Genomic DNA, 57,671 nt, shown 5'->3' with positions numbered 1-57,671 from the left:
AGATATGAGTATCGATGCCTTTTTCCGGTATCATTTAGGGGATGAACTAGTCAATTTATTAATTGAACCTCTCTTATCTGGTATCTACGGTGGAGACTTAAAACGCTTAAGTTTACTGGGAACCTTTCCAGAATTTCGTCAATTAGAACAAAAGCATGGAAACTTGGTCAAAGGTATGATGGCTATGCAAGGTATGCGCAAACAATCTGGGGCGGCTACCGAAGGACAATTTGCCCAATTAACGGGAGGTTTAGAATCATTAGTAGATGCTCTTGTGGAACAAATGCCAAAGAACGTTTCTTTGCACACATCGACTGAGGTGCTAGAGGCATCATACACAGATAAGCTCTATACAGTGCAAACACAAAACGGTACAGACTCCTATGACCGTCTTGTGATTACTACGCCACCTAAAGCCTATGAAAAATTTTTTTTGGGAGATGAAAAATTTGAAGACTTGCGGCATATGGAACAATCTTCTTGTGCCATTGTCATTATGAGTTTGCCGAAGTCAGCGTTTACAAAACCATTGCAAGGCACAGGCTTTGTGATTACTCGCAGCACAGAGACGCCATTGACGGCATGTACTTACATTTCTAGTAAGTGGCCACAAATGACACCACAAGACAAGGTGGTACTACGCGTCTTTTTAGGGAAGCCTACAGACTCTACGGTAGATACGCACAGTGAAGAAGAACTGTGTGAATTGGCGCTTTCAGAAATACGAAATATATTGAAGTTTACAGGAAATCCAGAATGGATGGAAGTGGTACGGTTACAAAAAAGTATGCCCCAATACGAAGTGGGACATAAAGACCGAGTGGCAACCCTCATGGGCCATGTCCAAGAACACTATCCAGGATTGGCATTAATTGGAACTCCATTTAAAGGGGTCGGCATGCCAGATGGCATCAAACAAGCCTATGAATTGGTAACAGTATGGAAAGAAGAAACTAAGGAGGTAGTTCCTATGGATACACATACAGAATCTGTTCATGCAGGCGCAATACCTATGCATGGACATACTACAGGACTAGAAAAAGTACCTGAAACATACGAAGGTTGGTTTAGCTTACACGCTAATTATTCCATTAATTTTGAAAAATGGAGAAGCTGGTCCGGTGAGCAACAAAGTGAAGCATTGCAATCTTTCAAGGCGTTTATTGGAAATTTAGAAGCAGCTCATGAGGCCCATACAAGTAGCTATGCTATGTACCAAATCAATGGTCATAAGGGAGATATTATGTTTTGGTTCTTACAACCAAGCTTGCAAGAGTTGAACGAAGTAGAATTGACACTAAAAAAATTACCAATCTTTAGTGTATTACAGCCAGAATCTTCTTTCGTATCTGTTATTGAAGTAAGCAATTATGTAAAATCTCCGAAGGACCATCCAAAAGTGCAAGCCCGGTTATACCCTAAAATTCCTAGATTGGCTTGCATGTGTTTCTACCCTATGGCTAAGCAACGTAATTTGACAGATAATTGGTATATGCTAGATCGTCAAAGTCGTGGTAGTATGATGCGTTCTCATGGTCAAATTGGTAAAAAATATGAGGACACTATCAAAGAGTTTACGACGGGTGCTTTTGGTATGGATGATTGGGAATGGGGTATTACATTGATGAGTGATGATCCAATTCAGTTTAAAAAAATCGTCAATGAAATGCGATTTGATGAAGTAAGTGCTCGCTTTGGTATCTTTGGACCATTTACAATTGGTACGATTCTAGATATGGATGGCATAGATCATCTGTTTTCCTAATACATCAATAGGGCATTAAACTATAAAGAAATACAATTGCGACAGGTTTGCATACTAGTACCACACTGGATTGTGTAACCTGTCGTGTTTTTATTTTCTCCAATGTGGTGGCGCTCATCTAAAAGTTGTGGCTAATATCTATGGTTGCGTCATCTTTTGTTTCATGTTAGATAGAACTGTTTGTATCTTAGTGATAGTAATGCAGTAGTTATGTGTGGTTATATGGTATAATGAAAGATATGATGAAGGAGTGATGTCATGAAATTGTTAGCCATAGATTTAGATGATACGCTGTTACGTGATGATAACACCGTGTCTGATTATACAAAAGCAGTGCTAAAAAAAGCACAGGACAAGGGAATTGAGGTACTTATTGCAACAGGCCGTATGTACCAAACGGCATATCCGGTAGCACATCGTTTAGGCTTAGGTGATGTACCGATGGTACTGTATTCTGGCGGTGTCATCCAACGTGTAGAAAGTAAAGAACTCATTTGGGAACGAGCTATACCACCGGAGGTAGCGCGCAAAGTATTAGCCATCACGAAAGAGCATAATATCTATATTCAGTCCTATATTGATGACGAATTATTAGTGCACAGTGAAACAGAGTTTTCTCGTCTCTATGAAGAGATTACAGGTGCCAAGGCTGTGTACGTAGGAGATGCTATCTATGACCCTCAAAAGGGAACGAACAAACTATTAGTGGTGGAAGAGCCTGAACGTATGACAGAGGTGATTGCTATACTTTCTAAAGAAGTTGGCCACATGGTTGAGTTAGTTCGATCCAAGGTGAATTTCTTAGAAATCGTGGCACCTCACGTGTCCAAAGGGGAAGCTTTGGCTTTCATGGGCGAGCGATTGGGCATCGGTTTAGAAGATATGGTATCCTTTGGTAATTCAGAAAATGATATTTCTATGTTACAAGTAACAGGTCATTCCGTGGCAGTAGGGAATGCAGAGGAACATGTGAAGACAATTGCCAAAGAAGTATGCGACACAAATGAAAAAGATGGCGTCGCTAAATGGATTGAAGCGAATGTGTTATAAAATTTTGTAGGAGGGCCTCATGGAAGGGTTTCGTTTAATCATTGTGACCGGTATGTCCGGAGCAGGTAAAACACAAGTGATGCAAGTCTTGGAAGATATGGGATATTTCTGTATCGACAATATTCCTCCTGTGTTGATTCCTAAGTTTAGTGAAATTTGTCGTCAAAGTGCAGGCACTAAAGTGAGTCGAGTAGCCTTAGTGGTAGATATCCGCAGTCGTGAATTTTTTGATGATTTAAACAGTGCTTTAGATGATTTGACGGCTATGAGTGTGCCTTATGAAATTGTGTTCATGGAAGCTAGCGATGATACTTTGATTCGCCGGTATAAAGAAACACGTCGTAGTCACCCCTTGGCACCATCAGGTCGTATTAGTACAGGACTGTCACAAGAACGGGCACTCTTGGCGGATGTACGTAGCAAGGCGGATCATATTATCGACACCACAAACATGAAAACATCTGCCTTGAAATCATTTATGCGCCGTACTTTTAGCCACGTGAAAGAACAAACAGATGGCATGGCTATTACAGTGGTAAGTTTTGGTTTTAAATTTGGCATGCCTAATGATGCGGATATGGTATGGGATGTGCGATTCTTGCCGAACCCGTATTACATTCCTGAATATCGTCATAAATCGGGGCGTGTACCAGTGGTGAAAGAGTATATTCACTCCTTTGAAGTGACGGATGAATTTAAAAAGCATTTCTTTACTACACTGGATTTCCTTGTGCCAAACTATGAACAAGAGGGAAAAAGCCAATTTGTGGTAGCTGTAGGATGTACAGGCGGTATGCATCGTAGCGTAGCAATGGCAGAGGCGTTGTATACACATTTGAAAGAAAAAGGCTGTAATGTTTCTGTGGAACATCGTGATATGATGCGTAATCATGTAGAAGAAGATGTGAATCCGCGTTCTAGATTAGACCTATAAAAGAAAGGAGTGGGACGATTTCTTCGTCTCTCAAGCCTATGAAATATAATAATTGGATGCGCTGGTTTGCGCCAGGCATTAATATTAAGCGGTGGCTATTCCTATTTTCTTTAGGCACGATTTGGCTGGTAGTGGGTGTCCTTATGATGATGAACTACCAGTGGATTAGCAACTTTGAAGATATTTTCTTAGAATTTTTATTCCATCTTACAGGCTCCTATAACTATACGGTCATAGCCAGTCTTGGTTTAGCAGGTATTGTGGCGGGTATGGTAGCTATGTTGTGGGGGATACGTAAGCTCATTCAGACCATTGTGAATGCGATTTTGCCTAATACAGAAGATGGTGTGAGTGATTATATTTTTGAAAAAATTCGCTTAGGACAAGGACCAAAAATCGTAGTGATTGGTGGTGGTACAGGATTGTCTATGCTATTGCGAGGGCTAAAAAGTAAAACCACGAACTTAACCGCTATTGTTACAGTAGCAGACGATGGAGGTTCTTCTGGTCGGTTACGAGAAGATTTTCAAATGATTGCTCCTGGAGATTTACGCAACTGTTTAGTAGCATTAGCGGAAAAAGAAGGACTTATGGAAGAACTATTCCAGTATCGATTTACTAAAGGAGCAGAATTATCTGGCCATAGTTTTGGGAATTTATTCTTAACAGCTATGACTCAAGTGCTGAAAGATGATGTGGAAAAAGCCCTAGAAGCCTCTAGCAAGATCTTGCGAGTTCGGGGACGTGTTATTCCGTCATCTACAGAAGAAATCAAACTGATTGCTAAATTGACGGATGGTACCATCGTAGAAGGGGAAAGTAATATCCCTAATGCGGGTAAGCCAATTGCGAAGGTCTATACTGAGCCACATAGACCATCTCCTGTAGGAGCTGCCTTGCAAGCTATTGATGAAGCCGATGCCATCATTTTAGGCCCGGGCAGTTTATATACTTCGGTAATGCCGAACCTATTAATTGATAAGGTAGCGGATCACATTGCTAACTCTAAAGCGGCTAAGATTTATATTTGCAATGTGATGACGCAGCCAGGTGAAACAGATGGGTATACTGTGTCTGACCATGTGAAAGCCATTGAAGCACATAGTGAGGTGGGAATTATCGATACAGTCCTTGTGAATGATAACAGAATCCAAGATGCCACATTGGAACATTATAAACAAGCGGGGCAAGAACCAGTAGACGTAGATATGGATGTGTTGCAATCGATGGGGATTCGGACAATTCGTGCAAATCTAGTAGATAGTCAAGATAAAGCAATTCATAATTCAGATCGGTTAGCTAAGGTTGTCATGGATGTAGTCTATGCCTTACAGACAGATATTGAACCGCATATTTTAGAATATTATTTACAACGAGAAGATCATTAAGTATGAAAGTAGAGCCTCTAGAGGCTCTATTTTCTAGTAGAAATAGTAAAGGAGAGGCTATGTCATTTGCAGAAGATGTAAAAAATGAATTGTGCCAATTTAGAACAGAAGATGCGTGGGCATCCAAGGTAGAGGCCTCTTGTTTATTACGGATGGGAGGCTCTATCTTATTAGGTATGCAAGGTCGTGTAGGGGTGCGTTTGGTGACGGCCAACAATGCTGTAGCTAGACGGGTACTAGGAATCATCAAAGAACAGTATGATTTACCCACATCTGTACTAGTGCGTAAGGGGTTAAACCTACGCAAAAAGAATATGTATACTTTAACGGTAGAACCTACAGAACCTAGTCGTCTTGCCTTAGAAGATTTGCAATTATGGCCCGTAGATGCCATGATTCCGGATGCATGGTTAAAAGATATGGAGTCTAGACGTGCTTTTTTGCGAGGCGCTTTTTTGGGATGTGGCTCTGTGAATAAACCACAAAGTGATTACCATTTAGAGTTTATGACAACGAAAGAAAATTTTGCGGATCAGATTATTCGTGTTTTAAAAATGTTCCGTCTTAATGCACGAAAAGTAGAGCGGAAAGAAGAATTTGTAGTATATTTAAAAGAAGGTGATGCGGTGACTTCATGTTTACAAATCATGGGAGCTCAATCAGCACTGATGAATTTTGAAAATGTACGAATTATGAAAGATGTACGTAATACGATTAATCGTCAAGTAAACTGTGAAACAGCAAATTTACAAAAAACGGTGAATGCAGCAGTGCGTCAATTAGATGCGATCCGTATTATTGATAAGCATCAAGGACTTGATTCGTTGCCAGTTCGTCTTTATGAGGCAGCTATATTGCGACAAGAATTTCCAGATGGAAGTTTGCAAGAATTAGTAGATGCGTATGAAACAAAATATAAACGAGAATTGACAAAATCTGGCATTGGACATCGTTTGCGTAAATTAGAAACTATCGCATTGCAGTGGGAGCCGGATGGACTTACGATAGAATAGAGGAACTATGAAATTGATGAATACAACACAATGGAAACGGTGCTTGCTAGGTAGTGTACTAGCCTTATTAGGTATGAGCACTACCTATGGACAAGCTCCCAAAACTATCAATATTGATGACTATACATTTACGCCTTTAGCAGTGAAAACTGTAAAAGAGATAGATACATTATTATTGTCAGATAGTCCTGAATATGTAAAAGAGCCTGGAATTGTTGCAGCAGGTACACTACATGGAAAAAGTCGTATTTATTTTTACCATGTAAACGAACGAACAGAACCTATGAAAGTAGGTATTTTATTGGAAAACAAGGGGAATGCCCCAGCATTCGTAGAGATTGAACGAGCTATTTATGCGAAGCCGAGTCCAGACTATTTTAAAGTAGGACGAGAGCTTTCTAAAAAAGAAATGGCTACGGCAGAATTAGGTTTAGGAGCTTGGATGCAAGAAGGAGTTAATATTCCTGTTCGCTCTAAGGTGATGAAAAAAGACATTAAACAACAAAAAGAGAGCCTTGTTCAATCTCGAAAAATAAAGTTAAAGCAAGTGGAAGAAGAAATCAAAAAAGATACCACATCACGAACTATTTCTTTAGTATCACAAGATGCCGATGCGAAGGAGTTTGTATTACGCCCTGGAGAAGTACGACCTATTTTCACTGAGTTGGAAAAAGTTTTGATGAAGCAAGATGACTTATTTAGTGGTATCGTCGATTTTTCAGCTTCGGCACCAGTCTACGCCTCTGTGGCGGTGATGGAACCTAAATCAACAGTTACCTATGGTTTACCATTGCTACCAATTCATCCTATAGATGATGTAGAGTTGCGTGGTACCTATGAAGGCATGCGTAGATTCCATGTGGTAGAACCACAGTTTAATAGTGAGGCTGGTCCAGCTAGTTTTGAAATTGCCAATGACCGAGAAGATGCTTTCATTAGCGGTGTTGATGAAACGACAAATGGTAAGGTGGTAAAAAATAAGGGGAATTATGGTATTTCCAATGTATACGTGTTGCACACAGAAGGAAACACTCCCTATGCCTTGTATTTTAACCCATTAGGAGGCGCGTTCAGCGGTACATTTAGGATTACATCTTCTAAAGGTACACATACCTATGATGTGCCTGTAAAAGGTCCGTACTTAGGGCATCAAACCATTTATGACACACAGCTATTAGATGTCTTTGATAAACCAGAAGATTTATTGTTAGAATACATGTCACCAGGGGCTTCGAATTTACCGGTTAGATTTTTGTTGATTCCTCAAGTTTCTGAGAAAATGAAAAATAATGGCAAGTCATCAGAATATATTACTAATTTATTGAATAGAATTTTGGGAAAATAATCAATTTTTATACAAATAATCTAAAAAGATATCGTGAGTTAATGATTAAATTGTTTGTTTTACATGAACAGTTATTCCTGTTGTTATAAGATATTATGCAAATTGAAATTCTATGATTTTATTTAAAATAATCTAGATAGACAAAGTTTATATTGACAATCATTGCTAATTGTAAATATAATGAGTATTAGAAATGATACTCAGATTAAAGTAGGCGATGTAGTTCGGCAAAGAGGCCCATTTGTTAGTCGTATGAGACAACAAATGGGCTTTTTTGAAAGGAGGAGCATGAGTCAAGGTTGTGTGAATAAAATGGAAACCTTTAAACCAAAGGTTATGGATTTAGATATGTTGTCTACCATAGAGGTGGAACATGGTACCATTTATGAGATGAATACACCTCAAGGTAAGGCGAAGATGCATAGTTATCCTGTGTTCGGTGGGGTAGAATTAACGTTCCAAGAGGTAACTATGAAAGAAATCCGACATCATGCAAAACCCTTAGAGGGTATGTTTGAAATCCATTATTGTAAAGAAGGGCGTATTGAGTGTGCCTTTGATAATGGAAAAGTGTTATATATGGATGAAAATGATATTTCTGTAGGGTGGAAAGAGTCACCTAGTTATGTGCACTCTACGAAGTTTCCAACTGCTTTTTACAAAGGAATTAATTTGTCTATTTATATTCCGAAAGCTCAAGAAATGGTGAACAAATTTGTAGGACATGATCGTATTAATCTACGTGATGTATGTAATCGATTTTGTCAGGATTTTGAATTTGGTTTTGTATGTCGTAGAGAATCTAGGCTTAGTGATATTTTTAAAAGTTTATATGATCTACCAGAGGAAGTACTACCAAATTTGTTTCAGCTGAAATGCATGGAAATTATATTACTATTAAGTACCATAACTGGAGATAATGATTGCTGCATGCCATACTTTGAAAAAAGACATGTAGATAGTGTGAAACGTATGCACGAATTTTTGATGAAAAATTTAAATCAAAAGCCGACCATTGAAGAATTGGCAAAAACATATGGATTAGCACCAACGGCATTGAAAAAGTGTTTCAAAGGGATTTATGGTAGTAGCATTCATCAATATATTAAGCATATGCGGATAAAGGAGGCGGCAAAAGATTTAAGAAATACAGATGATAGTATTCTCAGCATAGCTAACCGATATGGCTATGAAAATGCTAGTAAGTTTGCAGAAGCATTTCGGGTTATTACTGGACATAAGCCTAGTGAATATAGGAAGATAAATAAAATGTCGGAATGGATTGAATAGGAGCTTTTTAGAGTAGATTTGAAAATATTAAATCTGATATGATAGGTTTAAGCTGATAAAAATTATCATATTTTTTATGGAGGTAACAACATGGACAGCCTTTTATACATTGTGCACTTATTTAACAGCGGCGGATTAGTAATGTATCCGTTGGTAATTTTATCAATTATCGTTATTGCCATTGGTATTGAACGATATACGTATTTCAAAGCTAATACTGCATTGCTAAAGGAATTTAGTCATGATGTATATTTTGCAGTAAAAGAGAATGATTGGGCGAAAACAAAAGAGTTATGTGCGGCAAATCAAACGGCAACAGGTCGTATCTTGAATGCAGGTTTAACATACTCCAAAAATGAAACAAGTATGAAAAATGCTTTTTCCGAACAAATGATGATTGAAGCATCTCATTTGAAAATTCATTTGGACTACTTAAGTGCTATCGTAACCATTTCTCCGCTGTTAGGTTTGTTAGGTACAGTATCTGGTATGATTGGTACATTCAGTATCCTTGACAGTGGTTCTGGAGCATCTGCTATTTCTGGTGGTGTTGGTGAAGCCTTGATTGCGACTGCTACTGGTTTGTTAGTGGCTATCTTAGCATTCTGCGTATATACCTACTTCAGTCATCGTATGGATGCAATTATCAATGATACAGAAACTTTATCTGTGGTGTTATTAAATGGTATGAAAGAACAATGGAGTGATTCTCATGTTTCAAAATAGTCGATTAAAAATGAAACCTGAGTTCATGATTGTGCCAATGATTGATATCATTTTCTTCTTGCTCGTTTTCTTCATGATGAACAGTATTGAAACGGTGGCACAAAAGTCCTTGGGTGTACAATTACCACAAGCACAATCAGCAACACAAGTCAAACAAAGTCCTGTGATCTTGACATTAGATAAAGAAGGTCATATTTTGATTGACTCTAAACCATATAGTATCGATGAAGCTCGTAATTACATTACTAGCAAAGTAGGAGAAAATCCAAATACAGCGGTATTATTACAAGCAGACAAAAATACGCAACATGGATTCGTGGTTGCCATTATGGATATGCTAAAAACGATTGGGGTTAAGAAGTTCTCAATTGCTGCTAGCTAGAAAGGATGACACATGGAACAATATATTTCCTGGAAAAAATCCTACATAATCTCTGTTGTAATCCACATTGTCCTAGCTGTTGTGTTAGGTATTGCTTTAGTATCTGTAGTAGAACATAAACAAACCGAAAATGCTTTTGAAATTGACATGTCTATTTCCGACGATTTAAAAGCATCCGCAGGTGGCGGTGGCGGTGGTGGCGGGGTATCCTTCCCTCAACCACTTTCACAAGAAGTTGTACAAGCTAAAGTACAAGCAGCGCAACAAAGTTTATCATCTCCGGTGCCAGTGGATGATGCTGTGAATGTGCCAACATCTACCAACGCAGCTACAGGTGCAAGTGATGGAACATCTACAAACCAAGGTACTGGTGGTGGATCTGGTGGCGGTAACGGAACAGGAAACGGTACTGGCGATGGTAGCGGTAATGGCTCTGGTAGCGGTGGTGGATCTGGCTCTGGCAGTGGCGGAGGTAATGGAGATGGTGTAGGTACTACATCTGGTAATGCACCGTTTGACTGGGCAGGATTTGTGGCTACTGTACAAGCCCAAGCACAAGGTACGTACCCTCCAATGGCAGTAAAACGTAACTTACAAGGTAGTGTTACAGTTAGCGTAACCATTGATGCGAGCGGTAATATAGTCTCTGTTTCGGCAGGTGGCGGACCTGGTATTTTAAACAGTCATACCCAAGATGTTGTCTATAACATAGGCAATTATCCAAATGGTAGTGGCTCATCAGTATCAAATACATTCACAGTGTACTACACTTTGAATGGTGACTAGTGCAAAGGCACACGAAATAATTCAGGAGGAATTATGGATTTAAAAAGTTTATTTGACTCCATGTCGGAGGAACAACGTAATATTCAACTTGGTTTTGATACGGCAACGCCGTTGACGCATGCTTTTACAAGCAAACGTGCGGTACATGCTGGTCTAAGTGGTCGTCCTTTAGAAAAGGATGAGGCACAACGCGTATGGAATGAATTAATGCAACAACCGCCTGTTCCAGGGCAAATGCAAACGGCATATATTCACATCCCGTTTTGTCAAACTAAATGTACCTACTGCGGATTCTATCAACATGCTACGAATCAAGATGCAGAAGATAAATATGTAGATATGTTGTTGAAAGAAATGCAAATGGCTGCCGATCAACCACGGTTCCGTGATGGTTTGATTCACACTATCTTTATTGGTGGTGGTACGCCAACATCCTTATCTGCTAATAATGCAAAACGCATGTTGTCTGCCATCCAAGAATATTTCCCGTTGGCCAATGACTATGAGTTGACATTAGAAGGTCGTATTCACGACTTGGTGCCTGAAAAAATGGATGTATGGATGAGCCATGGTGTAAACCGTATGTCCCTAGGTGTGCAATCTTTCCATACTCATGTACGTCGTCAATTGGGACGCTTAGATGATCAAGATACAGTATTGTCTCGATTAGAACAATTAAAAGCATACCAACAATGTTCTGTGATTGTAGATTTAATCTACGGTTTACCAGATCAAACGATGGATGTGTGGATGGAAGACTTAAAAATTCTTGAACAATCCGCAGCAGATGGTATGGACTTGTATCAATTAAATGTCTTTGAAAACAGTGATTTACAAAGCCTAATTGAACGCGGTAAAGTAAGCCCAGCAGCTACCACTAAAGAACAAGCTTTGATGTATGAAGCGGCTGTAAAATGTTTGATGAAGCGTGATTTCACACGTTTAAGCGCAGCTCATTGGAGTCGTGCACCACGTGAACGATCTATGTATAACACTATGGCGAAAGCAGGATATCCAATGTATCCATTTGGCTGTGGCGCCGGTGGTAATTTAGGTGGATATATGACAATGTTACACCGCGTATTACCTCCATATGAAGCCCTTGTAGAAGAAGGTAAAAAGCCATTTATGGTTCTCATGAAACAATCTGAACTACAAGAATTCTCCAATTATGTAATCAGTTCCTTGGAACGAGGCGTTTTAAACCTAGACGCTTTGATCGAAATGGATTCAAAATTAGAGGACTTACGTTGGTTGCTTGATACTTGGGTAACTCGTGGTTTGATGGAATATAATGGCGTATTATATCGCTTAACAACGGCTGGTGGATTCTGGCATGTCAATATTACACAAACCGTTATTGAATGTGTTCAATATATCTTAACGGGTGAAAGCACATTGTTACATGAAAATATCGCTGCTCAAAACCACGGTGGAAAACCAAAAGATCATCCACATGTAGGTGGTCATCCTGAAGGTGTTCCGAAACATCCACATGGAGCAGGTGGACATCCAGCAGGCATTCCAAAAGGGCATCCAGAAGGAGTACCAATGGGAGGACACCCAGCGGGCATTCCAAAGGGACATCCTGGAGATGTTGAAACTACACGTGCTCATGGCACAGTAGGACATAGTCCATTTAAGAAAAATATTTAGGTAGTATCTATTACAGGTGAACTCCTACACACCTTACCAAACCAAACAATATAGTTTCCTGTAATAGTTCTATAGCCGCTCATAGAGTGGAATCAGGTATACCAGGTCAAAGTTGGTAGGCTGCATCATACTATAGTACGTTTAAAATCACTTCTGTAATGAGAGTGCAGTATCCGCAGGCAATGCCTGCGGATGTATATCTGATATATGAACATTGTGCCTTGGGCTACAATGTTAGATGCAAAATAATGGTATACTATTTATAGTATTTATATGTTATGTAAAAGGAGCGCACTTCCTAGAAGTGTGGAAAATGAATGAAAGCAATCGTAGTTTACTCAAGCCGTACAGGCAATACAAAATTAGTAGCAGAAGCTATGGCAAGTGCTTTGCCTGCTGGTACACCATGTGTATCTGTGAAAGAAGTTCCAGCTGATTTAGCATCTTACGATGTAGTATTTATGGGTTTCTGGGCAGACCAAGGTAACGCTGATAAAGCGGCACAAGCAGTGCTTAAAGAAATCACAAATGAAAAAGTAGCTTTATTCTGTACTTTAGGGGTTCCTCCAGTATCTCCTCATGCACAAGAAACTGTAGAAGCAGCTGCGAAATTGTTACCAAATGGTCAAACACCAGTAGGTTACTTCAAATGCCAAGGTAAAGTAGATCCAAAAGTAATCGAAATGATGTACAAAATGTTCCCAGAAGGTCATAACCATGGTAAAAGCCCTGAACGTGATGCACGTCATGCACAAGCAGCATCTCATCCAGATGAAAACGACTTAACTAATGCAAAAGCATTTGTTGAAGAAGTTATTGCTAAACTATAAGTTTTCTACCTATGTAATAGGTTGCAATATAATAACACTCCGAAAAAGACTGCCAGAAATGGGGGTCTTTTTCACTTAATGACTGCTTAGTAGTGTTCCTATAGATAGTATAAACTATACAGAATTATCTTGACGTTTAAGCACTCTTGCTTTATAATACTTAATAAGCTTAATGAATCGGTACGAGAGACCGAAGAGCGCACATTTGAACCTTTTAAATTAGTCCTGTGAGGCTAGTAAGGGAACGTAGTAGGAGAACTCTACCTATAATCTATAGGTGTACTCTCTAATAGAATCACTATAACTATGCGACCTCTTGCCTTATGGCAAGGGGTCTTTTTGTGTGTAATAGAAGTACTACAAAGGAGGCTATGATGGGAGAAATCAGCTTGAAAGGTAAGCACCTATTAGGACTGCAAGGTCGGTCAAAAGAAGAAATTGAACTCATTTTACGTGTAGCGAAAAAAATGAAGAAAATTGTTTTATCAGACAATAAGAAACATCCATTATTAAAAGGTAAATCTATTATTAACCTGTTTATGGAGAATAGTACGCGCACAAGAAGTTCCTTTGAGTTAGCAGGTAAATATTTAGGGGCGGACGTCATCAACATTTCTAAAAGCGGTAGCTCTATGGCAAAAGGAGAAAGTTTCCGTGACACATTATTAACAATGTCCTATATGGGAACAGATGCCATCGTAATGCGCTCTGGTGAAGAAGGCGCTCCTTTATATGCTACAAAATGCGTAGATCCAATTATTATCAATGCTGGTGATGGAGCCCATGAACATCCAACACAAGCTTTATTAGATATGTATTCTATCTTAGAACATAAACCGACATTAGAAGGTTTAAAAGTAGTTATCATAGGCGACATTATGCATAGCCGTGTAGCGCGCTCCAATATCTACGGTTTAAAAACAATGGGTGCTGATGTACATCTAGCTGGTCCACGCACGTTAGTATATCCAGAACTAGAAAAACTAGGTGTAACTGTTCATCATGATGTACGTGAAGCTGTGAAAGATGCAGATGTGGTAAACGTATTGCGCATCCAATTAGAACGGATTCACTCCGCTTTATATCCAAGTAATCGTGAATATGCACGTATCTTTGGTATTAATAAATCTGTCTTAGAAAATGCAAAAGATGATGTATTAGTATTGCATCCAGGACCAATGAATCGTGGTCTTGAAATTGCGCCAGATGTGGCGTATGGTGATGCATCAGTCATCCAAGAACAGGTGCGTAATGGTGTAGCCATCCGCATGGCAATTTTATACTTAACAATTATCGGAGGTGACGGTAGTGAGCTTGCTGATTAAAAATGGTACGGTAGTTAACCCGGCAAAAGGACAACATGAAGTAGCAGATATTCTTGTAGAAAATGGTGTAATTGCGGCGATTGGACAAAATTTACAAGCTGACCAAGCAGAAGTGTATGATGCAACAGGCTTAATCGTAGCACCAGGCTTGATTGACATTCACACGCATTTACGTGAACCAGGTCAAGAAGCAAAGGAAGACTTTCACAGTGGTACGCAAGCGGCAGCAGCAGGTGGATTTACACGTGTTGTAACTATGGCAAATACAAATCCTGTTGTGGATAATGCTCCACTAGTACGTGGATTGCGTAAACAAGCCGAATTGACAGGGGTTGTAAAAGTAGATTTTATGGGAGCTGTGTCTAAAGGCTTGCAAGGAAAAGAACTTGCAGAAATGGGTGATATGGCAGAAGCTGGTGTAGTAGGATTCTCCGATGATGGACATTATGTAGAAAGTGCAGCTTTCATGCGTCGTGCTCTAGAATATTCATCTATGTTTGGAAAAATGGTTGTAGACCATGCCGAAGAATGTAGTTTAACTTGCGAAGGTCATATGCATGAAGGCATTGTTTCTTATGAAATGGGTGTAAAAGGTCGTCCAGCTGTAGCAGAAGATCTAGCGGTAGCTCGTGATATTATGTTAGCAGAAATGACTGGTGGACATATCCATATTGCTCACGTAAGTACAAAAAGTGCAGTAGACCAAGTACGTCGTGCAAAAGCACAAGGTGTAAAAGTAACGTGTGAAGTAACAAGTCAACATTTGGCTTTCACAGACGAATATTTGCGAGATTACAATGCAGATTTCAAAATGGCTCCGCCAATTCGTTCTGAAGATCATCGTCAAGCGTTGTTAGAAGCGTTGCAAGATGGCACAATTGATGCCATAATTACGGACCATGCACCACATGCGTACGAAGAAAAAGATGTGGAATTCTGTTGTGCAGCAAATGGTTTCACAGGATTGGAAACATCCTTTGCGGCAGTAGTTACACATGTATTAAAAACAGGTATCCTCACAATTGATGAAATCATCAATTTGATGAGTACAAAACCAGCCCAACTCATCGGAGTAGATGGTGGCGTATTAGAAGTGGGTAAACCTGCAGATATTTCAGTGCTTTCCTTAGACGAAATATGGACTGTAGATAGAAACAAATTCTACACTCGTGGTAAATCATGCCCATTTGATGGTATGACAGTCACTGGTAAAGCAAAATTAACAGTAGTAGATGGACAAATTATAATGAAAGACGGGGTTGTAATCGGGTGACAGGAAAATTAGTATTAGAAAATGGAACTATCTTTGAGGGCACATTGCTGGGGGGCATGCCAATCGTTGGCGAAGTAGTGTTTAATACAGGGATGACAGGATATCAAGAGATTTTAACAGATCCGTCATATGCAGATCAAATTATTACTTTAACGTACCCATTAGTAGGCAATTATGGTGTCACACGTGAGGTAGATCAATCTTCTAAGCCCTATTGCAAAGCCATGATTGTAGGAGAATTGTGTACGTTCCCTAGTAATTGGCAAAATGAGGGGACATTTGAGGAATATATGAGAAGCCATGGAATTCCATGCTTATACAATGTGGATACACGTGCCATTACACGTGCTATCCGCAGCCATGGCGTAATGAAAGGGGTTATTTGCCCAACAGATACACCACAAGAGAAAATCGATGCTTTATTAGCACAACCACTAGCGACAGATCACATTATGCGTGTTACCACAAAGTGGGAAGGTCGCCGTGGTCAAGATTCAGCAGAGTTTCATGTAGCTGTATATGATTTTGGTGTAAAAGAAAATATTCTTCAATCCTTAGAAAATGAAGGGTGCCGATTGACAATTTTCCCAGCTCATACAAAAGCTGAAACAGTGATGGCTTGCAATCCTGATGGAATTTTCTTGTCTAATGGACCGGGAGACCCGAAAGACGTACCTGAAATTGTTGAAGAAATAAAAAAATTAGTAGGCCAAAAACCTATTTTTGGCATTTGCATGGGACATCAATTGATTGCTCGTGCATTTGGTGGTGAAACGTATAAGTTACGTTTTGGTCATCGTGGATCTAACCATCCAGTAAAAGATTTAGATACGAATCGTGTTCATATTACCTCTCAAAATCATGGGTATACAGTTGATGAAGCAAGCCTAGAGGGTTCTGGATTGCGCGTATCCCATCGCAGTGTGAATGATGGTACTGTAGAAGGATTAGTGCATAATGAATTGCCGATTATGTCGGTACAATATCACCCAGAAGCATCTCCGGGGCCGACTGATAATGTGTATTTGTTTGAACGTTTTAAAACATTGATGAGAAGAGGTTAATGATGGAAAAGAAAAAAGTTCTTGTAATTGGTTCTGGTCCAATTATTATCGGACAGGCAGCTGAGTTTGATTATGCAGGCACACAGGCTTGTCAATCTCTTCGTGAAGAAGGTTATGAAGTTGTATTAGTGAACTCCAATCCGGCTACCATTATGACAGACCGTGATATTGCGGACCGTGTTTATATTGAGCCGATTTCTTTGGAGTTTGTTACTGAGATTATTCGTAAAGAACGCCCATATGGTGTGTTGGCTACATTAGGCGGACAAGTTGGTCTCAATATGGCGGTGGAACTCTCAGAGGCAGGAGTCCTTAAGGAGTATAATGTAAAATTATTAGGCACTACTTTAGAGGCTATTAAACAAGCGGAAGACCGTGAATTGTTTAAAGAGGCGATGAAACGTATCAACCAACCTGTGCCAGAATCTGATATTTTCAGTGATGTGGCAGAAGCGGTAGAATTTGCTAATCGTATCGGATACCCTATCATCATCCGTCCTGCCTATACATTAGGTGGTACAGGTGGCGGTATTGCTCATAACGAAGAGGAAATGTACATGATTGCCCTTCGTGGCATCAAGCTTAGTCCGATCCATCAAATTCTTGTAGAACGATCCGTAGCTGGTTGGAAAGAAGTAGAATACGAAGTAATGCGTGACCGCGCAGATAACTGTATCATTGTATGTAATATGGAAAATATTGACCCAGTAGGGGTACATACAGGCGATTCGGTGGTAGTGGCACCATCGCAAACCTTGAATGATATACAATACCAAATGTTGCGTACTGCCTCTGTCGATATCATTCGTTATCTTGAAATTGAAGGTGGCTGTAATGTGCAATATGCCTTGGACCCATACAGCAATCAATACTATGTTATTGAAGTAAATCCTCGCGTGTCTCGTTCTTCTGCACTAGCTTCTAAAGCAACGGGATATCCTATTGCTAAAGTAGCGGCGAAAGTGGCTATCGGCATGACCTTAGATGAAATTACAAATGCCGTCACAGGAGAAACTAAAGCATGCTTTGAACCATCCTTGGACTATGTGGTAACAAAATTCCCACGTTGGCCATTTGAAAAATTCAATTTGGCGGATCGTACATTGGGAACACAAATGAAAGCTACTGGCGAAGTTATGGCTATCGACCGTACATTAGAAGGGTCTCTGTTAAAAGCTATCCGTTCTCTAGAGATCGGTTTAGACCATATTGAATTGAAAAAAATTGCTCATGAAACGCCTGAACAACTCATTGAACGATTGCAATTAGTCGATGATGAGCGTTTGTATGTCATTGCACAAGCACTTCGTGTTGGTATTAGTGTAGAAAAAATTTGCTACATTACAAAAATTAACTCTTTCTTCATAAACAAAATTAAAAATATTGTGATGGTAGAAAAAGATTTATCTGCGAATGGTATTACGGAAAGTAATTTAAAATTAGCGAAAAAATATTCCTTCCCAGATAAAGTGATTGCTCGCTATGCAAACTGCTCTCATGAGGACGTATTGACAAAACGCAATGAGCTTGGCATTCATCCAACCTATAAATATGTAGATACCTGTGCCGCTGAATTTGAAGCACACACACCATACTACTACAGTGCTTATGCGAAGGAAGATGAAGTAGTACCACGTGGTGAAAATAGCGTTATCGTTCTTGGTTCTGGCCCTATTCGTATCGGACAAGGCGTAGAATTCGATTATTGCTCTGTTCATTCCTCTTGGGCATTGCGTAAAGCGGGCATGAAATCCATCATTATTAACAATAACCCAGAGACAGTAAGTACAGATTTTGATACATCTGATAGCTTGTACTTTGAACCGTTGACAGTAGATGATGTGATGGAAATTATCCGGAAGGAGAACCCAGTAGGAGTTATCGCTCAGTTCGGTGGACAAACAGCCATTAACTTAGCAGGCCCGTTGGCTGCACGAGGTGTAAACATTCTAGGTACATCTGTGGACAGCATCGATATGGCAGAAGACCGTGAACGTTTCGATGAATTGTTGGCAAAATTAGAAATTCCTCGTCCAGTAGGCGCCTTGGTAACTAGTGACGAAGAAGCCTTAGAAGCGGCAAAACGCTTGCAATATCCATTGATTGTCCGTCCGTCCTATGTACTAGGTGGTCGTGCTATGGAAATTGTGTATAATGACCAAGAATTAGATCGTTACATGAAGGAAGCTGTAGTAGCATCCAAAGATCACCCAGTGTTAATCGACCGCTACATGGTAGGCATGGAAGTAGAAGTAGATGCGATCTCTGATGGTATCGATGTATGCATCCCTGGTATCATGGAACAAGTAGAACGTGCCGGCGTACACTCTGGTGACTCTATCGCCGTATATCCAGCACAACATTTGTCTGAGGAATTGACAGAACAAATCGTAGATTACACACGTCGCATCGCTAAAGGTCTTAATGTAAAAGGTGTGCTCAACATCCAATACATCGTGGTAAATGGTGAACTTCATGTAATCGAAGTAAACCCACGTTCTAGCCGTACAGTGCCTTTCATCAGTAAAGTAACTGGTATCAACATGGTAGAATATGCGACACGGATTGCCTTAGGAGAAACCTTGGAAAGCTTAGGCTTACCAACAGGCCTAGTGCCAGCTCGTCCACATGTGGCGGTGAAAGCACCAGTATTCTCCTTCTCTAAAATGGGCTTAGTAGAAATTGCCCTAGGACCAGAAATGAAATCCACTGGGGAAGTAATGGGTATTGGTCGCACCTATGCAGATGCTTTATTCAAAGCCATCCATGGTGCAAACATGCGCATTCCAGATAAAGGTAATATCTTGATGACTGTAGCAGACCGTGATAAAGAAGAAGCATCTCGTTTAGCAAAAGGCTTTATCGATTTGGGGTACCATATTATGGCTACTGGTGGTACAGGCCGTTACTTCACAGAACATGGCGTGGATTGCACTGTAGTAAATAAAATTTCTGAAGGTAATCCAAATTGCGCTGACTTCATTCGTGAAGGTAAGGTGGACTTGATGTTGAATACATTAACCTATGGTAAAAAACCAGAGCGTGAAGGATTCCAATTGCGTCGTTTGGCTGTAGAAATGGGTGTACCATGCTTGACATCCTTGGATACAGCTCGTGAAGTGTTACATGTCGTAGCGAGTCGCGCTACTGCAGGTGATGTAATTACAGTAGATGCTATTCAAGATTATGAAATGGAGTAATCATAGATGAGTGGATATGTAGAAATGGGTCGAGTGATTCATAACACCCAAATAGGCAGTGATGTATGGAGAATGTCCGTATATGCACCTAAACAAGCAAAAGAGGCACAACTAGGACAGTTTTGTAATGTCCGCGTTACAGGGGGCACAGCTCCCTTGTTGCGCCGACCTATCAGCTATGCAGGATTTGATGCGAAAGCAGGTACTATCGATTTATTGTATCGTGTGGTAGGTAAGGGCACTGAACTAATGACCAAACTAAAAGAGGGGGATATCTTAGATTGCTTGGGACCATTAGGTCAAGCGTTTACCACTGCAGACCGCATGTTACTCGTAGGTGGTGGAGTTGGAATTGCACCCATGCTATGTATCGCTGATCGGTTACAACCAAGCCAAGAGGCGCATGTGATATTAGGATTCCGCAATGCAAGTGAATCTTTCTGGGCAGACTTGTTCAAAGATAGCCCCGTGACCGTTCATATCACTACAGATGATGGATCGTTAGGGACTAAAGGATATCCTACGACTGTGATGGAAACGCTGATGAAAGAAGAGCAGTTTGATGCAGTTTTGACATGTGGTCCTACACCGATGATGAAAGGTGTGGCTGCTGTAGCGCAACAAATGGGAGTGCCTTGCCAAGTGTCTTTAGAGGAACGCATGGGTTGTGGTACTGGCGGTTGCGTAGGCTGTGCTTGCCAAGGTAAAAGTGGTACACGGTATAAAGTATGCAAAGATGGCCCTGTATTCCCTGCTGAGGAGGTGTTTTACTAATGGCTACTGTAGATCCTAAATTAGCAGTGAAGTTCTGTGGTATCTCCATGAAAAATCCTATCGTAGCAGCATCGGGCACCTTTGGGTTCGGATTGGAATACGATGGTTACTTAGACCTCAATACAGAGGTAGGGGCGATTTCTGTAAAAGGTTTAACACCTACCGCTCGACCTGGTAATGCTGGTGTACGTATCGCTGAAACACCATCTGGGGTGTTGAACTGTATTGGATTGGAAAATCCTGGAGCAGAAGCATTTGTAGCAGATATATTGCCAAATTTAAAACAATATGATGTGCCAATTTTTGCCAATATCTCTGGTAATACACTGGAAGAGTATGAATATATGGCAAAAACATTGACTGTCGAAGGTGTAGCAGCCCTAGAGGTCAACATTAGTTGTCCTAATGTAAAATGCGGAGGTATGGCATTTGGTGTGCAGGCGGAGAGTGCGGCTGCTGTATGTAAAGCGGTAAAAGGGCATACAGATTTGCCAGTGATTATGAAATTATCGCCTAATGTAACAGATATCGTAGAGATTGCTCGTGCTGTAGAAGCGGCAGGTGCAGATGGTATCAGTATGATTAATACCCTATTAGGGATGTCTGTAGATCTACGGACTCGTAAACCATTATTGGGGAATATCTATGGTGGTTTATCTGGTCCAGCTGTGAAACCAGTGGCATTGCGCTTAACACATCAAGTGGCACAAGCTATTGAAATCCCAATCATGGGGGGCGGCGGTATCATGACTGGTGAAGATGCCTTAGAATTTATGTTAGTAGGAGCTGACATCGTGTCTGTGGGGACGGCAACGATGGTGGATCCACGAGCTATTGGTATCATCGCTAGTGAAATGAGCGCTTATTGCGAAAGCCAACATATCGAACATGTATCGAACTTAGTTGGTGGCATTATTATGCCGTAAAAGAGAAGAGAATATTGAATGACACATAGAAAAGGACTGTTCCAGTGAAAGAGACACTGAGAACAGTCCTTTTAGTGTTTAGATTTTATTGAGTAATTCTTCTTTTTTCTGTTGAAACTCTTCGTCGGTAATGGCTCCCATATCAAGAAGTTCTTTTAATTGTTTGATACGAAGAATGGGGTCATCTTCTGTTGGTGTAGGAACAGATGTGCTAGCAGCATCATCTGAGGTGTCTTCAACTTCAATGGTAGCAGTTTCCACTGGAGGTCCTGCATCGATGGCGGCTTTCACAGCAGCTGTATTTACCCATAATCCCCGTTGTTGTTGATCATAATCATAAGCTACAGCGCCACGAGATTCAATCCATGCTTGTAAATTTTCATTGACTAAGTTGGTGAGAACATCGAGGGTGGCGAGACAAGTATCCTTACCTTGAATGAGCAAGACACGATGGGTGCGACTCACCTCTTTGTTGTCGATATGGTCAATATCTTTGTCATAAAACTTAGCGCGTGTACCATAGCGACCACGATACGTAAAAAGACCTGTTTCTGTATTGTAAGTAATTTTAACTTGCAATGTATGACCGCCAGGGGCATAACTTATGATATGGTCTGGGGTCTGAGTGAACCAATCGAAGAATCCCATAATGACTATCCTTTCTTACTTTTACTTGGCCAACGTGTAGGAGAACCGTAGCGGTTGTTTCCGGTAGAACCAGGGAAACAGGCTAGGAATCCATGAAGGATATAGACGATAATAAGATGTAAGATGTATATATTTTTTAATGGGATGTATAGATTTGTACATAGAATATACATGCCCAACAAGATGCCGATAAAGCGACCAGGCAATCCAATGTCATTGAGACGACGGATGTATAAGGTATAGTAGAACGGTAACAATATAATATAACCGGCATAGGCTAATGCTTTAATGGCAAAATAGGCTGGCAAAATGACCACTACATTTAACAGTTGTTGGATAAACATATTAAAGATATGCATGGTAGCAGATAAAAATAATATGCTTATGATAAATTGAAAGCGATTGATACGTCCAGATGTGCTTAGCACATGATGGCTATGTGGTTCAATCTTGAGTATAAGAAATAGGGAGATCAAGCCTACAAGGAATGAAATCCCCACATTAATTAGTATGTCCATAAGGAACCTCCTTACATGCTATGAATAAGTATAGCATAGATTGAGATATCTGGCGAACTGTGGTGAAATGGAATGGTATTGAAAGAGATTCTTCATTGAAGTTTTAAAAAAGTAGGGTACTATATAGAAAGTTAGTAGAAAAAAATAGGCAAAACAGCGGTTCATTGGTATAATAGTAAAGATAGTAAAAAATTGGTTCACTTTTTTCTTTCTAACTACGATTATATAGTTATGAAAGGAGGAACGTATGGAACCTGTAACAACACCTATGGAAAAACGCATTCGCATGGTTCGTGCCTGGTTAGATGCAGCAGCTACATCGTATGCTAACAAAGGAAGTGTGAAAGGAAACTTTCATCTCTTCTTGGCACAAGCAGAGATGAAGCAAATGAATGAAGGGAAACCTTCTATTCTGTCCTATGCACAACGAGCTGTCTTAGCACTCGTACTAGTAGGAATCATAGGAGCAACACATTGGTGGCTATCACAACATGAAACAGGGAATACGGCGCACACTCCTGTCATTGACACACAGGTGGAAGTACAGCCAAACAAGGTTAGTACTCCAATGGTTGTAAAAGAATCACCACCTGTAGAGCAAGCAGAAACAAAAGTAGTGGAAACCGTGGAAAAACAGGAACATGTGGTGACTACGCGGCCAACTGTGGAGGCAACACCAGAGCCCTCTATTAGTTCAAAAGACATGTTACATGCAGTGCAAGCTGGTGGACGTATTTTGCGAGATTAGCACCTTTTATATTCTAAGGAGGAACATATATGAAGGGAAACCTATCTTATAAGAAATTTTTAACCTTTGCTGTCCTAGCAGCAATCAGTGCAACTCCAGTATTTGCTGACAATGCTACGACAACGGAAAGTGGCAAAACAATTGCTAAATTGTCCATGGCGGACCTAGGAAAGCAAAATACTACACGCCAAGAAACGGTAGCTGCTGGTGATGCAGCAACAGAAGCAGCCATCGCGGCAGCTCGTGAAGGTTTATCGGAAGCAGCACAACGTGATGCAATCGAAGAACAACGTAAACGTGTGGATAACTCTTCTTTAGCTACAAATGATAAAGAAGTTAAAACCATCACAAAAGCTGGTGGTGATAAATTAGAAGAAGCACAAGCAGCTGGTGTGGAAACAGCAATTCCTCAAGTACAAGCTCGTTATTTCACATCGTTAACAGAAACAGAATTACAAAAATATGTAGGTAAAACAATTACAAATATCTCTATTGAAGGTCTTGATGCAGCTAATCAGCCAGCATTCCTATCCTTGTTGCAAGGTAAAATTGGCGATGCCGTTACTGTAGAAGGTATTTCAAAAGAAATAGCAAACTTAGGCGGTTCTGGCGTTCTTTCAGAAATTACACCAGTATTTACAGAAGTGCCAGAAGGGGTGAAAGTAGCGTACCATGTAACATTAAACCCAGTGATCAAAGGTGTGTCTGTAGAAGGTAACACTGTGTACAAAACAGATGTATTGGTGAACTACTTAGGTGTACAACCAAACACCGTATTGAATACAATTTCCGTAGGGGAAAAAGTACAAGGTATCAATGCTGCGTACCAACGTGATGGTTACATCTTAGCGCATGTAAAAGACATGGCTGTAGACGATAATGGTGTATTACACGTATTTGTGGTAGAAGGTATTGTAGAACGTATTACACCACATGGTAATAAGAAAACCAAAGATCGAGTGATTACTCGTGAATTCAACCAAAAAGTGGGTCAACCATTTAATAAATTCTTAGTACGTCGTTCTGTAGAAAAAGTATATAACTTGGGTTTCTTTGATGATGTAAACGTACGTTTAACACAAGGATCCACAGAAGAAACGGTAAATATTGAAGTAGATGTGTTGGAACATAAAACAGGTACGATTACATTAGGTGCTGGTTACTCTGGTTCTGATGGATTTGTGGGGATCGTAGAAGTAGGGGAAGAAAACCTACGTGGTACTGGCGACAAAATTAAAGTTCACTGGGAATTCGGCGGTACAGCAGGGTATAAAAATTACTCTGTATCCTACTTGCGTCCATGGATTGATAGCAAAGGCACATCCCTTGGTGTGACCTACTTCAACCAATTAAATGAATACACAGATTACAATGAAAAAGGACAAGGCGTTGCTACATACGATCGTAAGTCCAATGGGTTCAATATTACCTTAGGTCGTCAAACAGCTGAGTTTACTCGTGATTATTTGACATTAGAACATCGTAAAGATACCTATATTTGGGATAACAAGGATTCCAGTGGTTTCCGTTATGATACGGATGTAAAAGGAGGTCCTGGCTCAGGACATCGATGGAATAACTATGGTTATCCATTCCTTTCATCGGGATACTTAAAACATAACTTCGGTACAACAAACAGTGTGAGCTGGCAAAAAGTATTCGACTCCCGTGATAATGTGTATGAACCAAGCCGTGGTAAACGTTTGTCCAGTACATTGCAATGGGGTGGTCATGGCTTAGGCGGTGACTTCAATTTCTATAAATTCACTGGTGAAGCTAGAACGTATAAAAAAGTAGGCAATAAACAAGTATTGGCATTCCGTGGTCGTATCGGTTGGGCTGTTGGGGATTTACCATATAGCCAATTATATACAATCGGTGGTTCTGATTCTCTTCGTGCTTATGAGGACGATCAATACCGTGGTAAGAAAATGTACAATTTCACAGCGGAATATCGCTTCCCAATTTGGAATAAAGTAAGTGGCGCCTTATTCACTGACTTAGGTGATGCTTGGGATGCTCCAAATGTACCTTGGTTCTCTCATTCTAAAACATTCAATGCTTCCGTCGGTGCCGGCGTGCGTGTGACAACACCAATTGGTCCAGTACGTATCGACTATGGTATTAGTAAAAATCAAAAGAAATTCCACTTTAGCTTTGGTGGACAATTCTAATTGATGACGATACAAAAATGGATAGGAGGGGCTCTTCTGATGGCAACATTAGGGATTCCCTCTGTCTATGGTGCTCCTGTTCAGACTGTGCATGTGGACCTGCATAGTACAACAGGAACGATTCCAAAAGCTTTGGAATCGCGTATGGTCGCCAGCATTCAAGGCGCGGCAACCTATATGTATCAAGGGAAAGAGGACTTTCAAATTAGAGAGTCTCTTCAGGCCTATGAAAAAGCAACTATGGATGTGGTGGATCGAATCCTCTATGGATATACGGTAAAAGCTATAGCTATGGATGTGGGCAACAATTTGAATATTCATCTTACCTTAGAGCCGTATGGAAAGGTAGTACAATCTCTGGAAACTACGGTGAATTATGGCAATATATCTCCCTATGGACGCTCGCTGATAGATGCCGATTTAGGGAATGTAAAGCCACGATTAGAGCAAATGCTCCTAGGAGCATCATTGGATTCACTAGATTGGATTACACCACTGGTGCAAAAGTCGGTTCGTAGTGACCTAGAAGGTTCTCTTCCTGAATTTACCCCACAAATTGATGTGGTAGGAGGAGATACAGCAAAGGCGACGGTGTACTTAGTTCCTAATGGAAATAGTGTAAGTCGTACAGTAGTGACGATTCAATCTAATACATTACCGAGCGTGTTCTTTTATACTATGCGTCAATACTATGAAAAAAAACTACGTCAATTAGAGGGCCTGCCAGTTTCCTTTGTACGACGTCATCAAATGATGATAGAAAAGGAGATACAAAGTGAACTCAACAAAAGTCGTGGTGTTACACAGTTTGGTGTGACGATGATTCCCACCCTAGAAGTAGGAACAGAGACAACCTTGCAAATTCATGTAGACTCTTCTAAGTATATTCTTCGAGGAGAAGGCTATTTGGATATGGGTCGTGGCGTAGATTCTGTAGGATTACGGTTATATACAGGGGTTCATGATGGGCCACATGATTGGTATGTAGAAACAGAGTTTTTGCCGAATCGTTTGGAATGGTCCTTTAAGCCATCTTATGGGTACCAATTCACGAAAGATACAAAGATAGGGTATCAATATGGATTGCCTAATCACCACCAGTATGGAATAGTGCAACAAACTATTGGAAACCGTTGGAATGCAAGATATGAAAGAGATATGACTGCAAAAGCGAATGAATTTGCTATTTCCTACGATGTACATGAATATTTACGATTAGAATATATATGGGGTGACCATGATCGGTGGTTGCGCCTGATAGGACGAATATAAAGAAAGAAGGTAGATACACTATGATGCGTTTATTGAACAATAAAAAGAATGTAAAAACAGTGTCCATCATTGTTGGCGTTCTTTTTGTTATTAGTGTGGGCGCTTTGGCGTACACACAGATGGCAGGACATGGTGGTTCTAATGCAATTAGTAACATTGGTGTCATCGACATGCAACGAATTGTAGAAAGCAATCCGAACTTAGTGCAAGATGCACAACAAGAATATGCAGCATATAACGAAGAATTGCAAAAAGAATTTAACGAAAAATCCGCTAATTTAGATGAAGCAGGTAAAGCTAAATTATCTGATGAACTTCGTCAAAAAATGCAAGAAAAGCAACAAACAATTCAAGATAATCTTAAAAAACGTGTAGATGAAGCGTCTAAAACTGTAGCCGATGGCAAAGGTCTTAGTGTTGTATTGAGCCGTGAATCTGTGTTGTTTGGTGGTACTGATATTACAGAACAAGTGAGCAAAAAATTAGCAGAAACTAAATAAGGTAACATCCAAATGGAAAAAGGACCTATCTTCGCTTTCATAGGTATGCTGGTATGTGCCGTAGGTATTGGTGGATATTATGGACACCAACACTCGAAGGCAATAGAGGCGCCACGAATTGGGGTTGTACGCTTGCAAGATGTGGTGGAACGACATCCAAACTTTCACAGTTATGATGAGCAAAAGAAAGAATTGTTTCGGCTAGAGGCACAACGGGATAGAGAAGATGAACTTCTCAAGTCTAAACTAGGTGCTGAGGTAAACAAATCTGAAGAACATTTGAAACAGTTAGAGTCAAATTTAACAGAAAGTTTGAATCGTGAGTTACAAACTAAGATTGCCCTACGTGAGGCTGAGTTAAATCAAGAGTTAGCTGCTAAGCAACGGGCATTGATTGAACAATATCGTAAAAGCTATAAAGTAGAACCTAGTGAAGCAGATATAGAAATTGTGAATTTACAATTATGGTTAACAACTGAAATGAATGTAAAAGCGATTGATGACATGCAACGTCAGCGTTGGGACGCTCAAAAACGTGAAAAAGAACAACGTTTATCAGAATTGTTGGCACAGCGTAGTCATGGTCTGAGCGGCTCCGACAAATGGAAAGACATCGAATTGAAAGTGGCGGTAGCTATGGCACCAGCTCATGCAGAGGCACAACAAAAGTTAAGTGCCTATGCTGCAGAACAGGCTAAAGCCTTAGGTTCACAGAGGGACCGCTCCATGAAAGGTTTAGTGGACTCTCAGCAAGAGGTGCTAGCAAAAGTTCGTCATGATGGTACCACATTGTGGGATGCAGAATGGGAACAGCGGTTGGCACAAAAACGAGATGAAGTGCAAGCCTTGCATGATGCGATTCTAGAAGATATTCGAGTTCGCGCAGGAGTTCTAGCGAGAGCAAAACAACTAGATCTGGTGTTGGTGGACCATATTACGGATCGTACAGGCATGGATTTGACAGATGAAATCATTCAATCGTATGGACAATAAAGGAGTAAAGTGATGAAATCAATGTGGAAACGTATGGCTACAGGAGCTATGATGGTATGTGCATTAGGATTGGTTGCTGGTTGTGGCACCACAGATAAAGTAGGTGTGGTAAACACTGAAAAATTAGTGCAAGAAAGTCAAAAAGCAAAAGACATCAATAAAGAAATGGAAGCTAAACAAAAAGAAGTGACTGATCGTTTAGCCCAAGTGCAAGGTACGCAAACAGAAGATCAATTCCATCAAACACAAATGAATGCACAACAAGAATTGCAAATCTTTGGTCAAGCAAAGGGTAAAGAGTTCAAAGCCTATGTGGAATCTAATATCCAAGCGGTAGCGAAAGAAAAAGAATTGACTGTAGTAGCGAATGATCAAGCCATTGTAACGGGTGGTATTGATATTACAGAAGATGTGCTTAAAAAGATGAATGAAGGCGCTTCTTCCACAGAAACTAGTAAATAATAAGAGAGTGAAAAGTAAGGAGGCTTCAGCGTGAAGTTTTCAGTAGAAGACCTAGCCAAATTGGTTGAGGGTACCGTATATGGTGATGGTTCTATTAGTATTGAAGAAGCCCGCAGTTTAGATCAAGGGGCAGAACATGCTATCAGTTTTGCTATCGGCGATTATAGAGAGTTCGCAAAAGATAGTAAAGCAGGGGCATTGCTGGTGGATGCAAACATTGAAGGGTGTAAGATTCCTCAAATCGTAGTGCCCAATGCAAAAGCTGCCTTTGCTAAATTGTTAGAAGTGTTCCATCCTCCTGTGGTATTTCCAGAGGGGATTCATGAAACGGCCATTATTGGTAAGAATGTAACAATTGGTAAGAATGTAAAAGTTGGACCCTATTGTGTGATTTACGATAATGCTATTATTGGTGACAATGTAACATTACACGCCTATGTGTATATTGGACATAATGTACGTATTGGCGAAGGGACAACAATCTATGCAAGTTCCATTGTGCATGAAAACTGTATTTTAGGAAAACGCGTTGTCTTACGGGCAAATGCAGTTATTGGGGGAGAAGGCTTTGGCTTTGCCACTGAAAATGGTAAGCACACACACATCCCACAAGTAGGTAATGTGATTCTAGAAGATGATGTGGAAGTAGGTTCTTGCTCTTGTATCGACAATGCTACAATGGGTTCTACTTTGGTACGTCGTGGTACTAAGATAGACAACTTAGTTCACTTAGGTCATAATGTGGAAATTGGCGAAGACTGTTTCTTAATTGCTCAAGTCGGCATCGCTGGCAGCACAAAATGTGGTAACCATGTTATCTTTGCTGGTCAAACTGGTTGTACAGGGCATATTACGATTGGTGACAATGTTACCTTTGCTGGTAAAACAGGTATCACAGGTAATGTGCCATCCAATGGATTATATGCAGGTTTCCCAATGAGACCACACAAAGAATGGTTGAAATTGGCGGCTTATGAAAGCCGATTGCCAGATATGGTAAAACAGTTGAAAGCATTAGAAAAAGAAGTAGCTGCATTGCAAGCTAAATTAGAAGATAAATAGGTGTACCTATGTTATATACCTGTATGAAACTATTTAGTGCTATCCTATGCGCTTTACCATATCGAGTACAATATGGCATTGGGTACCTATTAGGACAATTAGGATGGCTTTTCACACCAAGCAATCGAAAACGATTGGCGATCGGACAAATCTTGTTTTGTCGAATTACAGATGATCCTGTAGAGGCAAAGCGAATTGCCAAAGCCAGTGTGACACGATTTGGTCGTATGATTGTGGATGTGCTTCGGTATCCTGAAATTAAAGATGGTAAGTATAAAGAGATGTTCACCATGGAAGGCCGTGAATATCTGGAAACTGCCAAAGAAGATGGCAAAGGTGCTATTATTATCGCTCTCCATAGTGGAAACTGGGAATTACTAGGAGGCATTTTAGCATCGGAAGGGTATCCTTTGATTTCAGTAGCCATGCAACAACAAGGTGATGCGGACAAATTTATCAATGAATATCGTGAGCTTATGAAACAACACGTAACCTATAAAACAGGGGTCCGTGAAATGGTAAAAGAATTACAACAAGGTTCCTTCATTGGTCTTATTATGGACCAAGATCCAGGAGATAAAGGTCAGTTAGTACCATTTTTCGGCTACGAAACCTTGACTCCTGTAGGGCCAGCGGCGATGGCTCGCATGCAAGATGTACCGATTATTCCGATTACCATTCGTTTTAATGAATATACTGAAAAACATGAAATTACCGTACATCCTCCTGTATATGCAGAGAAAACAGAGGATCGTAAACGTGATATTGCCGTTACATTGACAATGCTCAATGAATGGTTAGAAGATTATATTAGACGATATCCAGAAGATTGGTTCTGGCTCCATAACCGTTGGAAATGGACACGTCGTTTTTATGGTGATACCATAGAAGTACCACCAGATGTAATGAATCAAAAACTGTAGAAAGGAGGTCCTTATGAAACAACAAACAATTAGTAAAGCCATTAGCTACGAAGGGAATGGATTACACAGTGGTTTACCTGTGCAAATGCGTATCCTACCTAGTGAGCCAAATACTGGGATTACCTTTGTACGTACAGATTTACCAGGCACTCCTTCTGTGAAGGCAGATATTCGCAATGTTACGAATACAATGCGTGCAACCACTTTAGAAGATGGGGAAGCCAAAGTATTTACAGTAGAACATATTTTAGCAGCTTTCTACGGCATGGCTATTGATAACTGTATCATCGAGTTGAACTCACCAGAACCTCCTATAGCAGATGGTGGATCAGCTACATTTGTACAACTTATCAAAGAGGCAGGTATTGTAGAACAAGACGCAGACCGTCGTGTGTACACTGTGAAACAGTCTCATGGCATCTATGAAGAAGATAAATTTATCGTGATTCGTCCTTATGATGGATTCCGAGTGACTTTCACAAGTATTAATAGCCATCCTATGCTAGGTACGCAACATGCAGATTATGAAATTAATCCTGATGTGTTTGCTACAGAAATTGCACCAGCTAGAACGATTGGCTTTACGAAAGAAATTGAACAATTGCAAGCTATGGGTTTGGCGAAAGGCGGATCTACAGAGAATGTGATTGTCTATGATGATACAACTTGTTTATCGGAACTTAATTTTCCAGATGAATTAGTGCGTCATAAAATTTTAGATATATTAGGCGATTTATTCTTGGTGGGCCATCTAAAAGGCCATATTATTGCTGTGAAATCGAGTCATAATTTAAACTCGCGATTAAGTCGAGAAATTTTAAAAGAAATGCAAGAGGAGGCATAACATGATTCTTACAATTGAAGAAATTATGGAAATTCTACCACACCGTTATCCATTCTTATTGGTAGATCGTATTATTGAAATGGAACCAATGAAACGTGCGGTAGGTCTTAAAAATTGTACTTTCAATGAACCACATTTCATGGGTCACTTTCCAGGTAACCCTGTGATGCCAGGTGTATTGATTACAGAAGCGATTGCCCAAGTAGGTGGTATTGCACTCTTGTATCCTGAAGAAAATCGCGGCTTAACACCAATGTTTACTGGTATTGATAAAGTGCGATTCCGTCATCCTGTTAAACCTGGTGACCAAGTGCGCATTGAGGCGGATGTAGTCAAAATCAAAGGCCGTATGGGTAAAGTAGAAGGACGTGCCTATGTAGGTGATAAATTGGTGGCAAGTGGTGAGTACATGTTCGCCTTAGTGAAACCAGAATAACTTTCAAAATATAAGGAGTGACACAGATGATCGTAGTTGGCATGGAAAATGCAACATCTGAAATTCATAGTACTGCAGTCATACATCCAGATGCAAAGATTGGTAAAAATGTTATTATTGGTCCTGGTGCAGTCATTGGAGAACATGTTGAAATCGGAGATGGTACTAAAATCGGAGCCAATGTAGTCATTGGTGGCTGGACAACGATTGGTAAAAATAATGAATTTTTCCCAGGTTGTGCTATCGGTTTAGAACCACAAGACTTAAAATTTAAAGGTGAAAAAAGTTATTGCGTCATTGGCGATAATACAGTGGTTCGAGAGTTCGTAACTATCAGTCGTGCTACAGGGGAAGGTGAAGAAACTCGAATTGGTAACAATTGTTTGTTCCAAGCATGTACTCACGTGGCGCATAACTGTATCGTTGGCAATAATGTTATCATGAGTAACTGTGCAGGCCTTGCAGGTCACGTAATCGTAGAAGATCGTGTGGTTATCGGAGGTATTGCCGGGGTCCATCAATTTGTAAAAATTGGTCGCAATGCCATGGTAGGTGGTATGGCGAAAGTCGTACAAGATATCCCTCCGTATGTCATTGCGGATGGACAGCCAGCACATGTAATTGGACTGAACTCTGTGGGTCTTGCCCGTGCGGGTGTATCTGAAGAAGTACGTCGTGAATTGAAGAAAGCGTTCCGTATTATTTATCGCAGTGGGTATAGTTTATCGAAAGCCATTGAAGAAATGGAATTGAACTTAACATCCTCTGTTGAGATTGAACATATGCTACGTTTCTTGCGCAATGCAGATCGTGGTATCATGCGCGTACGCAGAGATTAATATGGTATTAGAATACATGGTGAAAGCATACATTATATGCTTTTGCCATGTATTTTTTGTTGCGAACTTTCATGCCATTTGTGCCCTATATGTGTTATAATATAGATTAGGATTTTTATAATTAAAAGTTAGTGGGAGGCGTTATGGCGAAAGTAGGATTGATTGCAGGGATTGGTAATCTGCCAGTTGAATTTATGCGAGCGGCTCAACATGAAGGCTATGAAGTTGTGGTCATATCTGTTGTGACAGATGGTGCTCCAGAATTAGAAGCAGAGGCCGATGCATACTACCAAATCAGCGTCTTTAAATCAGATACAGTGATCAAAACGTTTCTCAAAGAGGGCGTCACAGATGTAACAATGTTAGGTAAAGTGACAAAGGAACATCTTTATAAAAAGATAACAACCATTCCAGATATGCGTACCATCAAATTGTTGAATCGTTTGCGCAATCGTAAAGATGATACGATTATGTTGGCTATCGTAGAGGAATTAGAAAAAGAAGGTCTATCGGTAGCGGATCAAACCAAATACATGAGATCACTTATGCCGTCGGTGGGTGTGATGACAAATCGCCAACCAACAGAGGTAGAGAAACTAGATATTACATTTGGCTTTACCTTAGCCAAACAAATGGGGGCTCTTGATATTGGTCAAACCGTAGTAGTGAAAGAACAAGCGGCGATGGCCATCGAAGCCATTGAAGGAACCGATGAGTGTATCAAACGAGGCGGTGCCTTGGGTCGTGAAGGGGCTGTGGTGGTAAAAACTGCAAAACCTAACCAGGATGTAAGGTTTGATGTTCCAGCGGTAGGTATGAAAACGTTAGAATCTATGATTGCTGGTAACTGCAAGGTCCTAGCTATGGAAGCAAAGCGGACGATTTTTGTGGAACAAGAAGCAGTATTGCAAAAAGCAAATGAATTAGGTATCGTAATCTGCGCCGTAGAAGGGCTGGATGAGGAGTAAGCATGAAAATTATGTTTTCTGCTGGTGAAGCATCAGGAGATACGCATGGTGCCAGTGTAGCAAAAGCTTTATTGGAGAAATATCCAGAAGCACAGCTATTTGGCATGGGCGGGGACTTGATGAAACAAGCTGGTGTGGATATTATCTATGATATTCAGCAACTAGGATTCATCGGTATCGTTGAAATAGTAAAACATTTACCCACCTTTTTTAAACTTCGTAGTTTCCTAAAAGAAGCGATGCTACGAGAAAAGCCAGATGTGTTGGTGTGTATTGACTATCCAGGCTTTAATATGAAGCTAGCTAAGGTGGCAAAAGAATTGCATATACCTGTGGTGTACTATATTGCACCTACCATTTGGGCTTGGAATAAAGGTCGTGGCAAAGATATTGCTAAAACGGTCACAAAAGTAGCTTCTATTTTTCCGTTTGAAGCAGAGGCATACCGTGAATTTGGTGTAGATGTGGAATTTGTAGGAAACCCTTTAGTAGATATTGTACATCCTACCATGTCTGTAGAAGACTCTCTTGCTCATTTTGGTGCAGAGGCAACAAGTCGCAATATTCTCCTGATGCCAGGTAGTCGTAAACAAGAAGTAGAAGGTTTACTACCAACTATGCTAGCAGCGGCTGAACGGTTATATGAGAATCACCAAGATTTGAAATTTTTCTTGCCGAGAGCTCATACCATACCAAGAGAAGATATTGATAGAATTTTACAAGGCTATTCTGTACCAGTCACTGTTACAGAAGGTCATAACTATGATTTGATGCAGATTTGTACCGCATGTATTGCTGCTTCAGGGACAGCGACTTTAGAAACGGCATTAATGAATGTACCTACGGTATTAATTTATAAAGTAGCCTCTGTTACGTATGGAATCGGTAAACTATTGGTAAAAATTGACCATATTGGATTGCCTAACATTATGGCAAAGCGTCGCATTATTCCTGAGCTATTACAAGGGGACGTGACGCCAGAAAATGTAGAAAGAGAATTGGCTAATATCTTAGATGATGATGCGGTATATACGCAGATGAAAGCTGATTTAGCACAAGTGAAAATAGAATTAGGGGCGCCGGGAGCGGTGCAACGTGTAGCTGATGTCATTGCATCAGTAGCAATGAAGGAGGCATAAATGGATCGTTATAAACAACTATTGGCATTTGTACTGCCATATAGGATGCGACTCATATTAGGTATATTTTGCATGATTGCAGCAGCCATGGGATACTTAGTGGTACCTTGGTTGATTCGAAATGTAGTGGATGGCGTATTGCAAGATAAAGATTTAGGCTTATTAACATTAATTGTTATCGCTATTTTAATCATTTTCTTGCTTAGAGGATTTGCTACGTATGGGCAAAATTATACAATGGCCTATGTAGGGCAACGAGTAGTTATCGACATTCGTGAAACCTTATTTAAACATTTACAAAAGCTAGACCAAGCTTATTTTGACCGCCGTAAAACAGGGGTTATCATGAGTAACGTGACGAGCGATGTAGGCGCTTTACAACAAGCGATTGTAGATAATTTGATTTCCTTTATGACAGAAGGCGTTACCTTGGTCGGCTCCTTAGTATTCATGTTTTATTTGGATTGGAAATTATCCCTCTTGACATTGATTATTGTGCCTGTTGTATTAGGCTTGACTAATATTTTTGGTAAAAAATTGCGTTCAGCAGGTCATGAGGTGCAAGGTAGAACAGCGGATATTACAGCATTTTTACAAGAAGTTATCTCCGGTGTTCGTGTCATACGTTCTTTTGCACGTGAAAAGTATGAGTTTAACCGCTTTGAACAAGAGAACCAAAATAACTTTGATGCCGCTATGAAAGCTACAAAATTAACAGCTGTCATGGGGCCTATGGTGGAATTTGCAGCGGCCATTGCAGTAGTCATCATTTTGTGGTACGGTGGATATTCTGTAGTACAAGGTTATATTACAGCAGGATCCTTGATTGCATTCTTAATTTATGCCATCAATTTATCAAATCCTGTAAAACGTTTAACACAAGTCTATGGTAACTTGCAAAAAGCGATGGCAGCAGGAGATCGGGTCATTGATATTTTAGAAACAGAACCGCATGTGAAAGAATCCCCAATGGCAAAAGCATTAACGGATGTACAAGGAACTGTAGAATTCGACAATGTACAATTTGCTTATGATGAAGATAATTTGGCATTAAAAGGCGTTAATTTAACGGTAAAACAAGGACAAACTGTGGCGATTGTTGGTCCTTCTGGAGCGGGTAAGTCAACGATAGCGAACTTATTACCACGTTTTTATGATGTAACAGGTGGCGGCATTCGCATTGATGGTATAGATGTGCGTGATGTAACATTTACGTCTTTGCGAGAAAATATTGGTTTAGTACCACAAGATACGATGTTATTCAATGCGACTGTACGTGAAAATATCTTGTATGGTCGTCTAGATGCAACAGACGAAGAAATCATTGCGGCAGCTAAAGCAGCGAATGCCTATGAATTTATCGAAAAATTGCCAAATGGATTTGATACGGTAGTAGGAGAACGTGGTAATTCCTTGTCTGGCGGTCAACGTCAACGCATTGCTATTGCACGAGCTATCTTGAAAAATCCTAGTATTTTAATCCTTGATGAAGCTACCTCAGCCTTAGATACTGAAAGTGAAAAAATTGTACAAGAAGCATTAGAACGATTAATGAAAAATAGAACGGCTTTAGTGATTGCTCATAGATTGAGTACTATTAAACATGCCGATCATATAGTGGTCCTACAACAAGGCTGTGTTGTAGAAGAAGGCACACATGATGAATTATTAGCGTTGAATGGCTTGTACAGTCATTTATATTCTGTTCAATTTGCCGGAAAAGGATAAACTATGTACTGGATATATAATATACTTCTCATTATCTATTGGATTGGCTTGATACCGGTGATTCTCTACCGGTTAGCCTTTGAAGAGGGATTCTACGAGCGTATAAAACAAAGTGCGGGATTCATGCCGAGCACATTGATGAAAAAAATAGAAGGCAAGCGTGCCATATGGTTACATGCGGCGTCTGTAGGAGAAATTGTAGCGACAAGCCCTTTGGTGAAAGATATTAAAAAGAGCTTTCCTGATGCAGTAGTAGTTGTATCCGTAGTTACTGCTACGGGTCATGCTATGGCACGACGTATCATACCAGAAGCAGAAGGAATTATTTTCTTTCCTTTGGACTTACCTTTCTTGACACGAAGAATCTTGAACATTATAAAACCTATCGCTATTTTACTGGTAGAAACAGAAATTTGGCCTAATTTCCTTCGTATTGCAAAAGATGAAAAAATTCCAGTCATGATGGTGAATGGTCGTATTAGTGATCGTTCTATGTCACGATACATGCATATTAAGTCATTCATGAGGGATATGTTGGGCTCCATCGATCGATTCTGTATGCAATCAAAATTAGATGCGGAATATATTTCTGTACTAGGTGCGAATGTGAAAGAAGTGACTGTCACAGGAAATACTAAGTATGATCAAACCTACGCAACGGTTACAGATGAAGAAAAAGAACAATTACAACATGAGTTTGGGTTTGGACATAATCATCCTATCATTGTGGCAGGTAGTACTCATAAAGGGGAAGAAGATAAACTATTCCAGGCTTTCAAAGAAATTTTACAATCCTATCCTAATGCGAGATTGCTCATAGCACCTCGCGAAATTATGCGTGGTAATGATGTAAAAGCATTATCTCAAAAATATGGGCTGAAAGCGATTTGCCGAAGCACGATGATAGAACCTGTACACGAAGAAATTCCAGTGGTGATTTTAGATACTATTGGTGAGTTAGGTCGTCTGTATAGTTTAGGGGATATTATCTTCGTTGGAGGCTCCTTGGTCAAAACGGGAGGACATAATATTTTGGAACCAGCTGCTCATGGCAAGCCGATTATTGTAGGACCGCACATGTTTAACTTTAAAGAAATCTATAGTTTATTGAGTTCCCGAGGAGCTTGTACGATGGTACATGATGAAGAAGAGCTCTTAGAGGTATTGCAAACGTTGTGTGCTAACCAAACTATGCGAGAAGAAATGAGTCTCCACTGTTTAGAAGTAGTTAGCGAAAATCGTGGTGCTACACAGCGCAACACAGAAGAATTACGACGTCTCTTTGAACGCTTTCACATTGTTCCATAATCGGTTCATCTAAGTTTTAATATCCTAGGCTATACTAGAGGGATACGGAGGAGGTTTACTCATGAAAGGAGAACAACTCTTTAAACATATCATCAGCGGACAGATGCAAGGCTCTTTGGGAGATGCTCTTCGTGGTGGTTTAGAAACGGCTAGCAAGGTCTATGAAAGAGTCGTGGAATATCGCAATGAACGGTATAACCATCCACATAGAGTGTTACACATGCCAGTGCCAGTCATTAGTATAGGCAATATTACAGTTGGTGGTACAGGTAAAACACCGATGGTGCGATACGTGTGTGAGGTATTGGATACAGACCAACATACAGTGAGTGTCTTAAGTCGTGGATACAAAGCGGACAATAATAAAAAATCCATCGTCGTATCTAGACAAGGGTCGGTAGATGTGTCCTCTTTTATCAGCGGTGATGAAGCTTGGTTATTAGCTAAAACATTACCGAATGCAAATGTCATTATTGGCTCTAAACGCGTGGAGTCAGCTAAGATTGCTGTAGACGATATGCAATCTGATGTACTTGTTTTAGATGATGGGTTTCAACATCGAGCATTGGGCCGTGATGCAGATATTGTATTGATTGATGCCAGCCATCCATTTGGCTATGGTGCGGTGTTGCCAAGAGGGTTGCTACGAGAACCTTTGACAAATTTGAAGCGGGCTACCTATATTGTGTTAACGAAAACGAATCAAGTAGAGCCTGAACAACTGGAAGCACTCCGTGAAGAGATTCATTCTTTAGCACCTCTTGTTCCGGTGGCAGAAACCATTCATCAAACGGTAGGTTTTCAAACCTTGGAAGAATGGAGCCATAATGGCCCGATTCATGATATTAGTGACTATGATAGGACTCCTTTATTAGCGATTAGTGGTATCGGACAACCGAGCTCTTTCATTTCTAATTTGAAAGGTTACGGATTCACGGTACAGGATATGATGAGTTTTGGTGACCATCATGATTATAGTGAAGAAGATGTTGTGAAACTGTGGCAACATTGTTTTAAAACAGGGATTCAAGGTATTATTACAACGGAAAAAGATGCGGTGAAATTATCTCAAGTACGTGCGATTAAAGATTTGAAGATTCCTGTTTATGTATTAGTGATTGGTATCGAATTTACTAAAGGTGAAGACGATTTTAAATCCTATGTGTTGCAAATAGCAAAGGGGAAATAATATGCGTATAGCTTGTATTATTCCAGCGCGCTATGGATCTACACGATTACCGGGTAAACCCTTAGCGATGATTGGTAACAAACCAATGATTCAACGGGTCTATGAGCAAGTGTCGAAAGCTACGGAAATTCATGAGGTCATCGTGGCTACTGATGATGAACGAGTGTATGATGCTGTTACCCAATTTGGTGGACAGGTGATGATGACAAGAGCTGACCATTTGACGGGCACTGACCGCTTAGCGGAAGTGGCATCTGCAAGAACAGATATTGATGTGATTATTAATGTGCAAGGCGATGAGCCACTCATTGATGCATCGGTTATCGATACATTGGCACGTCAATTCAAAGAAGACCCAACCCTACAAATGGGAACGGTAGGCTGTCCCTTATTAGAAGAAGAATACAATGAGCCTAGTGCAGTAAAAGTCATCGTGAATCGCCTAGGGAATGCTATGTATTTTTCCCGATCCTTGATTCCTTACCCTAGACATGCATTTGTGGTCCCTCCACTCAAGCATGTAGGTATGTATGGATATAATCGTCAGTTCTTATTAACCTATGCTAAGATGGAACCGACACCAGCAGAATTAACTGAATCCTTAGAACAGTTACGAGCATTAGAAAATGGATATACCATCCGAGTGATTACTACAGACCAGCGTTTTGTTGGAGTAGATACACCAGAAGATTTAGAACGAGTGAATGAAATATTTCGCCAATTAGAAGCATAAACGATTTCGTTTAGAGAGGAGATACAATGAAAACAGTACAAGTAGGCAACCTCACACTTGGTGGAGGTAAAGGCTTATTTCTATTAGCAGGTCCATGTGTAATTGAGGGCTATGAACGTACATTAGAGATTGGTCGTCGTGCGAAAGCAATTTGCGATAAAGTGGGTATTCCTTATGTATTCAAAGCATCGTTTGATAAAGCCAATCGCTCTAGCTATTCTTCCTTCCGTGGTCCAGGATTGGTAGAAGGTTTAGAGATTTTGAAAGCTATCAAAGAAGAGTTACAAGTACCGGTAGTGAGTGATATCCATGATATTACTCAAATTGATGCCGCTGCAGAAGTGTTGGATATTCTTCAAATTCCGGCTTTTTTATGCCGCCAAACTGATTTGGTATACGGAGCAGCAGCGACTGGAAAATGCGTGAATGTGAAAAAAGGTCAATTCATGGCTCCGAAAGATATGAGCAATGTGTTGAAAAAAATGGAAGAATCTGGCAATCAAAACTTGATGCTTACTGAACGTGGTTTTAGCTTTGGCTATAACAACTTGGTAGTAGATATGAGATCTTTCCCAATTATGCGTTCTTTTGAGTATCCAGTTATCTTTGATGCTACACATTCCGTACAATTGCCAGGTGGAGCAGGTACAGCATCTTCTGGTCAACGTGAGTTCGTGGCTAATCTAGCTCGTGGTGCAGTAGCTAGTGGTGTAGATGGATTGTTCTTTGAAGTTCATGATAACCCAGAAGAAGCGCTTTCAGATGGACCAAATATGTTATATTTAGATTCTCTAGAAGAATTATTAACTGATTTAGTGGCTATCGACAAAATCGTAAAAAAATAGTACAGATGTAAAGGATGCAGGTGAACTATGAAGATACTTGAACGGGCATCACAGGTGCTCCAAGAAGAATCAAAAGCAGTGTTAGACTTAATTGAAACATTAGACCATCGTTTTGAAACGGCAGTAGAGTTAATTTTAGCCTCTAAAGGACGGGTGGTCTGTACAGGTATGGGAAAATCTGGACATATTGCACGAAAAATTTCGGCTACATTAGCGAGTACCGGTACACCTGCATTGTTTTTACACCCCGGCGAAGGGGTACATGGCGATTTAGGTATGGTTACATCTGATGATGTAGTACTAGCATTCTCAAATAGTGGGGAAACTAGTGAAGTCATTAGCTTATTGCCTTCCTTACGTCGCATTGGTGCTAAATTAATTTCTGTAGTGGGCAATCCAAGTTCTACATTGGGAAAAAACTCTGATATCGTCTTGGTAGTATGCGTAGATAAAGAAGCGTGCCCATTAGGATTAGCACCTACAAGCAGTACTACTGCTGCATTGGCATTAGGTGATGCTTTGGCAGTGTGCTTATTAGATCAACATAAATTTACGCCGGAGAACTTTGCTGTATTCCATCCAGGTGGTTCCTTAGGTCGCAAATTATTGTTAACCGTAGAGAACATTATGCATAGTGGAAACGATAATCCTATTATTCATAAAGGGGCTACCGTACAAGATGCTTTATTTGTCATGACTAATAAAGGACTGGGAGCAGCCAATGTAGTAGATGAAGAAGGCAAATTAATCGGTTTAGTAACGGATGGAGATATTCGCCGCGGTTTAGATTCTGGATGTAATTTCCTAGTATGGTCTGTAGAAGATATGATGACGAAATCACCACGTACTATTACAAAAGATAAGTTGGCAGCAGAAGCTCTTCATATGATGGAGAAAAATCAACCTCGGCCGATTACCGTATTACCAGTTGTTGGTCAAGATGGAACAAGTCTTGGCTTAGTACATATTACTGATTTGTTGCGAAGAGGTATTGTGTAATGGCAATACGTTGTTTAGCCCTAGATGTAGATGGAGTACTTACAAAGGGTGAGATTATTTATACATCTAGTGGAGAAGAAATCAAAGCATTCCATGCAAAAGATGGATTAGGATTAGCCTTAGCACACCGGATGGGATTGCAAACTGCAATTATTACGGGGCGTATCTCTCCCATGGTAGAGCGAAGGGCGAAGGAATTAAAGATTTCTCATATCCAAATGGGAAGCCATAATAAGAGTGCAGGATTACAAGAACTCTTATATACATTGGATTTAGAGGTTCATGAAGTAGCCTATATGGGCGATGATCTCAATGACTTAGGCATTATGTCTAAGGTGGGGTTAGCTATGACACCACTAGATGGTGTACCAGAAATAAAAGAAGTAGCTCACTATATCTGCCAAGCCAAGGGTGGTGAGGGAGCAGTGCGTGAAGCAGTTGAGTATATTTTAAAACGAGAAGGACTTTGGGAGGATGCGGTACGCTCATACCGGGAAGAATCTTACCAAATAGGTCAGTAGAAAGGAGGCTTTCATGGCAGGAGAATGGCAATATACAGCATTAAAGACGATTAGTAAATTAGTTTGTGCATTACCCTATTCTACAATCTTATCCATTGGAGCATCTCTAGGACCTTTATATAGATTAGTAGGTAAAAAACAGGTCAAACGAGGATTACATAATCTAATGATTGGCCTTTCCATAGATGAAAAAGAAGCAGATGCCATATTAGGACGACTCTTTAAAAACTTGGGACGTTCTGTGATGGAAACACTATATATGCCTAATTTGACACCTGAGTTCATAAAAGAACATATTGAAATGCGAGGGCTAGAACACCTAGATGCAGCTGTGGCGGAAGATAAAGGTGTTGTCATATTGACGGCTCACGTAGGCAATTGGGAATGGATGGGCGCAGCCTTAGCGGCTCATGGGTATCCGTCCACAACGATTGTAAAAAAACAACCAAATGCTCAATTCACACGTTTGATGAACGAATACCGAGAAATGGTGGGATTAGAAGTATTTGCTCGTGGTGGCTCCGAAATGAGAGGCGCTGCACAAGCTATGAAAGCGAAGAAATTATTAGGTTTCTTGGCGGACCAAGACGGCTGGTACACAGGATTGCCAGTGATGTTCTTAGGGCAAGAGTCATCAGCGGTAACGGGACCAGCATCCTTTGCGAAAAAGTTTAAAGCTCCTGTAGTTCCAGTCTTTGCATCTCGTAAAGAGAATGGTCATATTGTCCATATCTTGCCAGCACTTCATTATAAAGATACTGGTGATGTGGAGAAAGATATGTTCCGCCTTACGGAAGAAACTGTTAAGATAACAGAAGCTTTTATTAAAGAACATCCTGATGAATGGTTGTGGTTCCAGCATCGTTGGAATACAAAAATTCATGAAATCACAGATATTGAACATAAACTACAAGTGCGGGAGGCTGTGCATGAAGAACAATAAAAAACTTCTCCTCGCGATTGTGGTAGGCATTTTAATTCTCTTAGGTTTTGGATACTTCCTATATGGTGGTACCGATACGACATCGTTAGGACCATCGGGTAATTCCAGTAGCTTTAATGGTACAGAACTGAAAGAAGAAAAAAACGGACAACTCATTTGGTCAGTAAAAGCTGAAAAAATTAGTCTTGACCAAGCGACGAAAGTCATTACCTTAGAAAATGTGACAGGCACCTTTCATAAAGAGGGAACCATACTCACTGTAAAAGCGCCTAAAGGCCTAGTATCTAAAGATCATGGGCAAATTACTTTATCCGGTGGTATTGAGGCTACCTCCAGTACGGGAGCTAGTCTCCGTACAGAAGGATTAGAATATACTAGTAAGGAACAGGTATTTAAATCTACTTCTAAGTTTACCTATACTGATGCAGATACTACACTAGAAGGTGATGCATTAGAAGGGGATATGATATTGCAACAAGTGACAGCAAAAGGTCATGCTAAATTGATTCGCAAGTAGGAAGGAAATTCATGAAACTACAACATTTACTCATGGCAGCTCTTATGGGTGGTGTCATGATGATTCCCGTATGGGCAGCGCCAACGGATGCAAATCCTGCTGGCAATGGAAATATAATGATTACTGCCGATCAGTTGACATATGATGGTATCAGTGGTCGAGCAGAAGCCAAAGGCAGTGTGGTCATTACAAAAGATGATAAAACTATGACAGGTGCCTCTGGTTGGTACAATACAAAAGGTGAAGAAGGATTTTTAACAGGTGGCGTGAGCATGATTGGTAACAATATGTCCATGGCAGCTGGTGAAGTACATGTCTTACATAATCACCAATTTGATGCGACAGGTAATGTACATCTACAAAAAGATGATCGTCAATTATTTGGTGATCAAGTGAATTATAATACGGAAACTGGATATGGCGAGATTATTGGACATGGACAATTAGTGATGGCAGATAATGTATTGACGGGTCAACATATTACGGCGTATACCAATCAAATATCTGCGACAGCTAAAGGGAATGTAACTTTATCTAGTGCCAGTCGTAACGTCAATGCTACAGCAGATGAGGCGGTGTACACGCAAACACCAAATCAAAATGATGGTGTTGCTTATTTAAAAGGTAATGCTAGAGCTGTGCAAAATGGGAATGTTTTAGAAGCCCCAGAGTTAAAGATAGAACTTAGTGATAATAGTGCAGAAACGCTTGGTGGGCGTAGTACATTAATCATTACTCCAAAGTAAGGAGAGTTTATGTTTATTCAAACAAAGGATTTAGTGAAAACCTACAAATCAAGAAATGTAGTGGATGAAGTTAGCGTCCGTGTTGAAGAAGGTGAAATTGTAGGCTTGTTAGGTCCTAATGGAGCCGGCAAGACAACTACCTTTTATATGATTGTAGGTGTAGAAAAGCCGACTTCAGGGAGTATCTGTATTGGTGATGTGGATGTGACCCACATGCCGATGTATAAACGATCTGCTTATGGTATTGGATATTTGCCGCAAGAGGCATCTATTTTTCGCAATTTAACAGTAGAAGATAATATCTTAGCCATGTTAGAAACCACCAATCTTTCTAAAGCAGAACAGAAGGATACTATGGAATCGTTATTGGAAGAATTTCATATCACCCACGTGCGTGACCGGTTGGGCATTCAGTTGTCAGGTGGTGAGCGTCGTCGTGTAGAAATTGCCAGAGCCATTGCTTTAAATCCTAAATTTATATTGCTAGATGAGCCTTTTGCAGGGGTTGATCCTATTGCGGTAGCAGATATTCAATCCATAATTCGCCATTTGAAAGATCGTGGTATTGGGGTGCTTATTACAGACCATAATGTGCGTGAAACGTTAGGGATTGTGGATAAGGCGTACATCTTAAATAGTGGGACTATTTTATTAGAAGGCACCGCTGATGAAGTGGCTACGAGCGATGTGGCTCGTAAGTTTTATTTAGGTGATGATTTCCGAATGTAGGAGTGGGTATGAGAATTTTAGATAAATATATATTGAAAGCTTTCATAGGTCCATTTCTGTTTGGGATTTTTGCCTTTACCAGTATATTTATTGGTACCGGCACCCTATTTCGGATTGCTCAGTATATTACAGAATACGGAGCTAGTTTGTGGTCTGTGACCAGAGCGTTTTTATTGGCATTGCCAAATATCGTCATATTAACCTTCCCTATGTCGGTCCTATTGGGATCCTTGATGACATTTGGTCGATTAAGTGGTAGTAGTGAGATTATTGTCATGCGTGCAGGGGGTCAAAACTTCTTGCGTTTGGCTACACCCGTATATATCATGGCATTTCTTATTTCTCTTTGTTCTATTGCTTTTAATGAATATGTAGTGCCAGCAGCAAACCATGCGTATCAAACGATTATCCGTGAGGAGATTATGAAACGTGCTACTCCACAAACACAGGAACATATTGTGTTGAAGACCTTGGCTGACAAAAAGATTAATACCTTAATGTACGCAGGAAAATATGATAGTTCTACTAAATTACTGTCCGATATTACGGTACAACAATTTACAGATGGACAAGTGACACAAATTGAACGTGCTAAAACAGCAAATTGGAATGGTCAATACTGGATTATGCATGACGGTACTATTTACGATATCAATGCGTCCGGTGAGGGTATTGATCGTACATTAAAGTTTGAAGAACAAGTACTGCCAATAACGCAAGACCCAGATAAAATTAGTCGCTCTCAACGCAAACCAGAAGAGATGACTATTAAAGAGATTAGACAACAAATCAAAGCGATGGAAGCTACTGGTGGTAAGATTACAGAATGGCAAATGGAAATGTATCAACGCTTTACCATTCCAGTGGCAAGCTTTATATTTGCTTTAGTAGGCGCACCATTAGGCCTACAAAAACAACGGTCTAGTTCGTCTATTGGATTCGGTATCTCAGTGCTAGTTATCTTCATTTATTATGGGGTTATGACACTGTCAGGCGCATTAGGTAAAGGTGGAGCTATACCACCGTTATTAGCAGCTTGGATTCCGAATACATTAGGAGTCATAGCTGGTTTATATTTAAACTGGAGAGTTTCTAAATAAATAAGAGAGTATAGGGGGTAGCATGACATATACTATGTTATGCTACTCTTTTATATCTATTTCTGATACGTATATTGAGACCTTTTCTTGTGCAACCATTGTAGTGTACTATGGATTTTGATATACTAAGTAAAGATATAGGACTAGTATTTGACATTGAGGTATACGGCTATGTTAGTGGGACTTCGGATTCTCCTCATCATTACTATTATGGGGGGATTAATTGCATTTTTAGGCGATAAAATAGGCACAAAAGTAGGGAAACGGCGCATGAGTTTGTTTGGGTTGCGCCCTAAGCATACTTCTATCATTGTTACCATAGTAACGGGCATTTTAATTTCCGCAGCCACATTGGGCGTGCTCAGTATTGCATCCAACAATGTACGTACTGCTTTATTCGGAATGGATAAATTGAAAGCCGAGATGGCACAACTTTCAGCAGATATCGATCAAAAAACGAAAGCATTGCAACAAAGTAATGATGAATTGAATCAAAAAAATAAACAATTACAAAAGGTACAAAGTGATGTGCAAGCAACGGAACAAGAATTAGAAGAAACTCGTAAAGCCTTGACAAGTATGGGAGATCAACTGGTGTCGATCCAGGATGCCTATGCAGAGGCAGAGCATAAGTTAGTGGCATCCAATGCGGAAGTAGGACGTTTAGAAGATGTACGGACGCAACTAGAAAGTCATGTACAAGACCTGCAAATAACAACAAAAGAATTAGAGGATGGTATCAATCATGTTCGTGAAGGCAATGTAGTATTCCGCAATGGGGAAGTTTTATCTCAAGCAGTGATTCGTCCAGGTTTAGGGGAAGTGGAAAGTATGGCAGCCTTAACCAGTTTCTTGAAAGATACGAATCGCCTCATTTTGAATCGATTCCAAATGGAAGAGGAAAAAACAGTGATTTATGTGAGTCGAGACAATTTGAATGAAGTAGCAAAAGTAGTGGCCTCTACAGATAAACCATTGATGATTCGGGTCACAGCATCTGCCAACATTATTTATGGCGAACCAGCACTAGCTGAAATTCATGCATATCCTCATGATATGATTTTCAAAAAGGATACAGTTCTGTGGTCATCCTTAATAAATGGTGGTAACAGCGCACAAGATCAAGTGTTGGCTTTCTTAAAAGAAGTCAATGTAGAGGCAAAGAAACACGGTATCTTGCCTGACCCAATTACTGGCGAAGTAGGGTCTTTACCTGGCAATGAGCTGTTTACTACGATACGAAAAGTCGAAAATCAACGTGGTCCTGTACGCTTAGAGGCTGTGACTAGGGAAGATACTTTCACTAGTGGACCTGTACAAATTATGTTGCGTGTCATTCCGGTAAATCAGTGAGGTATAAACAATGGTATTGGAACCTTATGTATTGGCGGTTGACCCAGGTCGTGATAAAACCGGAATTGCGATTCTTACCAGAACATCTCAATTAATGATGATGGATATTGTGCCTACTGATTCCGTAATGTGTGAATTACAATCTCTATTAAGGATGTATGCAGGGGTATCTGTTTTAGTCTGTGGAAATGGAACCAATCATAAAGCGGTAGGGAGTATGGTAAAACAGGTAGCAGAATCGCAAGGAAAAAAATTTAACTTTGTCAATGAAAAGCATACCACAGAAGAAGCACGGCGCCGTTATTTTGAAGTACACCCACCCACAGGGTGGCGAAAATTAGTGCCAAAAGGCATGTTATACCCTCCAGTTCCTGTGGATGATATTACGGCATGGATTATTGGAGAACGTTGGTTAGTAACAAATAAGGAGTGAGTATCCAAAGGATGAAAGAACATAAAAGCAGAAAGCGAAAATTAATAGATATGGCTATGCGCTACTGTATGATGATTATAGGTGCTGTGATTTATACCTATGGACTAGATGTATTTTTAGTACCAAACCACTTAATCGATGGTGGCGTAGTAGGTATTGCCTTAATGGCAAGTAAGCTATCTGGTATCTCATTTAGTGTACTAGTTATGTTGATTAATCTACCATTTTTATATGTAGGGTATATGCAAATTGGTAAAAGTTTTACCATATCTACCCTTTTCGCCATAGCGTGCATTTCCGTATTTTCTGCTTTCATGCATCATGTGCCGCCTATTGTGCATGACCCATTGTTAGCCGCAGTCTTCGGAGGCATTATTCTAGGTCTTGGGGTAGGCATTATTATACGAAATGGTGGATCCTTAGATGGATCGGAAATTGTAGCCATTATCTTTGATAAAAAGAGTTCCTTTTCCGTAGGTGAAATCGTCATGTTCCTAAACTTCTTTATTTTAGGAGCAGCGGGTTTTGTATACGATTGGAATAGTGCTATGTACTCCTTGATTGCCTATTTCGTAGCCTATAAAATGATGGACTTAGTCATTACGGGCGTAGAAGAATCGAAAGGCGTTATGGTCATCACTGATAAATCGGAAGAAGTAGCTGATGTAGTGATGCATCGCTTAGGTCGTGGTGTTACTTTATTATACGGCGAAGGAGCCTATACCAAGACTCCAAAGCGGATTATTTACTGTGTCGTGACGCGATTGGAATTAACAAAATTGAAAGATATTATTTACGAAGTGGATGACAATGCTTTCATCACCATCAATGATGTACATGATGTATTCGGTGGTCAGTTCGGTAAGAAATCAATCCATTAATCGATACATACAAGATACGTATCATTACGTATCCTTAGAATAGGAGGATCTATGGAAAAAGATACAGCTATTGGCAGTCAAATTTTGAAAGAAGCTCGTGAGTGGTTGCAAGCTATTGTTGTGGCTCTTATCGTAGCCATGGTAACACATATATTTATTGTACAACCTACAAGAGTATCCGGAGAATCAATGGAGGATACGTTACATAATGGGGATTTCCTATTAATTAGCAAATGGTCTCATGTTATGCGAGATGTACCAAATTATGAAGACATCGTCATCATTGATAGTCGTGTGCAACGAGAACGGTCTTGGAAAGATGATGTAATGGAACCTTTGATGAACTATGCTAGTGTGGTAGTACCATCCTTGCAAAGCCATGATGTATGGGTAAAACGAGTGATTGGTCGCCCAGGTGATACATTAGAATTTAAAGAAGGACATGTCTGGAGAAATGGCACCAAGCTAAACGAGACGTATACCAAAAAAGAAACGATGAAGTTTGAACGCTCTCTACCAATTACTGTTCCAGAAGGACATGTATTTGTGATGGGAGACAATCGTAATCATTCTTCAGATAGTCGTTTCATTGGATTTGTACCAGCAGATCATGTACTTGGTAAATTAGCGTATCATATACGTAATCCATTCTAACTATAATAAAATATAATCATTTGAAATCCTGTGCCTTGGCATAGGATTTCCATATATTCTAAGAAAGGTGGAGAGATAGATGGGTGAAGGTTTAATCTTAGTCAATACGGGAGATGGGAAAGGCAAGACAACAGCAGCTTTGGGCGTTGCACTGCGTTCAGCGGGCTGTGGTAGAAAAGTACTTATTTTGCAATTTATTAAAAGTGGTGCGAATTACGGCGAATTAGCAGGCATTGACTTATTACCAACCGTAGAAATTCGATCCATGGGCAAAGGCTTTATCTTTCACAAGCAGGAAGAATCAGAAGAAAAAATGAAGGAACATCAACAAGCAGCAAAAGAAGCGTGGGCCATGGTGGAAACAGAAGTGAAGTCTGGTCAATGGGATTTAATCATCCTCGATGAAATCAATTATGCCATTCATTATGGTTTAGTAGATGTAGAGACAGTAGTGAACTTGCTTAAAACAAAACCTGAAAGCTTAGACATGATTTTAACAGGTCGAAATGCACGCCCAGAGATTATTGAATTGGCGCATACGGTAACGGAAATGAAAGTTATCAAACATGCCTATCAACAAGGGATTAAAGCAAAGCGTGGTATAGAGTTTTAGCTGAAGCGGTCTAAGCATGTATTTGACTACTAGATGTTGCAGAAAATATAAAGGGTATGCAAAAACCACATCGAAAATCTTAAAAATAGTTCTTGCGTAAGTGAAGAAAAACAAGTACAATAATAGTGTACTAATTTAGTGCTTTACATGGAAAGGTTTCCATGTTTGGATATGATATTAATTCAAGGGGGTTATACCTATGGCTATCACAAATTATGTAAAAACAGCTGAATTTGCAACAGAAAAACACGTTCCAGTGATCACAGCACCTGACACTGTAAAAGCTGGCGAACGCGTTGTAATCGAATTAGAAGTGGGTAAAGAAATTGCTCATCCTAACACTGTAGAACATCATATTTCTTGGATCAAATTGTACTATGTAGAAGAAGGTACACAACTTCCATACGAAGTAGCTCGTCTTGAGTTCAACGTACACGGCGAAGCTCCTACAGGTGCTAACGAAGGCCCTGTACATGCTGAAGCAGCTGGTGTTGTTACTGCATCTTTCAAAAAATCTGGTCGTTTGATTGCAACTTCTTATTGCAACATCCACGGCTTGTGGGAATCTGAAAAAGATATCGTTGTAGAAGGCTAATCTAAGATTAGACAAATAACTGAATCGGTTATGACAAGGACTGTTGCCCCTTTGGGGGAGGCAGTCCTTTATTATTACGTATAGATTTTGTATAGGCATAGACTGTTGTATAATATAGTAAAAATATATATAGAAATATCTACCTTAAAAAGACAAATGTATGATAAAAATAGTAAAATATTACAAAAATCCTTTACTTTAGTAGCGTAGTATGGTAGATTAATATAGATATTGTTTTATACTTTGTATCTTATAAATGAGGGATTGCAGTGGCATTAATTGTGAAAAAATTTGGTGGTAGCTCTGTAGCGACGCCTGAAAAAATATTTAACATTGTAAATCGCGTATTACGCGACAAACAACCAGAGGATCGTATTGTGGTGGTTGTTTCTGCCATGGGCGATACAACAGATGACTTGGTGAGCTTGGCGAAAGAAGTCACATCTATGCCGTATGGCCGTGAAATGGACCGTCTTTTGTCCACTGGTGAGCAAGTAACGATTGCATTGATGGCACTGGCGTTCCAAGCGAAAGGTCATGCAGCAGTATCTATGACGGGTGAGCAAGCTGGGATTGCTACGAGCGATGCTTTTGGTAAAGCACGTATTTTAGATATTGAACCGAAACGCGTGCTAGATGCGTTAGAAGCCGGCAATATTGTGGTTGTGGCGGGTTTCCAAGGTATGACGGAAGCTGGAGACATTACTACATTAGGTCGTGGTGGTTCTGACACAACAGCAGTCGCATTAGCAGGCGCTATGAAAGCCGATGTATGCGAAATTTTTACAGATGTAGATGGGGTATACTCCACAGACCCACGGGTAGCACCAGGGGCTGTTAAATTGAAAGAAATCACCTATGGTGAAATGCTAGAAATGGCGCGCTTAGGGGCAGGTGTTATGCAACCAAGAGCGGTCGAAATGGGACATCGGTATGGGGTGCCAATTCATGTACGATCTACTTTCAGTGATGAAGAAGGCACGATAATTCGAGAGGAGTATACAATGAAAGCAAATCAATACGCTATTACAGGCGTTGCAGATGATACAAATGTGGCAAAAGTAAGTCTTGTAGGGGTGGAAAATATTCCAGGTGTGGCACATCAAGTGTTTCAAGCATTGGCCAATAAGAGTATCGACGTAGACATGATCGTACAAAGTATCCGGACCACAGATGATAAACGGACAGATATCGTGTTCACGATCACACGTGATGACGTGAACTTGGCGAAACAAGTGCTTGAGGAACTTGGTCAATCCATGTCTATTGAAGAGTGCGTGATTAACGAAAATATGGCGAAAGTATCCATTGTGGGTGCTGGTATGTTGGGACAACCAGGTGTGGCAGCGAAAATGTTTGGCATTTTATCTGACAAAGGTGTGAATATCGAGATTATCAGTACTTCTGAAATCAGTATTTCCTGCCTTATCGGAGAAGAACACATTAAAACGGCGGTTCGTGCGATCCACGATAATTTAGTATTAGACGGTAGAGGTTAAGTAACAACTAGAAAAGAAGGTATGGGAATGAATGATAAGAAAAAGGAACGATATATACAACTGGGGTTGTTGAGTGGACTCGTAGCACTGGGACTACTGGTGTACGTCCTTGTTCCTGGTTTCTATGATGATATGTGGGAATTAATCCTTTCTGGCGATGTACAACGCATGGCAGAGGTTTTGCAATCCTATGGCCCCTGGGCGATGGTGATTAGCTTTGTCCTCGATGTGCTCATCAATGCGTTGGGATTTTTACCATCCATCTTCTTTTCTACAGCCAATGGCTTGCTATTTGGTGTGGTGCCGGGGATTATTATTTCTTGGTTAGCAGAGACTGTAGGTGTGGTGCTTAGTTTTATGATTATGCGCTACATTTTGCGGGACACGGCGCATAAGGTCATAGAAAAGAGCGAGTTTTTGCTGAAAGTGGATGACTTTAGTGGTAAAAATGGTTTAGTTATGATGCTCTTTGCTAGATCTATTCCATATTTTCCAAGTGGGATTATCACAGCTTTAGGAGCCATTAGTCAAATTTCCTTACGAGATTACATCATTGCCAATTTAATCGGTAAATTTCCATCCACAGCCTTAGAGGTTATTGTGGGGCATGATGCGGTGTTATTACAAGATAACTTAGGTCGCTTAACCATGGTGATACTCATTGCGTCGGTTATCTATTTCCTACTGTGGAAAGGATACCAACGGTGGGTGAAACAAAGGTAATATTGTATGATGCCTCCAACTGTCTATAGGATTGGTGGGTTTCACTGCCTAAGACAGTAAGACATCTACTAGGACAATCTATGGTCTTAATACACGAATAAACATATAAAGAGGAACGTTGATAATGTTTGATCAACGTTCCTTTTTTGTCTTATGATAATTTGTTTAGTCGCTAGTATAACGTAATATAATCTATATATGGTATCGTACTTTAAAAGAAGGATAATAAAAAAACTCAATTCCAAATGAATTGAGTTAAGTACCCACAGCGGGTGCCTCAAGGGCGATGAAAATAAATTCGTATTTGAACTTGTAGTGTGATTCTGTAAATATCTCAAACGTAAATGTCTTTGAGATGCTTTCATTGTATACAAAAAAAGATATGGAGTCAAGTGTTTTTTAGTAGTATAATGAAATTAAATAATATATAGTAATATTCATTTTGAGCTATGGTAATGACTACTTACAGTTGTTTTGTGTGAGGCCGGTTATATTGTATGGAAAAGGAGAAATACAATGAGTAATTTTGACAAACACAAGGATCAGATTTGCAAGCACAAAGGTTTCAAAGGGGGCAATTATTTTATTGGTTTCGACATTGGTACAAATTCTGTTGGTTGGGCTGTGACAAATGAGAAGTATGAATTATTGAAGTTCAAGTCTCATAAAATGTGGGGGGCTAGACTGTTTACAGAGGCGCAAACAGCAGTAGATACTCGTATGAAACGATCAGGTCGTCGTCGTTTACAACGTCGTAAGTTTCGATTACTTTTACTAGAGTCATTATTTGCTAAAGAAATTAATGCGGTAGATGAAACATTTTTCATGCGTCTTCATGAATCGAAATACCATGTAGAAGATAAAACGAATCCAGTGAAATATACTTTATTCATGGATAAAGAGTACACAGATATAGATTACTACAAGGAATTTCCTACGATTTATCACTTACGCAATCATTTGATGACAGAAGGCACGAAAGATATTCGCTTGTTATTCTTGCCTATTCATCATATCTTAAAACATCGGGGAAACTTTTTATATGGGAAAAAAGAATTTTCTCTAGATGGAGAGATTAATGAAGTCGTTCAAGCTACGTTATCAGAGTTAGGTTTTGGTTCTATTATAGAGAATAAGGGGATATTGGATTCAGTTGTTGTTTTATTGCTAGACAAAGGTATTGTAAGACGTGATAAGGTAAAACAACTAGAATCGATGATTGCTAACGGGAAAAAACTTTCTAGTATTGATAAAAAACGGTTACAAGCATGGGCGAATTTAATTGTGGGATTGAAAGCTAAGTTAGTAGAACTATTTACTGAAGTTGATGTAGATATTGTAGAACCTGATGAAAAAGAGCTTAGAATTATTAGTTTAGATGAATTGATTTATGATGATATACGAAGTGCTTATGCAGAAGTATGGGGTGATCGGTTGGGCTTAGTAGATCAATGTAAAGTTTTGCATGATAGCATTATTCTTAGCGATATGGTAAAGCCAGGACAATCCTTATCAGAGGCAAAAATAGAAACATATGCTAAACATAAAAACGATTTAGCACTTTTAAAGGGAGTGTTAAAACAAGATGAGAAACTATATGATGATATGTTTAAGGCTGATCTGAAAGAAGGCACAAATTATGTGAAATATATTAAGAAGGGAGTCATTGGAAAGACTACTACAACAGAAAAATCCTTTTATAGCTATGTTGAAAAAGTATTAAAACAATTACCAGAATCATTAGAAATAGAAAAGATAAAGGAAGAGATAAAAGAAAAGAATTTCTTACCACTTCAACGAATTAATAAAAATGGTGTAGTACCTTACCAATTACATAAAGAAGAATTAGTACGTATTCTAGACAAAGCAAAAACAAATTTCCCATTTTTAAGTGAAGTAGAAGATGGATTGACTGTAGCGGACAAAATTATTTCCATCTTGGAGTTTAAAATTCCTTATTATGTGGGTCCATTGAATCCTGCACATTCAATTGAGAATGGTGGGTATGCTTGGGTTGTTCGTAAGGAAGCGGGACAAGTATTGCCATGGAACTTTGAACAAAAAATTGATGTCCAAGCATCAGCGGTTAAATTTATTGAAAGCTTAACTAATAAATGTACTTATTTAATTGACCAAGATGTGTTACCTAAATATTCCTTGTTCTATGCGGAGTTTTCTTTATTGAATGAATTGAACAATATTCGTATCAATGGCAAACCATTACCAGTAGATGTTAAACAAGCATTTATACGAGATCACTTTATGTCTTTACAGGATACTAAAACAGCTACGAAAAAAGTGGTAGCAAAATATTTAGTAGATAATAACTATGTGTCACAATCTCCGGTTATTACGGGTATGGATCAACAGATTGCTACGAAACTAACATCTCATAGAGATATGGCTCGTATCCTAGGTGAAAATTTTGATTATTCCATGGCAGAAGACATCATTCGCTATATTACTATCTTTGGTGAAAGTAAAGATATGTTACGACAAGTAATGAAAAACAACTATGGAGAACGACTTACAGAGGAACAAATCAAAAAATTAGGAAAGTTAAAATACGTTGGATGGGGAAGGTTGTCCAAGAGATTCTTGAGTGATATTAGGGGCATAAAAAAGAATGATGATGACTCTGAAGAAGGCACCATTATTGAACATATGCGACAAGGTCATGAAAACTTGATGCAATTGTTGAGTTCTTCCTATTCTTTTATTGAGAATGTACAAAAATACGTAAAAAATGTATTAGGAACAAAAGAAAAATCAGCTTTTGAAATGCTAGAAGAATTATCCTTATCACCAATGGTAAAACGTAGTGTATGGCAAACATTGCGTATTCTTGATGAGCTTGTATCTATTCGTAAAGAACTACCAAAGAAAATATTTGTGGAAGTAACAAGAACTAATAAAGTAGATAAAAAACGAAATAAATCTAGAAAAGCAATTTTAGTCGATTTGTATAATCAAATCAAAAATGATGATATAAATAGACTGCGCAATGAGCTAAATGTACTAAATGAGGCAGATTTAGATAGTAGAAAGTTATATCTTTATTTTACTCAGCTAGGTAGATGTATGTATTCAGGGAAAAGAATTGATATACGTGATCTAGTTACAGGTCAATATGATAAAGATCATATATTTCCGAAAAGTAAAACTAAAGATGATAGTTTCGATAATTTAGTGTTAGTTGATAAAACTATAAATATGCGTAAAACAGATAATTATCCTATTGATGAAACAATTCAAAAACAAAGTCGAGATTTTTGGAAGATGTTATTGGATAAAGGGCTAATATCTCAAAAGAAATTTGAACGGTTAATCAGAATTGAACCTTTAACAAATGATGAATTAAATCAATTTATTAATCGTCAAATCGTTTCTACTAGCCAATCTATTAAGGCCGTGACAACTTTATTACAACAACTGTATCCCAAAACAGAAATTGTATTTGTAAAAGCAGAAAATGTATCCGATTTTAGACGAGATTATGGGTTCATTAAAGTGCGATCGGTGAATCACCATCATCATGCAAAAGATGCCTATTTAAATATCGTGGTAGGTAATGTATATCACGAAAAGTTTACAAAAGACTTTCTTTCATTTGCAAAGAATAAAGGTGTAGATAGAACATATAATTTAACGAAAATGTATGATGAAAGAATTTTTAGTGGCAATAACAAAGATATGATTATCTGGGATCCAAAATACAGTATGGAAACCGTTACTGCAATGATGAAAAGTAATGATGTGAGAATTACAAGAAGAGCTGTTGCAGATAAAGGAAAATTATTCCGAAAAGAAGGCTTGAAAAAGGCTAATGTGGCAATTAAGTCATCAGACGATAAATATTTACCTATAAAAGAAACTGATTGCAGATTGGAAGAACTTGGGAAATATGGAGGACGAAGTGATATTAAAATTGCTGAATATGTAGTTTTAAAAACAATTGATGAAAAAAATAAAGAGAAAATTGAAATTTTCCCGGTGCCCGTGTATTTGTTAAATCGAGATTTTTCAGATCAATCTATTTGTAATCTATTTGTTAAGTATTATAAAGGAAAGGTAGCTTTAAAAAGTATTCATGTTATATATAGAGGGCTATATAATGGAAGCTTAATTAATTTTGAGGGAAATAGACTTTTTTTGGGAGGAAGAACAAAAGATGAAGTATATGTTGATCATGCGATTCCTTTATTACTTGATAATGATTTGAATATATATATAAAGTTATTAGAAAAAATTCAATTCAAAAAAGATAATAAAATTCCATTTGATATTAATAAAATAAAGACTACTTATC

General features: G+C 39.6%; 54 protein-coding genes (1 of these 54 running past the window's edge). 52 read left to right on the top strand and 2 right to left on the bottom strand.

Annotated features, from left to right (window positions below):
• The 18 genes from hemG to EO116_RS02800 all read left to right on the top strand — a co-directional run.
• Window positions 1-1,765 carry the 3' portion of a protoporphyrinogen oxidase gene (gene hemG, locus EO116_RS08625; protein WP_240629114.1) on the top strand. The gene continues 416 nt to the left of window position 1, outside the view, so 1,765 of the gene's 2,181 nt are visible here — the last part of the coding sequence; the start codon falls outside the window, past its left edge; it ends in the stop codon at window positions 1,763-1,765.
• Between the two features lie 258 nt (window positions 1,766-2,023).
• Complete coding sequence (locus EO116_RS02880) at window positions 2,024-2,815, top strand: Cof-type HAD-IIB family hydrolase (RefSeq protein WP_127160545.1); 792 nt, start codon at window positions 2,024-2,026, stop codon at window positions 2,813-2,815.
• 19 nt (window positions 2,816-2,834) lie between these two features.
• Entirely contained in the window at window positions 2,835-3,749 is a 915-nt protein-coding gene (rapZ, locus tag EO116_RS02875; protein WP_062402003.1) for an RNase adapter RapZ, read from the top strand.
• 38 nt (window positions 3,750-3,787) lie between these two features.
• A complete protein-coding gene (gene yvcK / locus EO116_RS02870) occupies window positions 3,788-5,137 on the top strand; it encodes a gluconeogenesis factor YvcK family protein (protein WP_164726044.1) in 1,350 nt (449 codons plus the stop codon).
• A 59-nt stretch (window positions 5,138-5,196) separates the two neighbouring features.
• On the top strand, window positions 5,197-6,150 hold the full coding sequence (gene whiA, locus EO116_RS02865; RefSeq protein ID WP_127160544.1) for a DNA-binding protein WhiA: 954 nt from the start codon (window positions 5,197-5,199) through the stop codon (window positions 6,148-6,150).
• Between the two features lie 7 nt (window positions 6,151-6,157).
• Window positions 6,158-7,495, top strand: coding sequence for a hypothetical protein (locus EO116_RS02860; RefSeq protein WP_127160543.1), 1,338 nt, complete (start codon window positions 6,158-6,160; stop codon window positions 7,493-7,495).
• Window positions 7,496-7,783: 288 nt separating this feature from the next.
• Window positions 7,784-8,785, top strand: coding sequence for an AraC family transcriptional regulator (locus EO116_RS02855; protein ID WP_164726043.1), 1,002 nt, complete (start codon window positions 7,784-7,786; stop codon window positions 8,783-8,785).
• 90 nt (window positions 8,786-8,875) lie between these two features.
• A complete protein-coding gene (locus EO116_RS02850; protein WP_127160541.1) occupies window positions 8,876-9,511 on the top strand; it encodes a MotA/TolQ/ExbB proton channel family protein in 636 nt (211 codons plus the stop codon).
• Window positions 9,498-9,893, top strand: coding sequence for a biopolymer transporter ExbD (locus EO116_RS02845; RefSeq protein ID WP_127068636.1), 396 nt, complete (start codon window positions 9,498-9,500; stop codon window positions 9,891-9,893). The genes EO116_RS02850 and EO116_RS02845 overlap by 14 nt, the downstream gene beginning before the upstream one ends.
• A gap of 12 nt (window positions 9,894-9,905) precedes the next feature.
• Window positions 9,906-10,679, top strand: a complete 774-nt coding sequence (locus EO116_RS02840; protein WP_127160540.1) for an energy transducer TonB — start codon at window positions 9,906-9,908, stop codon at window positions 10,677-10,679.
• A gap of 33 nt (window positions 10,680-10,712) precedes the next feature.
• Entirely contained in the window at window positions 10,713-12,335 is a 1,623-nt protein-coding gene (gene hutW / locus EO116_RS02835) for a heme anaerobic degradation radical SAM methyltransferase ChuW/HutW (RefSeq protein WP_127160539.1), read from the top strand.
• 317 nt (window positions 12,336-12,652) lie between these two features.
• On the top strand, window positions 12,653-13,165 hold the full coding sequence (locus tag EO116_RS02830) for a flavodoxin family protein (protein WP_127160538.1): 513 nt from the start codon (window positions 12,653-12,655) through the stop codon (window positions 13,163-13,165).
• Between the two features lie 374 nt (window positions 13,166-13,539).
• On the top strand, window positions 13,540-14,490 hold the full coding sequence (locus EO116_RS02825) for an aspartate carbamoyltransferase catalytic subunit (protein ID WP_127160537.1): 951 nt from the start codon (window positions 13,540-13,542) through the stop codon (window positions 14,488-14,490).
• Window positions 14,474-15,763 carry a dihydroorotase gene (locus EO116_RS02820; protein ID WP_127160536.1) on the top strand — a complete coding sequence of 430 codons (1,290 nt, stop codon included), beginning with the start codon at window positions 14,474-14,476 and terminating at the stop codon, window positions 15,761-15,763. The genes EO116_RS02825 and EO116_RS02820 overlap by 17 nt, the downstream gene beginning before the upstream one ends.
• Window positions 15,760-16,827 carry a glutamine-hydrolyzing carbamoyl-phosphate synthase small subunit gene (carA, locus tag EO116_RS02815; protein WP_127160535.1) on the top strand — a complete coding sequence of 356 codons (1,068 nt, stop codon included), beginning with the start codon at window positions 15,760-15,762 and terminating at the stop codon, window positions 16,825-16,827. Before EO116_RS02820 ends, carA begins: the two co-directional genes overlap by 4 nt.
• A gap of 2 nt (window positions 16,828-16,829) precedes the next feature.
• The gene (gene carB, locus EO116_RS02810; protein ID WP_370447261.1) at window positions 16,830-20,027 is read left to right on the top strand and encodes a carbamoyl-phosphate synthase large subunit; all 3,198 of its coding nucleotides are present in this window, start codon (window positions 16,830-16,832) and stop codon (window positions 20,025-20,027) included.
• 6 nt (window positions 20,028-20,033) lie between these two features.
• Window positions 20,034-20,801, top strand: coding sequence for a dihydroorotate dehydrogenase electron transfer subunit (locus EO116_RS02805; RefSeq protein WP_127160533.1), 768 nt, complete (start codon window positions 20,034-20,036; stop codon window positions 20,799-20,801).
• The gene (locus EO116_RS02800) at window positions 20,801-21,727 is read left to right on the top strand and encodes a dihydroorotate dehydrogenase (RefSeq protein ID WP_127160532.1); all 927 of its coding nucleotides are present in this window, start codon (window positions 20,801-20,803) and stop codon (window positions 21,725-21,727) included. Before EO116_RS02805 ends, EO116_RS02800 begins: the two co-directional genes overlap by 1 nt.
• A gap of 78 nt (window positions 21,728-21,805) precedes the next feature.
• On the opposite strand, the gene EO116_RS02795 is transcribed toward EO116_RS02800, so the two are convergent.
• Window positions 21,806-22,375: an SHOCT domain-containing protein gene (locus tag EO116_RS02795; protein ID WP_127160531.1), complete on the bottom strand. Its 570-nt coding sequence runs from the start codon at window positions 22,373-22,375 to the stop codon at window positions 21,806-21,808.
• A gap of 5 nt (window positions 22,376-22,380) precedes the next feature.
• On the bottom strand, window positions 22,381-22,893 hold the full coding sequence (locus tag EO116_RS02790) for a DUF805 domain-containing protein (RefSeq protein ID WP_127160530.1): 513 nt from the start codon (window positions 22,891-22,893) through the stop codon (window positions 22,381-22,383).
• A gap of 247 nt (window positions 22,894-23,140) precedes the next feature.
• On the opposite strand from EO116_RS02790, the gene EO116_RS02785 reads away from it, so the two are divergent.
• The 34 genes from EO116_RS02785 to cas9 form a co-directional block, all read left to right on the top strand.
• Window positions 23,141-23,641: a hypothetical protein gene (locus tag EO116_RS02785; RefSeq protein ID WP_127160529.1), complete on the top strand. Its 501-nt coding sequence runs from the start codon at window positions 23,141-23,143 to the stop codon at window positions 23,639-23,641.
• A 29-nt stretch (window positions 23,642-23,670) separates the two neighbouring features.
• Window positions 23,671-25,815 (top strand): outer membrane protein assembly factor, encoded by a 2,145-nt coding sequence (locus EO116_RS02780; RefSeq protein ID WP_127160528.1) that lies wholly within the window; start codon window positions 23,671-23,673, stop codon window positions 25,813-25,815.
• 39 nt (window positions 25,816-25,854) lie between these two features.
• On the top strand, window positions 25,855-27,087 hold the full coding sequence (locus tag EO116_RS02775; RefSeq protein WP_127160527.1) for a hypothetical protein: 1,233 nt from the start codon (window positions 25,855-25,857) through the stop codon (window positions 27,085-27,087).
• A 20-nt stretch (window positions 27,088-27,107) separates the two neighbouring features.
• The gene (locus tag EO116_RS02770) at window positions 27,108-27,587 is read left to right on the top strand and encodes an OmpH family outer membrane protein (RefSeq protein ID WP_127160526.1); all 480 of its coding nucleotides are present in this window, start codon (window positions 27,108-27,110) and stop codon (window positions 27,585-27,587) included.
• Between the two features lie 12 nt (window positions 27,588-27,599).
• Window positions 27,600-28,580, top strand: a complete 981-nt coding sequence (locus tag EO116_RS02765; protein ID WP_127160525.1) for a hypothetical protein — start codon at window positions 27,600-27,602, stop codon at window positions 28,578-28,580.
• Between the two features lie 12 nt (window positions 28,581-28,592).
• Window positions 28,593-29,042 (top strand): OmpH family outer membrane protein, encoded by a 450-nt coding sequence (locus EO116_RS02760; protein WP_127160524.1) that lies wholly within the window; start codon window positions 28,593-28,595, stop codon window positions 29,040-29,042.
• Between the two features lie 30 nt (window positions 29,043-29,072).
• Window positions 29,073-30,104, top strand: coding sequence for a UDP-3-O-(3-hydroxymyristoyl)glucosamine N-acyltransferase (gene lpxD, locus EO116_RS02755; protein ID WP_127160523.1), 1,032 nt, complete (start codon window positions 29,073-29,075; stop codon window positions 30,102-30,104).
• 23 nt (window positions 30,105-30,127) lie between these two features.
• A complete protein-coding gene (locus EO116_RS02750; RefSeq protein WP_127160522.1) occupies window positions 30,128-31,027 on the top strand; it encodes a lysophospholipid acyltransferase family protein in 900 nt (299 codons plus the stop codon).
• A gap of 13 nt (window positions 31,028-31,040) precedes the next feature.
• Entirely contained in the window at window positions 31,041-31,871 is an 831-nt protein-coding gene (gene lpxC, locus EO116_RS02745; RefSeq protein ID WP_127160521.1) for a UDP-3-O-acyl-N-acetylglucosamine deacetylase, read from the top strand.
• Window position 31,872: 1 nt separating this feature from the next.
• Window positions 31,873-32,307, top strand: a complete 435-nt coding sequence (gene fabZ / locus EO116_RS02740) for a 3-hydroxyacyl-ACP dehydratase FabZ (RefSeq protein WP_009353694.1) — start codon at window positions 31,873-31,875, stop codon at window positions 32,305-32,307.
• Window positions 32,308-32,333: 26 nt separating this feature from the next.
• Complete coding sequence (gene lpxA / locus EO116_RS02735) at window positions 32,334-33,146, top strand: acyl-ACP--UDP-N-acetylglucosamine O-acyltransferase (RefSeq protein ID WP_127160520.1); 813 nt, start codon at window positions 32,334-32,336, stop codon at window positions 33,144-33,146.
• Between the two features lie 143 nt (window positions 33,147-33,289).
• On the top strand, window positions 33,290-34,114 hold the full coding sequence (locus EO116_RS02730) for an LpxI family protein (protein WP_127160519.1): 825 nt from the start codon (window positions 33,290-33,292) through the stop codon (window positions 34,112-34,114).
• Between the two features lie 2 nt (window positions 34,115-34,116).
• Window positions 34,117-35,253 carry a lipid-A-disaccharide synthase gene (gene lpxB / locus EO116_RS08535; RefSeq protein WP_206168317.1) on the top strand — a complete coding sequence of 379 codons (1,137 nt, stop codon included), beginning with the start codon at window positions 34,117-34,119 and terminating at the stop codon, window positions 35,251-35,253.
• Window positions 35,254-36,981, top strand: a complete 1,728-nt coding sequence (gene msbA / locus EO116_RS08530; RefSeq protein ID WP_206168316.1) for a lipid A export permease/ATP-binding protein MsbA — start codon at window positions 35,254-35,256, stop codon at window positions 36,979-36,981.
• A gap of 3 nt (window positions 36,982-36,984) precedes the next feature.
• A complete protein-coding gene (locus EO116_RS02720; protein WP_127160518.1) occupies window positions 36,985-38,289 on the top strand; it encodes a 3-deoxy-D-manno-octulosonic acid transferase in 1,305 nt (434 codons plus the stop codon).
• 61 nt (window positions 38,290-38,350) lie between these two features.
• The gene (lpxK, locus tag EO116_RS02715) at window positions 38,351-39,478 is read left to right on the top strand and encodes a tetraacyldisaccharide 4'-kinase (RefSeq protein ID WP_127160517.1); all 1,128 of its coding nucleotides are present in this window, start codon (window positions 38,351-38,353) and stop codon (window positions 39,476-39,478) included.
• A 1-nt stretch (window position 39,479) separates the two neighbouring features.
• Window positions 39,480-40,211: a 3-deoxy-manno-octulosonate cytidylyltransferase gene (kdsB, locus tag EO116_RS02710; RefSeq protein ID WP_127160516.1), complete on the top strand. Its 732-nt coding sequence runs from the start codon at window positions 39,480-39,482 to the stop codon at window positions 40,209-40,211.
• 26 nt (window positions 40,212-40,237) lie between these two features.
• Window positions 40,238-41,056: a 3-deoxy-8-phosphooctulonate synthase gene (kdsA, locus tag EO116_RS02705; RefSeq protein WP_062401938.1), complete on the top strand. Its 819-nt coding sequence runs from the start codon at window positions 40,238-40,240 to the stop codon at window positions 41,054-41,056.
• Between the two features lie 27 nt (window positions 41,057-41,083).
• Entirely contained in the window at window positions 41,084-42,055 is a 972-nt protein-coding gene (locus EO116_RS02700; protein ID WP_127160515.1) for an SIS domain-containing protein, read from the top strand.
• Window positions 42,055-42,576, top strand: coding sequence for an HAD family hydrolase (locus tag EO116_RS02695; RefSeq protein ID WP_127160514.1), 522 nt, complete (start codon window positions 42,055-42,057; stop codon window positions 42,574-42,576). The genes EO116_RS02700 and EO116_RS02695 overlap by 1 nt, the downstream gene beginning before the upstream one ends.
• Window positions 42,577-42,589: 13 nt before the next feature.
• Window positions 42,590-43,519, top strand: a complete 930-nt coding sequence (locus EO116_RS02690; RefSeq protein ID WP_127160513.1) for a lysophospholipid acyltransferase family protein — start codon at window positions 42,590-42,592, stop codon at window positions 43,517-43,519.
• Window positions 43,506-44,036, top strand: coding sequence for an LPS export ABC transporter periplasmic protein LptC (gene lptC, locus EO116_RS02685; protein WP_164726042.1), 531 nt, complete (start codon window positions 43,506-43,508; stop codon window positions 44,034-44,036). The genes EO116_RS02690 and lptC overlap by 14 nt, the downstream gene beginning before the upstream one ends.
• 11 nt (window positions 44,037-44,047) lie before the next feature.
• Window positions 44,048-44,782 carry an LptA/OstA family protein gene (locus tag EO116_RS02680; RefSeq protein ID WP_127160511.1) on the top strand — a complete coding sequence of 245 codons (735 nt, stop codon included), beginning with the start codon at window positions 44,048-44,050 and terminating at the stop codon, window positions 44,780-44,782.
• Window positions 44,783-44,791: 9 nt separating this feature from the next.
• On the top strand, window positions 44,792-45,511 hold the full coding sequence (gene lptB, locus EO116_RS02675) for an LPS export ABC transporter ATP-binding protein (RefSeq protein ID WP_127160510.1): 720 nt from the start codon (window positions 44,792-44,794) through the stop codon (window positions 45,509-45,511).
• Between the two features lie 8 nt (window positions 45,512-45,519).
• Window positions 45,520-46,611: an LptF/LptG family permease gene (locus EO116_RS02670; protein ID WP_127160509.1), complete on the top strand. Its 1,092-nt coding sequence runs from the start codon at window positions 45,520-45,522 to the stop codon at window positions 46,609-46,611.
• A gap of 171 nt (window positions 46,612-46,782) precedes the next feature.
• On the top strand, window positions 46,783-47,964 hold the full coding sequence (locus tag EO116_RS02665; RefSeq protein WP_127160595.1) for a DUF3084 domain-containing protein: 1,182 nt from the start codon (window positions 46,783-46,785) through the stop codon (window positions 47,962-47,964).
• A 10-nt stretch (window positions 47,965-47,974) separates the two neighbouring features.
• Window positions 47,975-48,397 carry a hypothetical protein gene (locus tag EO116_RS02660; protein ID WP_127160508.1) on the top strand — a complete coding sequence of 141 codons (423 nt, stop codon included), beginning with the start codon at window positions 47,975-47,977 and terminating at the stop codon, window positions 48,395-48,397.
• A gap of 11 nt (window positions 48,398-48,408) precedes the next feature.
• Window positions 48,409-49,278 carry a YitT family protein gene (locus EO116_RS02655; RefSeq protein ID WP_127160507.1) on the top strand — a complete coding sequence of 290 codons (870 nt, stop codon included), beginning with the start codon at window positions 48,409-48,411 and terminating at the stop codon, window positions 49,276-49,278.
• Window positions 49,279-49,329: 51 nt separating this feature from the next.
• Complete coding sequence (gene lepB, locus EO116_RS02650; protein ID WP_127160506.1) at window positions 49,330-49,932, top strand: signal peptidase I; 603 nt, start codon at window positions 49,330-49,332, stop codon at window positions 49,930-49,932.
• A 79-nt stretch (window positions 49,933-50,011) separates the two neighbouring features.
• Window positions 50,012-50,545 carry a cob(I)yrinic acid a,c-diamide adenosyltransferase gene (gene cobO / locus EO116_RS02645; RefSeq protein ID WP_127160505.1) on the top strand — a complete coding sequence of 178 codons (534 nt, stop codon included), beginning with the start codon at window positions 50,012-50,014 and terminating at the stop codon, window positions 50,543-50,545.
• Between the two features lie 199 nt (window positions 50,546-50,744).
• Complete coding sequence (locus EO116_RS02640; RefSeq protein ID WP_009353050.1) at window positions 50,745-51,140, top strand: class II SORL domain-containing protein; 396 nt, start codon at window positions 50,745-50,747, stop codon at window positions 51,138-51,140.
• A 269-nt stretch (window positions 51,141-51,409) separates the two neighbouring features.
• Window positions 51,410-52,639 carry an aspartate kinase gene (locus EO116_RS02635; RefSeq protein ID WP_127160504.1) on the top strand — a complete coding sequence of 410 codons (1,230 nt, stop codon included), beginning with the start codon at window positions 51,410-51,412 and terminating at the stop codon, window positions 52,637-52,639.
• A gap of 27 nt (window positions 52,640-52,666) precedes the next feature.
• Complete coding sequence (locus tag EO116_RS02630) at window positions 52,667-53,362, top strand: TVP38/TMEM64 family protein (protein WP_127160503.1); 696 nt, start codon at window positions 52,667-52,669, stop codon at window positions 53,360-53,362.
• 516 nt (window positions 53,363-53,878) lie between these two features.
• On the top strand, window positions 53,879-57,671 hold a 3,793-nt coding region (gene cas9 / locus EO116_RS02625), incomplete at its 3' end, for a type II CRISPR RNA-guided endonuclease Cas9 (RefSeq protein WP_127160502.1).

Source organism: Veillonella sp. VA137, assembly GCF_003992015.1.
Classification (GTDB): Bacteria; Bacillota; Negativicutes; order Veillonellales; family Veillonellaceae; genus F0422.
The sequence above is the reverse complement of the archived record's forward strand: the minus strand, read 5'-3'. Positions and strand labels throughout refer to the sequence as shown.

What these genes read in the sequence shown, in the direction of transcription:
- EO116_RS02880 (WP_127160545.1), top strand. Translation starts at nt 2,024, where the DNA reads ATGAAATTGTTAGCCATAGATTTAGATGATACGCTGTTACGTGATGAT.
- rapZ (WP_062402003.1), top strand. Translation starts at nt 2,835, where the DNA reads ATGGAAGGGTTTCGTTTAATCATTGTGACCGGTATGTCCGGAGCAGGT.
- yvcK (WP_164726044.1), top strand. Translation starts at nt 3,788, where the DNA reads ATGAAATATAATAATTGGATGCGCTGGTTTGCGCCAGGCATTAATATT.
- whiA (WP_127160544.1), top strand. Translation starts at nt 5,197, where the DNA reads ATGTCATTTGCAGAAGATGTAAAAAATGAATTGTGCCAATTTAGAACA.
- EO116_RS02860 (WP_127160543.1), top strand. Translation starts at nt 6,158, where the DNA reads ATGAAATTGATGAATACAACACAATGGAAACGGTGCTTGCTAGGTAGT.
- EO116_RS02855 (WP_164726043.1), top strand. Translation starts at nt 7,784, where the DNA reads ATGAGTCAAGGTTGTGTGAATAAAATGGAAACCTTTAAACCAAAGGTT.
- EO116_RS02850 (WP_127160541.1), top strand. Translation starts at nt 8,876, where the DNA reads ATGGACAGCCTTTTATACATTGTGCACTTATTTAACAGCGGCGGATTA.
- EO116_RS02845 (WP_127068636.1), top strand. Translation starts at nt 9,498, where the DNA reads ATGTTTCAAAATAGTCGATTAAAAATGAAACCTGAGTTCATGATTGTG.
- EO116_RS02840 (WP_127160540.1), top strand. Translation starts at nt 9,906, where the DNA reads ATGGAACAATATATTTCCTGGAAAAAATCCTACATAATCTCTGTTGTA.
- hutW (WP_127160539.1), top strand. Translation starts at nt 10,713, where the DNA reads ATGGATTTAAAAAGTTTATTTGACTCCATGTCGGAGGAACAACGTAAT.
- EO116_RS02830 (WP_127160538.1), top strand. Translation starts at nt 12,653, where the DNA reads ATGAAAGCAATCGTAGTTTACTCAAGCCGTACAGGCAATACAAAATTA.
- EO116_RS02825 (WP_127160537.1), top strand. Translation starts at nt 13,540, where the DNA reads ATGGGAGAAATCAGCTTGAAAGGTAAGCACCTATTAGGACTGCAAGGT.
- carB (WP_370447261.1), top strand. Translation starts at nt 16,830, where the DNA reads ATGGAAAAGAAAAAAGTTCTTGTAATTGGTTCTGGTCCAATTATTATC.
- EO116_RS02805 (WP_127160533.1), top strand. Translation starts at nt 20,034, where the DNA reads ATGAGTGGATATGTAGAAATGGGTCGAGTGATTCATAACACCCAAATA.
- EO116_RS02800 (WP_127160532.1), top strand. Translation starts at nt 20,801, where the DNA reads ATGGCTACTGTAGATCCTAAATTAGCAGTGAAGTTCTGTGGTATCTCC.
- EO116_RS02795 (WP_127160531.1), bottom strand. Translation starts at nt 22,375, where the DNA reads ATGGGATTCTTCGATTGGTTCACTCAGACCCCAGACCATATCATAAGT.
- EO116_RS02790 (WP_127160530.1), bottom strand. Translation starts at nt 22,893, where the DNA reads ATGGACATACTAATTAATGTGGGGATTTCATTCCTTGTAGGCTTGATC.
- EO116_RS02785 (WP_127160529.1), top strand. Translation starts at nt 23,141, where the DNA reads ATGGAACCTGTAACAACACCTATGGAAAAACGCATTCGCATGGTTCGT.
- EO116_RS02780 (WP_127160528.1), top strand. Translation starts at nt 23,671, where the DNA reads ATGAAGGGAAACCTATCTTATAAGAAATTTTTAACCTTTGCTGTCCTA.
- EO116_RS02775 (WP_127160527.1), top strand. Translation starts at nt 25,855, where the DNA reads ATGGCAACATTAGGGATTCCCTCTGTCTATGGTGCTCCTGTTCAGACT.
- EO116_RS02770 (WP_127160526.1), top strand. Translation starts at nt 27,108, where the DNA reads ATGATGCGTTTATTGAACAATAAAAAGAATGTAAAAACAGTGTCCATC.
- EO116_RS02765 (WP_127160525.1), top strand. Translation starts at nt 27,600, where the DNA reads ATGGAAAAAGGACCTATCTTCGCTTTCATAGGTATGCTGGTATGTGCC.
- EO116_RS02760 (WP_127160524.1), top strand. Translation starts at nt 28,593, where the DNA reads ATGAAATCAATGTGGAAACGTATGGCTACAGGAGCTATGATGGTATGT.
- EO116_RS02750 (WP_127160522.1), top strand. Translation starts at nt 30,128, where the DNA reads ATGAAACTATTTAGTGCTATCCTATGCGCTTTACCATATCGAGTACAA.
- lpxC (WP_127160521.1), top strand. Translation starts at nt 31,041, where the DNA reads ATGAAACAACAAACAATTAGTAAAGCCATTAGCTACGAAGGGAATGGA.
- fabZ (WP_009353694.1), top strand. Translation starts at nt 31,873, where the DNA reads ATGATTCTTACAATTGAAGAAATTATGGAAATTCTACCACACCGTTAT.
- lpxA (WP_127160520.1), top strand. Translation starts at nt 32,334, where the DNA reads ATGATCGTAGTTGGCATGGAAAATGCAACATCTGAAATTCATAGTACT.
- EO116_RS02730 (WP_127160519.1), top strand. Translation starts at nt 33,290, where the DNA reads ATGGCGAAAGTAGGATTGATTGCAGGGATTGGTAATCTGCCAGTTGAA.
- lpxB (WP_206168317.1), top strand. Translation starts at nt 34,117, where the DNA reads ATGAAAATTATGTTTTCTGCTGGTGAAGCATCAGGAGATACGCATGGT.
- msbA (WP_206168316.1), top strand. Translation starts at nt 35,254, where the DNA reads ATGGATCGTTATAAACAACTATTGGCATTTGTACTGCCATATAGGATG.
- EO116_RS02720 (WP_127160518.1), top strand. Translation starts at nt 36,985, where the DNA reads ATGTACTGGATATATAATATACTTCTCATTATCTATTGGATTGGCTTG.
- lpxK (WP_127160517.1), top strand. Translation starts at nt 38,351, where the DNA reads ATGAAAGGAGAACAACTCTTTAAACATATCATCAGCGGACAGATGCAA.
- kdsB (WP_127160516.1), top strand. Translation starts at nt 39,480, where the DNA reads ATGCGTATAGCTTGTATTATTCCAGCGCGCTATGGATCTACACGATTA.
- kdsA (WP_062401938.1), top strand. Translation starts at nt 40,238, where the DNA reads ATGAAAACAGTACAAGTAGGCAACCTCACACTTGGTGGAGGTAAAGGC.
- EO116_RS02700 (WP_127160515.1), top strand. Translation starts at nt 41,084, where the DNA reads ATGAAGATACTTGAACGGGCATCACAGGTGCTCCAAGAAGAATCAAAA.
- EO116_RS02695 (WP_127160514.1), top strand. Translation starts at nt 42,055, where the DNA reads ATGGCAATACGTTGTTTAGCCCTAGATGTAGATGGAGTACTTACAAAG.
- EO116_RS02690 (WP_127160513.1), top strand. Translation starts at nt 42,590, where the DNA reads ATGGCAGGAGAATGGCAATATACAGCATTAAAGACGATTAGTAAATTA.
- lptC (WP_164726042.1), top strand. Translation starts at nt 43,506, where the DNA reads ATGAAGAACAATAAAAAACTTCTCCTCGCGATTGTGGTAGGCATTTTA.
- EO116_RS02680 (WP_127160511.1), top strand. Translation starts at nt 44,048, where the DNA reads ATGAAACTACAACATTTACTCATGGCAGCTCTTATGGGTGGTGTCATG.
- lptB (WP_127160510.1), top strand. Translation starts at nt 44,792, where the DNA reads ATGTTTATTCAAACAAAGGATTTAGTGAAAACCTACAAATCAAGAAAT.
- EO116_RS02670 (WP_127160509.1), top strand. Translation starts at nt 45,520, where the DNA reads ATGAGAATTTTAGATAAATATATATTGAAAGCTTTCATAGGTCCATTT.
- EO116_RS02665 (WP_127160595.1), top strand. Translation starts at nt 46,783, where the DNA reads ATGTTAGTGGGACTTCGGATTCTCCTCATCATTACTATTATGGGGGGA.
- EO116_RS02660 (WP_127160508.1), top strand. Translation starts at nt 47,975, where the DNA reads ATGGTATTGGAACCTTATGTATTGGCGGTTGACCCAGGTCGTGATAAA.
- EO116_RS02655 (WP_127160507.1), top strand. Translation starts at nt 48,409, where the DNA reads ATGAAAGAACATAAAAGCAGAAAGCGAAAATTAATAGATATGGCTATG.
- lepB (WP_127160506.1), top strand. Translation starts at nt 49,330, where the DNA reads ATGGAAAAAGATACAGCTATTGGCAGTCAAATTTTGAAAGAAGCTCGT.
- cobO (WP_127160505.1), top strand. Translation starts at nt 50,012, where the DNA reads ATGGGTGAAGGTTTAATCTTAGTCAATACGGGAGATGGGAAAGGCAAG.
- EO116_RS02640 (WP_009353050.1), top strand. Translation starts at nt 50,745, where the DNA reads ATGGCTATCACAAATTATGTAAAAACAGCTGAATTTGCAACAGAAAAA.
- EO116_RS02630 (WP_127160503.1), top strand. Translation starts at nt 52,667, where the DNA reads ATGAATGATAAGAAAAAGGAACGATATATACAACTGGGGTTGTTGAGT.